Consider the following 46906-nt stretch of genomic DNA (forward strand, 5'->3'; position numbering starts at 1 on the left):
TTCTGATTTTGCCCGAACCTAGTGCGACTGCGGACAAAAGGAGAATCTCCGGCTGGATTCTTATCCGAACCTGAGGCAACTTATAAGCACAGACTTGTCAGAATCTAAGATTTTTACAAAAAGGTGCTTCTTAAACAAAAAAAACAGAGGAGGGACTCATCCGCCCACTTCCTCTGTTTCTTCATTTTCTTCTTCAGTTTTCAATGATTTCTCAAATTGCTGCAGCGGGGTTTCCAGCTCGACAATCAAATTTTCGCCTTCATTGATTGGCAACCCTGGCTTAAGGCTTTGTTTTGTGACATAACCGCTGCCGGCTTTGTTTAGCTTAATCCCTGTAATTTGCGCTAGCTTCATGACGTCCCTGAGTGACCAGTCTGTCATGTCTGGGTATGTCATGACTCCCGAAGCCTTGATAAAGACTTTTTCTCCCTCGAGAGCCATTATCTCTGCCTTTGGCAACTGCTCCTCAACCTGGTTTCCGTCTCCTATAATCACTGTTTCAAACCCTTTGGATTCAAGCAACTTCTTTGCTTCTGCTGAATTCATACCCGTTACATCGGGAACCGGTATGGAATCGGCTTTCTCCATTGAAGCAGGTTTGATATTCAAATACTGTAGACTGCTCTTCATGACAGATTTAAAGATCATAGACGTTGGAATAGAACCTTTAAAATAATGGTCGATTTCCGGCTGTTGAACGGCGACATAAACGATTAGTTTAGGATCATCTTTTGGAGCCATCCCAAGGAATGAAAACAGATAATCACTCGCTCCATCTAAATAACTGCCATTGGCTGTTAAGTTCGCAGTACCTGTTTTACCAGCTACCTCGTACCCATCGATGGCGTATGATTTCCCTGTACCATGCTCACCAGTTACAACTGTACCTAAAACATCTCGCACCTGCTTTGCTGTTTCAGCTGATATAGGCTGACCAACGGACTTTGGATCTTCCTGTGTGATCACTTCACCAGTGTTCGGATTGACTATCTTATCGATCACTCGCGGTTTCATCATCTTCCCATCATTTGCTACCGCTGTTGCTGCCTGGATCATCTGGATTGGTGTCACAGTTGTTCCCTGGCCGTATGATGTCGTAATTTTCTCAATCGGCCATCTATAGACAATAGTTCCAGCTGCTTCGTTTGGAAGGTCAATGCCTGTGGGCTGGTCAAAGCCAAAATCAGTTAAGTACTCCCTGAATTTTTCCGTACCGATTTTTTCATTTACCAGCTTTGCCACTGCTACGTTCGAGGAGCGCTGGATTCCTTCAAGATAGGTAATTGGGCCCCAGCCGCTGCCGTTATGATCGCGAATCGGCTTGGAGTTTTCGGTAACTTTATAGGAACCAGATTTATACCACTCATTCGGATTCCATTTGTTCTCCTCAATTGCCGCTGCAAGCGTGAAAATTTTCATCGTCGAACCTGGCTCGATCGGTGTCTCTACCACCTCGTTATGCCAGCTATTATCCAGCCCGTCTCTAGTCGTCGGGTGGAAGCTCGGACGCTGTGCCATCGCAAGGATATCCCCTGTCTTCGGATCAGCGACGACTGCAATGATTTTCTTTGGCTTGTATTCTTTGTCTACACGATCGACCGCATCCTCTACGAACGTTTGGATTTTTTTATCAATCGTTAAAAACACATTGCTGCCATCTTGTGCAGGAGTGATTTTTCTCTCCCCATTGGGTAAAAGGAAGCCCCATAAATCACTTTCGAATGAAAGGGAGCCATTTTTACCAGTCAATTCATTATTAAGTGTTTTTTCTATCCCCAGCTGTCCGGCAGTAACAGTTTTATTGTCCTCTGTTTCTTCCTTTTCCACAAAACCGACTAAGTGGGATGAAAATACACCGTTCGGATAGAACCTCTTTGAATCTCGTAAAAAAGTAACCCCTGGCAGATTCTCCTCTTCAATTTCACGTTTAGCCTGATGGGAAATGTCGCGGCCGGCTTTTCCGAATTCAACCTGCCATGCGCCTTTTTTCGTCAGTCTTTTATAGATATCCGACTCACTCATATCAATATACTTCGCAAGGACTGCTGCTGTCTTAGCAGGATCGTTCACATGCTTTGGTTTCTTTTTATTCGTTGTCACCGATTCATTAAGGATAGCGACAAGCGTGTAGGCAGTTGTATCCTCAGCAACAACTTCGCCTTTTCGGTCAAAAATCGTTCCTCTTGTCGCCTCGATTATTTTTTCATTCGAGTACTTTTGCTGCGCCCTTGCAGCAAGGGCTTGTCCATGCACTTCCCCGGTGACCTGGATTGTAATGAACCTGAAAATCAAGATAAAAAAGAGCAGGCTGAATATTACGAATAATACCGCTGCTCCTGCATTCATATTTGGCTGTTTCTTGATCATCAGTTTTCCACACCTTTAACATTGTCTTCGTTCAATGTTAAACCGAGCTTTTCTGTTACCTTCTTGATTCTTTCATAGGTACTTAATTCGCTAATCTGGATTTCAAGGTCACTGTTAACCTTTTGCTGCTCCTGAATGCTACCTTCAATGATTTGTATTTCTTTGTTGACTTCGTAAATAGCTGCCTGTTTCGAAACCATGAATGTTGCGCCGAAGCAAACAATTGCCCCGAAAACAAACAACAGGATTTTTTCGCCGGGCGTCAGTATCGAATTGCGTTTTGCCGGCGCTTTTGCCGGTGCCTGAACAGTGCGCTGCTGTTGTTCTTGCTGCAATTTTCTAGCCAGATTGCTCATCATTTTCCCTCCTGAAATTATATTTTATATTTTTATTTTTTAACTTTTTCAGCGATACGCAGTTTTGCAGATCTTGCCCTGTTATTGAACTCAAGCTCTTCCTCTGAAGGGAGAATTGGCTTTCGTGTGACCAGCTTCAACTTCGGCTGGTATTCTTCCGGAATGATTGGCAACCCTGGCGGCAGCGGTGGTGTTTCGCTCGCTTTTTTCAAGGTAACCTTACAAATCCTGTCCTCAAGTGAGTGGAAGGTGATGACACTGATTCTTCCGCCTACAGCAAGCAAGTCAATAGCCTGCTCAAGTGATTTTTCAAACACACCTAGTTCATCATTAACAGCAATTCTCACCGCCTGGAAAACCCTCTTTGCAGGATGACCGCCTTTTCTCCTTGCAGGTGCAGGAATCGCATCCTTGATCAACTCGACAAGTTCACCTGTGGTTTCAATCGGTTTACCTTCCCTTGCCGCCTCGATCTTTCTGGCAATCTGCTTTGAAAATTTCTCTTCCCCATACCGGAAAAAGATTTTGACCAATTTCTCGTATGGCCATTCATTAATTACATCGTAAGCGGACAATGGTGCCTCCTGGTCCATCCGCATATCAAGCGGAGCATCATGATGGTAGCTGAAGCCTCGTTCAGGCGTGTCCAGCTGTGGAGATGAAACTCCAAGGTCATATAGCACACCGTCAACCTCAGTTACACCATGTTTTTCAAGCTCTTCCTTCAGATGAAGAAAGTTGCTTTTAATGATTGTCAGCCTGTCGCCATAAGCAGCAAGCTTCTCTTTTGCATTCGCAATTGCGATATCATCCTGGTCAAACGCGTATAGCTTTCCTTTTTCCGAAAGCTTGGACAAAATCAATTCACTGTGGCCTGCGCCACCGAGAGTGCAATCCACATATGTACCGTCAGGCTTGATATCGAGCCCGTCTACTGTTTCTTCCAGTAAAACTGTTGTATGTTTGAACATTATGATCCACCTTTCCAATCGAGGAGCAGGTAATATTATATCAAAATAATGTTACCCTTAAATATCAAATCCAATCATATTTTCCGCAATTTCAGCAAAAGATTCCTCAGATTCTGCGAAATAATCTTCCCAGATGGCTTTGCTCCAAATTTCAATTCGATTGGAAACACCTAAAATCACACATTCTTTCTCAAGCTTGGCGTACTGCATCAACGGGGAAGGAATATTGACTCTCCCCTGTTTGTCAATTTCACTCTCGGTAGCACCCGAAAAGAAAAAACGGGTAAATGCTCGTGCATCTTTTTTAGTCAGCGGAAGTCCTTTTAGCTTTTCTTCGATCACTGACCATTCAGAAACGGGATAACCAAATAAACACTGGTCAAGTCCACGGGTAAGAATGAACATTTCTCCCAGGTTTTCACGGACCTTGGCAGGGATGATCAATCGGCCTTTGCTATCAACATTATGATGGTATTCACCCATGAACATGCCACTACCCCCACTTTCTAAATACAATGTACCACATTCCCCCACTTTTCACCACCTTATTTTAAATATTCTCCCCCCGCCCATGAAATCCTCCCAGAAATAATCATTTCCATCAATTTCTTTCATTTCAAAAAAGTTACTTTTACCTTATCTCGACCTTTCTCTTCCTTTCGGGTAATGGAAATCTGCTGCTTTTACCCTAAAACATCTTCTCCCTTCATTTCGGGCAAAGCAGAGGCGCTGCTTTTACCGTTATTCATCTTTTCCCTGCACTTCGGGCAAAGCAGAGCCGTTGCTTTTACCGTAAATCATCTTCCGCCTTCTTTTCGGGCAATACAGAGGTGTGACAATAATTTCCCAAAGAAAAAAGCTCCATCCTCGTAGGATGAAGCTGGATGTTACATTTTAATAATTTTGTGGGTTCCATCGAATTCATAATGAAGCTTCAGTAATCCTGGTATTAAATCCAGTCCATACTTATTTAAATAGTAGAATGGGTTCCAGACTCGTTCCTGCGGTGACCCGCCTGGTCTTAATGCGTTTTCTACTCTGGTGAATTTTCTCAGGATATGGTCATGCTTACGGCAGATTGCCTCTACGATTTTATCTTCCATAAAACCAACCTGCTTTATCAGGATGGATTCATTCTTCTGCAGCATGGGCATCAGTACCGGGTCGATTCCGTTAGATTTTTCTCGGATGACTTTATATTGATCTGCCAGCATTGTTTTTACATTCTCGAAAAGTTCTTCCACTTCACGATCCTTTAATGAGTCGATAAATTTAAGTTCATGCCCGCTTGTACCTGAAATTAAAACTTCTTTCAAATCCAGGTTCAGCTCTTCAAGGTCAGACTCAATCGACCTTTCAAGCAGTGTGATATTGAGTCTCGGAACGAGTGGAGGCATCTTGAGACCGAAATGTTCAAAAGCGAGTTTCAGCTCGGCCCAATAAGCAATTTCTCCCGGACCTCCAATGAAAGCAAGCGTTGGGAACAGCCACTCCTGCATTAGCGGACGTGTGACGACATTATTGCTAAGCTTCTCAGGATATTCGTTCGCAATCTCCACCAACTCATCATATGTGAAGCTGACTTCTCCACTCTTACCTGAAAATCCGCCACTTTGTGGGTCAAATTGAAGCAAAATCCGCTCATTTAATTTTTCATCGTAAAAGAAAAGGTTCGCAGCATTCACGTTAATATCAATCATATTCGCAAAGCCTGCGGAGATTGTCTGTTCTTGTTGGCCATGAACAGCAGTTGTAACTTCACGGTGGTTTTTAATTTGATTGATGAAATATTCTTTTTCCAGCCTGCGCAGTTCTTTATTTCCGGAATCCACAATCAGCAAGCCTGAGTCCTTGAAAAGCTCCATGATAATCATCGCAAAAAAATCAACGAAGGATTCCGCTTTCTCCAAAGATTCTAAAGCAAATGCCAATACTTCTTTCGTGTGCTTTGTTTCTCCGTATGTTTCCATGATTTCTTCAACCCAGGAATAGCATAAATCCCTGTTGATACACACCTCTGAAATCATTTTTTTCTCTAGATTCCTTTCAGGATAAACCCACTTTTCCTGCTTATTGTCCTTCATGACGTACACATGGTTAACTTCCTGGTAATCATGGTCTTCTCCGGCAATCCAAAATACGGGTACGACCGGGACGCCCAGCTCCGCCTCTTTTTGTTCAGCAAGCTTGATAATCGAAATCACTTTATGAATTGTATATAGCGGTCCAGTCAGAATCCCTGCCTGCTGTCCTCCGATGACTGCAACGCTATTTTCTTTTCTGAGCTTATCAATATTATCAGTGATTTTGTCCGACTTGGCATAACGAGACATGAAGAACTGGATATGGTCTGCAAGCTCATTCCTCATAAAGCTTCTATTTTTCAATTCATCAAGGCGATGAATATAAGAATTTTCGTCTGTAAAATTATAATGAAAGAAGCTCTGCAATTCAGGGCTTCCAGCCAGGTAATCTGTCGCAAACCGGTTCGCTGCCGGAAGAGAGAGATTCAACATCTCCATTAACTTGTACTTCCTTTCTCGTAAGCAATTTTCACTGTTATGAGTATAGCATTGTTTGAAATGAAAAGAAAAAAACTTTGCTTTACGAAATTTCTAAAATCAAGATTCTTTTATTATAAATGTATGTATTTTCCGGACTGTCGTCTATAAAGGATAGCAGGGATAAACTTAAATAAAAAATGCTGGACCTTCTAAAGGACGGTCCAACACTAGATTAAGCAAACAAAAAAGTCAGGCGCTTAACCAAACCATACAACACAAGGACGATGTAGGCAGAAAAGAAAAGCAGAAAATTGAAGCGCCAAAAACCCTTAAATACCTTCGGCAACATTATTTCCTCTTTAAATTTCCAGTGAATCCAGACAAATATAGCCGCAAGTCCAAACAAAATGATCAAAATCAGCCACAGTAAAGACTTTTCCCAGATGGTGATGATCAAGAAATGGACAGACAGTACCAGCAAAAAGGTGCTGAAATCAATTGCCAGATTGACCGAACGCCGATGGTTGCCTGTGATTTGCTTACTGATGATGAACACAGCGAGGTAGCCAATCATTGGAACTGTAATCAATGCGGCAACAAGTGCGGAGAAGAATCCCGGCATCATGTTCCCTCCCTTTCGTGCTCCTTCCCCTTGATGCAATGATAATAATTATGTATTAATGGAGCTTTTATATTTTTGCTTCTAGATAATTCGAGCAAATACCCGAGTATGGCGTCAATTTCAGTTTGTCGGCCATTTTCAATATCTTTATACATGGATGAATGGTTATTTGCCGTTTTTTCGCAAACTGTCATAAGATTTTCGAAGTACTTTTCCCGATTAGGCAAATCAAGTACTTGAGCACACTCATAAAACATTTGCTTAAAAATTTCAAAGTAAAATGGATTGTAGATCAGTTCACCGTTTTTAACTTTAAGAATTGCTGTCAATGGATTGATAACCGAATTGACCACCAACTTTTTGATTAGCATCTCCTTGAAATCCGGTTCAAGGATGAACGGAAAACCCGAAGGAGCTATAGTAGATAATTCTCTAAGAAGGTCATCTTCTCCTTTATATACCGCTGTTCTTGTTACGCCCAACCCATTATGCTGAACTGTAAAGCCGTTCTTTCTTACAGCTCCATGTTCAACGGAGCCGACATAAACTTTGGCTGTTTCCAATTCGGAAAGCAGTTTGATATGGCCATAGCCATTTTGAAGAAAAAGGATGCTCCCTTTGGCTTTATCTTTTATACCAGATATTAACCCGTCCAGCTGGTATTGCTTCACCGCAACAACTGTTAAATCATCGTTCCCCTTCCATTCCTGGATTGGGACAGCAGTTACCTTTGCTGGAGTATGCTCTATTCTATGTTTTACAAGATGAAGACCATGTTCGTTAATTGCGTCTGCTTGTTCCCGTGTCCTTGTGTATATAGAAACATTATTATCCATGCTCAGGTAATAAGAGAATAATAAACCTATTGACCCGCCGCCGATTATTCCTATTTTCATAAAAACCCCTCATTCTGCCCTTTAAAAAAATATTTAAGGACATTCGTGCTTTTATATTGAAAAGTCTATTATATTTGACACCGGCATTACAATGACTTTAGTCATATTTTAGCAGAAACAATGCTTTATTAGGAAGAAGGGATTATGGTTGTTTAAATTTATTTTGATAGAACATTATCTTTTTTTTCGCAAAAGTAAAAAACGGAGACCCAAAAGGATCTCCGATTTGTTCTTATACCGGATATACGGGATGTTTCCTTACACTGAATTCCATATCTTTTGTTTCGTATAGCTTGAAACGGTCTATCAGTGCATTCCTCAGGTCGTTGGCTGCAACGATGTCATCAACGATCAGTTCGGAAGCGAGCTTGTAGATGTCGATGCTTTCTTTATATTCCTGGTGCTTCTCCTGGACAAAAGCAATTTTCTCTTTAGGGTCTTCAATTTGATTGATTTTGTTGGAGTATACCGCATTGACAGCAGCTTCCGGACCCATTACTGCGATCTGGGCAGTTGGCAGGGCGATGCAGCAATCTGGTTCGAATGCCGGTCCTGCCATAGCGTATAAACCAGCTCCGTATGCCTTACGGACTATTACAGAGATTTTCGGCACAGTAGCTGAGCTCATCGCAGCTATCAGCTTCGCACCATGACGGATGATACCAGCTCTCTCCACCTTCGTACCAATCATGAATCCCGGTACGTCAGCAAGGAACAGCAATGGAATATGGAAGGCATCACAGAGCGTAATGAATTTAGCAGCCTTATCCGCAGAGTCCACGAACAATACTCCGCCTTTCACTTTAGGCTGATTGGCAATGATTCCAACTGCCCTTCCATCTATGCGCGCAAGCCCAGTAATGATTTCAGGAGCGAACAATTTTTTGATTTCAAAGAAACTTCCCTCGTCTATTAGCGCATCAATACCTTCATACATATCAAAAGGCGCGTTTTGGTTCAATGGAACAATCTCTTCAAGACTTCTTCCAGCCTTAGGTGCTACTCCTTCGACCACTTCTGTCTTCGCTTGGAAATTTGCAGGGAAATAGCTCAAATAGCGCTTCGCTGATTCAATGGCTTCTTCCTCGCTGTAAACGAGCATGTCGCCTACACCACTGACAGAACAATGCATACGCGCTCCGCCCATTTCCTCAAGAGATACTTTCTCACCGATTACCTTTTCCGCCATCCTTGGTGACCCCAGATACATCGATGCATTCTGGTCAACCATGATCACGATATCGCAGAAAGCAGGGATATATGCTCCTCCAGCTGCAGAAGGTCCGAAAAGAAGGCAGATTTGCGGGATTACTCCAGACAATTTCACCTGATTGTAAAAGATCTTGCCTGCTCCCCTTCTGTTAGGGAACATATCAAGCTGGTCTGTAATCCTGGCTCCAGCAGAATCCACGAGGTACAATAATGGCACTTTCAGCTTTTCGGCTGTTTCCTGGATCCTGATGATTTTCTCAACCGTCCTGGCTCCCCAGGAACCCGCTTTTACTGTTGAATCATTCGCCATGACACATACTGTCTGGCCGCCGATTTTACCAATCGCTGTTACGACACCGTCTGCCGGAAGGTCGCCAGCCTGGAAGTTGGCAAATTTGCCATCTTCCTCATAGACTCCATCGTCAAATAATAGATTTAAGCGCTCACGTACAAACAATTTATTTTGTTCAACCAGCTTGTCATGATATTTCTGTTGTCCGCCAGCTTCGATTTGTTGAACTTTTTCCTGTAATGTATCAGTTAAAGTCTTTGCGGTAGTCATTCTACTCCTCCTTAAAATCTATTATTCTAAAACAAGCAGGACATCGCCTTCGTTTACAAAGTCTCCAATATTAACCTTCACTTCAGCAACATTTCCAGCACCCTGGCTTTCAACAGGGATTTCCATCTTCATTGATTCAAGCATTAGGACTTCCTGCCCCTCTGATACCGTGTCTCCCGCTGCTACCATCACATTAAGTACTGTACCTGCCATATTTGCTGTAATTTCTTTCATGTTCTCTTCCTCCTCTATTTAGATGCCATTTTTCTTTCTGTTAAATAGGCTGTCGTGTAGCTGCCCGATTTGAAGCCCTCTTCACTTAAAATTTCCGCAAACAACGGGGCATTGGATTTAATGCCTTCGACTTTCAGGTTCGCGAAAAATTCCTGTGCAAGCTGAATTGCTTCTTCCCGGGTATTGCCCCCTACAATGCACTTGGCCACCATTGGGTCATAAAAAGGGGTTACAGTCGAACCGGATTCATAACCGAAATCCACCCGAACGCCTTCTGCATCCATCCATGAAAATTCACTGATCTTACCAGGTGAAGGCAGGAACCTTACTGGGTCTTCCGCATACAAACGGAATTCAATGGCCCAACCCTTCTTTTCAATTTCATCCTGGAGCAACGGCAGTTTTTCCCCACGGGCGACGAGAATCTGCCACTTAACAAGATCCAGGCCTGTAATGGTTTCTGTGACTGGATGTTCAACCTGCAGTCTTGTGTTCATTTCAAGGAAATAGAAGTTTTCGTTCTCATCAACAATGAATTCCACAGTTCCTGCGTTCACATAGTCCACTGCTTTAGCGGCTTTTACAGCCGTATCATACATATTCTGCCGTGCTTCTTCCTTCAGGAATGGCGAAGGGGCCTCTTCAATCACTTTTTGGTGGCGACGCTGGATGGAGCAATCACGTTCGAACATATGTACATGGTTGCCATGAGTATCGCCAAAAATCTGTACTTCGACATGCCGGGCATTTTTGATGTATTTTTCAATGAATACTTCATCAGAACCAAAGTAAGCCTTTGCCCTGCCCTTCGTAGAATCAAAATTCTTAGCGAGCGCTTGCTCATTTTCACAAAGCACCATGCCAATGCCTCCGCCGCCCCCGCTCGCCTTTAGCATGACAGGGTAGCCTATTTCATCTGCAAGCTTGACAGCATCCTCCAGCGTCTTTAATCCCTGGTCACTGCCCGGGACGACAGGAACACCTGCTTCTTCCATCGTTGTTCTTGCGACGATCTTATCACCCATTTTTTCAATCGTATCCGGAGCAGGACCAATGAAAGTCAAACCTGCTGCCTTCACTTTACGGGCAAACTCTGCGTTTTCTGATAAAAAGCCATAACCAGGATGGATGCCATCCACCTTTTCTTCCTTTGCGATTCTTAAAATTTCATCTGCATTAAGATATGATTTTTGAACAGGTGGCTCGCCAATTCGGTAAGCACTGTCAGCTTCTTTTACAAAAGGCAGCTCTTTATCCGCATCAGAATAGACAGCTACTGTTTTAACCCCAAGTTTGCGGCAAGTTCGGATAATACGAAGCGCAATTTCCCCTCTGTTCGCAATTAATATTTTTCGCACGTTATTTCCCCTTTCCCGTAAAAAAATACGCTCACTATATAAAATTCTACAATATTCTGTATCTTTCCTGCAAAAATTGGAACCGCTTTCTAAAATTCAAATGCAGAATTTTTCATGTTTTTATAATATAATAAAAATAGGCTATAAAAAACAAATATATTCAGCTGCCTTTAAATATTCCATATTTCGGGTAAATGTACAATGGATTATTGGCGGCTTGATCGGGGGATTGTTTTATGGTGAATAAAGTGGAGAAACTGAAAATCAATTATAAGACATTAGAAGAATTCAAGAAATTCAAAGAGTATGGCCACCAGGAACTTTCGATGCTTGAGGACTTGGAAGCGAACATTGTTGAAAATGATAGCGATTCACCGTTCTACGGACTCTATTTCGGCGACAAGCTTGTTGCCCGTATGAGCCTTTACCAGGTCAAGAAGCAATTTGACCGCTATTTCGAACCTCCCCAGGATTATCTTGAGCTTTGGAAGTTAGAAGTACTTCCAAATTACCAGGGCAAGGGCTATGGAAAAGCACTTGTTGAATTCGCGAAAAGTTATGGCCTGCCAATCAAAACAAATCCTAGAGTGAAATCCCAGGACTTCTGGGATAAAATGGGCTTCACGCCAGTTCATTATGATGTAGAGAGAGACCGTGGCGAGAATCCGCTTGTCTGGTATCCAGCAGGTGTAACTGAACAGGTTCAATAATAAAAGCGCAAGCGCCTTGGCTAGCCCCGACAAGCGTTGCCCGCCTATAACGCCACGTCCTCCCAAAAGCTACCACTTTCGGTCGTGCGATGAATCGCTTCGAAGCTTTCCTTATCCTGTGGCTGGCGGGTCTAGCACCTCGTGTGCCACGGAGGGCCGACCAGTGAAGTCGTTCTTTGACTTCACCTGAGCAGACCGAAACGTCTCGAGGGGCTAGGCGCTGGAGCTAGACAATAATCGAACTGAAATTTCACACTTTCCTATCATGTAAAACAATAGCGCCTGCCATGTCCGGCAGGCGCTTCTTATTACCTATTTTTCGACCTTCTCCAGACTTCCTTTTCCTTCAACCTGGAAGTTCATTTTTTGATGCTGGTCCTCGCCTTTAGGGCCTACTCTTTTTTTCGCACGCTCCATGATATCAATAAGGGCACGATAGTCTTCCTCCATGGAACGCAACTGTGTTTCTAATTTTTCATTTTCGGCAGACAAGTAATAGATTTGCTTTTCCAGCCCGCGGATTTTTTCTTTATTAACATCCTGACTGTCTGCAACGCCCGCTTTTTCATAGAGATCGTCAAGATATTGCTTTACTGCTTCTATGCTAAGGTTTGAACGCTTCTCCTCTTGTTCTGAAGGCTTACTTGGCGCTTCGCTCACTGGTGCCGCAGCCACTTCTTCCTTCTCTTGTGTCTTTGCCTGTTTTTTTGCTTCCTTCCGCTGCTTTTTCGCCAGCTCAATACCAGATTTATATTGTTTTCTTACATAGGAATTCCAGCGAAAACCACAAGCTGCTCCTGTCCTCGAAAGCTGCTTTCCTACTTCTTCAAAAGCTTTCAGTTGCGTACCGCCTTCTCTGATATTTCGTAGTACAACTTCAGCAAGCAATAAATCTTCATCCTGTGACCAGGCATCCTGACGGGTTAATGGCATCAATAAATCCCTCCTATTGTTTTTTATTCATTCATATGCATCTAATAGGAAAGATAGACTGATAACACCTAATACCCTGCTAATTATTTTTATTTTTTTTGTTCATGAATTCGTCCACTTTTTTGTGGTGAGCATCGTCCTCCCAAAGGACAGCACATCTTGCAGCCTCTTCTTCCATCCTTTCTCTCATTGATAAAAGCTTCCATTTTTTATTCAACATTGTTTTATATGCTTCTAATACAGTTGTCTCTTTATCCAAGCTCCCACTCATAAATGAGAGACAGGCATCTATCGGATCATCTTTATAAATTTGGTGGATGAACCCAAAATCCCTGAGTTCTTCAGCAGTGTGAATTTTTGCATCAAGGAGCATTTTCATCGCAATATTCTGTGGAAGTTTCTCTAATAGGATCGATCCTCCTCCCCAGCCGGTGGTAATGGCAAGGTTCCCCTGGACAAATCCCGCTTTCATTCCTTCTCTTCCTATCCGGAAGTCGCAGGCAGAAGCAATTTCACAACCTCCACCTACAGCAGAACCATTCAGAATGGCAATCGTCGGTTTCGGGAGGACTAGAAGCTTATATAAAATACCCGCCATCCTTGAGAGCATCCCATACGCCTGTGTCTCTGTTTTTAAACTGTGGAAGGCGGACAAATCCCCACCAGAACAAAATGCCTGATCACCTGCCCCTGTAATAGCAAAGACTTTAATATCATTTCCTGCAGCCATATCGATTGCTTTTTCAAGTCCGGACATTACTTCATAGTTTATGGCATTTCTTCTATCGGGCCTGTTGATCGTAAAAAGCAGCACTCCATTTTTTTCTTTTGAAATTATGTATGGATCCATTGTTTGCCTCCTATAATTCTCGTCCACTAAATTTTATCAATCTTCTGTACATTTAAAAAGCTCTGGAGCTTCTGAAGTGACTAAAATTAGCGTGTAAAAGAGTTTGCAGGGAAAAACATGAATTTCAGACAAAAGAAAAAAAGCACAGGGATGCGGATGCATCCTGTGCTTTTTTTTGAGAAAATTAGTTGTTTACAACTTCTTTTCCTTTGTATGTTCCGCAAGCTTTGCACACACGGTGAGCAAGTTTCATTTCACCGCAGTTAGGGCATGCTACCATACCCGGAACTTGTAATTTAAAATGAGTACGGCGTTTTCTTTTCGCAGTTTTAGACGTTCTTCTAAATGGTACAGCCATTCTTCCCACCTCCTTAAAAGGAATAAGAAAGTTTATGAAGGCCAGTCCTTTTCTGGACCTCCACGCTCTTTTTTAATCAATTAGTCAGAGGAATCCTTAGAGTCCTCAAAGAATTTTGCAAGTCCGGCAAGTCGGGGATCAAGTTTTTCGGATTTCTCCTGTTCCTCGATTACTTCCCAATCCTTACCTGACTGGGGTGCGCCTTCTTGACCAGCGCTATCATCACTGAATACTTGCATTGGAATTTCCACTAGCAAGATCTCTTTGATGATGGGTTCAAGATCAATGACATCGCCTGTTACTTGATGAACTTCCTCATCAGCCTCATAGTCGTGGCTGTTTAACATGAAAGTTTCAGTTGTTTCCACATCAATTGGATATTTTACATCAACCAGCGTCCGTGAACAAGGGAGAATTAGATGTCCATCAATCCGGATATGGAATGTCACTCGTGTGGCACTGATATCTGCCCTTCCAGTTAGATGGATGGGAGAAACCTCACGGATTGTTGGATCTGTTTCCTTTATCGAGTCCATTCGGACAAACTCGTCGATTAGAAAGTCCTTGTTTCGATGTTTTTGTATCTGACTTATTGTCCATTTCATAGAATCACCCCAAGGCAACAAAGGTAATTATAGCCCTTCGCGTAATCATTTGTCAATATTTTTTCTTTACACTATAATTTACATAAATACTGTAAATTAAACTTCAAGACAATGCAATACCCATCTTAACATGAAGGAGTACAAGAATGAAAGCTGTTGGTGTCGTTGTTGAATATAATCCTTTCCATAATGGCCATTTATTCCACCTGCAACAGGCAAAAAAACAATCTGGGGCAGATATTTCGATTGCGGCTATGAGCGGGAACTTCCTTCAGCGCGGAGAGCCTGCACTTGTCTCAAAATGGGCAAGAACAAAGATGGCTCTCGAAGCAGGAGTAGATATCGTGTTTGAGCTTCCCTACCGTTTTGCGACACAGCATGCGGAAACTTTTGCAGAAGGGGCAGTATCGATTCTTTCTGCTGCTGGTTGCGACACTCTTTGTTTTGGCAGTGAATCAGGTGATTTGAATGCTTTTAATAAAACAATCATCTTTCTTGAAGAAAACAATGAAAAATTCCAGGAGAGAATAAGATTTTACACTGGAGAAGGATATAGTTACCCTAAATCAATCTCCCTAGGCTTTCAATCTCTTGCACCAGACGAAAGCTTTATCGATATTTCAAGGCCGAATAACATCCTCGGACTTCATTACATACAGGCGATCATCAGGCAAAAAAGCTCAATGAGAGCTGAAACGATCACCAGGAAAAGTGCCGGTTACCATGATGAGCATTTTGCTTCCGCCACGATTGCCAGCGCTACGAGCATACGCAAAGCCCTATTCGGAGCGGTAGGAGAAATAGAAAATATTAAGCAGTACGTACCAGAAACGACCTACCAACAGCTTATAAACTACAGAGATCAATATGGCGGTTTTCATTCATGGGAAAATTACTGGCCATTATTGAAATACAAACTGCTCCAAAGCAATGCATCAGAATTAAGGGGCCTCTATGAAGTAGAAGAAGGACTGGAAAACAGATTACTTGCCGCTGCTGCTTCCTCAGAATCATTCCAGCAATTCATGGAATATATCAAAACCAAGCGTTATACATGGACAAGGCTGCAGAGAGTCTGCCTTCATATTTTAACCAATACAAGTAAAAACACGATGAAAACGAGCCAAAAAACGGTGAATTACTTGAGGCTATTGGGTGCAACTGAAAAGGGCCGATCTTACCTGAACTATAAGAAAAAGGATTTCAGTCTGCCCCTCGTTTCAAAGCTCTCCGCTTTTTCTGACCCTGATATCGAACTGGATATCAAAGCATCAAGGATTTATGCTCTCGGGCAAACTGGAAAGGGGCAAGAGCAGCTGCTTGCGGAAGAATTCGCCCGGCCTCCAATCATGTTGAAATCATGAAAAATCGCTGGAGCGTCTTAAAGATTTACCAAATCCGCATAAAAAAAATCAAGCTGGTCTCAGCTTGATTTTTCTTTTAAATTCTCCAGATAGGATACAGCTTCCTCAAAAGTATCTACAGGGACTATTTTCATTTCCGTCTCAATATCTTTAGCGGCGATCAGCGCCTCTTCATAGTTCGAGCCCTTGACACCTTTTTCAAACGGAGCAAGGAAGATTTCTGCACCTGCCTTATCTGCAGCTACTACTTTCTGCTGGATCCCGCCGATTCTTCCCACTGTTCCATCGGAACTCATTGTTCCTGTACCAGCTATTTCATAACCTTTGGTCAAATCTTCCACGATCAATTGATTGTAAATTTCCAGCGAAAACATTAGGCCAGCAGATGGACCACCGATTTCATCAGATTGTACTGTTACATCTGGCTCAACGTCAATTTCTTTGTCATCCACAAGCTGAATTCCTACTACCGGTCGGTCGCTTCCATCATCAAGTGCCATTAGAGGTATTTTAACTGAATTTGACTTCCCATTCCGTTTATAGGAAAGCTCGACTGTATCACCTGGTTTTTTTGAACTGACATATTCAATGAACTCTTCAGATGATTCAAAGTCATTATCATCCACCCGGAAAACTAGATCGCCAGGCATAAGTTTGCCTTCAGCCGGCATCCCTTCCATTATCCTTAACACATAAACTCCCTTATAGGTGTAGTTAACTGGTTTACCTGCTTTTTTATAGGCTACCTCTATTGCCGATGTCTTCGAATTATCCATCATGTGCAGCTGGCGGATATTGTATTCTTCATCAGACTCATTATCCGCCCTGATATCTTCTACAGGATAGATTTCCTGATATTTGCTCAGTTTGGCAATGATATAGGCATATATATTCGCTCTGCCCATCCTGACTGTCGTAAGCATGAAGCTTCCTTTCTCATCGTACCCGTCTTCAACTTCGACAATCGGTTCCAGCTCCTTAGCCATTCCCGGCTTGGTAACATAGTAAGGCAAGTAATAAAGAGCGCTGGCCATTAATAATATAGCTGCCAATATAGACAGAGCTATAGACTTTTTTCTGCTCATTCTGATTGAGGCTCCTTCCATTGTTCAATGCACTTTTTTATCTTATTGATGTGCTTTTTTGCTTCTTCTTCGCCAATCGTAATGATCTCTTCTATATTAGTGAATGCTTTGGAATTAAACATTTCGACCGGAGGCCTGAGCATTACATCGGAAGCGACCTCTCGATTTGAAACCAGCTCCATTTGCATGATATCGATACTCTGCATGATCACATCGAAAATTGAGGTAACATCCTCGTTCTTCTTCACGCTGGATACATCAACTGCGATAACGATATCTGCTCCCATCTCCTTAGCAACAGATACAGGAATCCGGTCAACAACTCCGCCATCGACGAACAACCTTCCATCCAGCTTTTCCGGGACAAAAATACCCGGAATCGCAATGCTAGCTCTTACAGCTTCCGCAACAGGTCCTTTTTTAAAGACGACCTTCTCCCCTGACATCAGGTCTGTGGCAACAATGCCAATCGGGATATCCAGTTCCTCGATCATTTTTCCATGGGTAAAAATTCTGATGAGCTCTTTAACCCTTTTCCCGGCGATAAATCCCATCTTTGGTACCGTAAAATCAAGATAATATTTCCTTTTGAACACACGCGATAGTTTATAGAGACGGTCGACGTCAAGGCCCGCACCGTAAAATGATGCTACCAGTGCACCCATGCTGCTTCCGGCAATCAAATCGATTGGGATGCCTTCATCTCTTAAAACTTTTATGACACCCAGATGGGCAAATCCCCGTGCTCCACCTGACCCTAGAGCTAAACCTATCTTTGGACTTGCCAAAGCTTTTTCCTCCCTTAAAACCATGATTTTTTCGGGTACAGACTAAACTTGGTCTAATTTAAAGTTCAGCGAGTATATTGATTTATATGAGGACAAGGCTGACAACTAATCATTATTTATGTATTTTTCTAAACCAAATAATCAGTTGAATTAAAGTGAAATCATAACAAGTCCTTCCACATATATGGCTGTAAGGAAGGTACATAGAATCGGAAGATAAATGGAAAATAACCCCTCTGGTGAGTTTCCTTCTATTTTACCATTGATTTAAAAAAGTTTCACAGCAAGACCGCAGGAAGGAGGATATTTAGGTGATTAAATCTAGAATAAAAACAATTTTCCTTGCAGCCTCCGTCACTTTTCTGGCTGCTTCACTCATTTCTTTTCCACAGCAATCCTTTGATGCTTCGATTAGAGGCTTGAATATGTGGTGGGAAATTGTCTTTCCCTCACTCCTTCCTTTTTTCATCGTTTCAGAAATGCTGATTGGATTCGGTGTGGTTCGTTTTATTGGTGTATTGTTAGAACCTTTGATGAGGCCATTGTTCAGGGTACCGGGTGTTGGAGGTTTTGTCTGGGCCATGGGCATGGCTTCTGGCTTTCCTGCAGGAGCAAAGCTGACGGCCCGAATGCGCCAGGAAGGGCAGCTGTCAAAAATCGAAGCCGAACGGCTTGTATCGTTTACTAACTCCTCTAACCCGCTATTCATTTTTGGTGCTGTGTCAGTTGGCTTCTTTTATAATGTTCAGCTCGGTGTTATTCTTGCTCTTGCCCATTACCTTGGAAACATCAGCGTTGGATTGATTATGAGGTTCTATGGCAGAAGTGAAGAAAAAGCCACAAAGGAAAAGGAACGAAAATTGACGATAAGGGATGCGTTTGCCGCTTTACACAGGACAAGGATAAAAGACAATCGTCCGATAGGAAAGCTGCTGGGCGACGCTGTTATGTCTTCCATCCAGACCTTGTTGATGATTGGCGGGTTCATTATCTTATTCTCAGTTATTAACAAACTATTATTCCATCTTCACATCACCGGATTCCTGGCTGAATTCCTAGAAATTATCCTAGTGATGCTCGGCATGACAGATATGCTTAGCTTACCATTCATTTCAGGCCTTTTCGAAATTACTCTCGGCAGCCAGATGACCAGCCAGATCCAGGAAGCTACCCTGATGCATCAGGCAGTAATAACCAGCTTTATACTCGCTTTCAGCGGTTTTAGTGTCCAGGCTCAGGTTGCCAGCATTCTTGCCCAGACAGACATCCGCTTTCAGCCTTTCTTTTTTGCAAGGATCATTCACGGCATCTTTTCAGCCTTCTATGCTTTCATTTTATGGAAGCCGGTTTATGTACGCTTTTTTGAGGATGGCCAGCCATCCAATGCGCTGCCTGTAATGGAATATCTTACTTCGGAAGGCAACCGCCTCGCAGATGCGCATAACATGCTCACCACAGCCGGGCCACTTATTACAATCGGCAGTTTGCTCATTTATATATGGCTACTTGGAAATCGCATATCGAAAGAAAAATAACGGGCAAATTTCTGCCCGTTATTTTTCTTTTTCGTTATTGAATTTTTCAAGTAAAGCCTTTTCAACCTCTCGCGGAACTAATTCAGAGATATTCCCATCATACTTTGCAACCTCTTTGACAATACTTGAACTCAAGAATGAATACTGGTTGTTTGTCATAATGAAGAAAGTCTCGATTTTATCACTCAACACTCTGTTCATTGATGTGATTTGCATTTCATACTCAAAATCCGAAACAGCCCGCAAGCCCCTGATAATGGCATCGGCGTTAACGCTCTCTGCATAATCAACCAGCAGTCCCTGGAATGAATCCACCTTTACATTCGGGATGCTCTTTGTCACTTGTTCAATAAGTTCAATTCTTTCTTCTACAGAAAACAATGGTTGCTTTGAAGAATTATTCAAAACCACTACATAAAGCTCATCGAATACCTTTGCTGCCCTCGTGATGATATCCAAATGCCCCAATGTAATCGGGTCGAAACTGCCCGGACACACAGCCACTCTTGCCACTTATACTTCCCCCTCATCTACTGCATCTACTTTATAAAGAGTGATTCCTATGATTCCATATTTTTCGTTTCTTGTCTGCACAAGACTTCCTACCTTTTTTGGCAGAGTGATATCAGAAGCATGTTCACAGACAATCAGGCCATCATGATGAACAAGTTTCTCTTTATCAATCGTTTCCAACAGCTTGACCAGCTGTTGTTTTTTATATGGCGGGTCCAGAAATATATAATCGAACGTTAAGTCTCTTTTTTGAATTGCTTTCAACGCCCTGACAGCATCATTTCGATATACTTCTGCCTTTTCTTCCAATCCGCACGATTTAAGGTTTTCATTAATGACATGTATCGCCTTGCCTTCACGGTCGACAAAAATAACTTTATCCAGGCCCCTGCTTAGAGCTTCGATACCAAGGCCTCCGCTTCCAGCAAATAAATCCAAGCCCAATCCTTCTGTAAAATAAGGCCCAATCATATTGAACAGCGATTCCTTCACTTTATCAGTGGTAGGTCTTGTGGACGTTCCCGGTACCGCTTTCAAAACGCGGCCCTTCAAATCACCTGATACAACTCTCATAATATGTACTCCTCAATCATTTAAGCATTTTCATTCTATGTAAATTACTCCCTTATCCTACCACACATATAAAAAATTAACCAAATAAGTGTATATCCCTTCCTAATGTGGAAATAATGATGATTAACAACATCAATTTGAGGATGTTGTTGCCAACCGCGGAGAAGACTTACGTTTCCCCATAAGTTCTTCCTCCGGTTTCTCCTCTCCCTTTGCCTTCTATCCTGTTGACAGGATATAGAAGGACCCTGCAGAAACTGCAGGGCTTTTTTTTTTAGGAAATTTTAAAAATTATTTAGTTGTGGATAAATACATGTAGTATTCTTAATCTAGCTCCAGCGCCTAGCCCCTCGAGTCGCTTGTCTTGTGGCGCCTCCTAGAAACTTCGAAACTTCAACTCCGCCGGCAGAAGCAAAAAGCGCTTCTTTGTCGGAGTCTCCAGTTTCTGCGTTTCTGGACAGTCGGCTATACATTTCGATTTCGGTCCGCCCAATGAAGTCAAAGAACGACTTCACTGGTCGGCCCTCCAGCGCTTGTCGGGGCTGAACAAGGCGCTTACGCTTTTTGTTCTTTGCCTCAATAATGGTCGTGAAAAACTTATAATCCAAGAGTAATCGATTCTTCACTTTCCGAAACCTGCACTTTAAAAATCGCATTTAACCAGTGCTTTTCTAAATACCATTCCCCATTCAGGTTCTGGAATGGGTTTTCAAGGAGGCCGAAGCTTTGGCCATCATGAATGAATGTTTTATTCTTTAAACTGAAGTAATAGGTGTTGTTCGCAGATGTAATTTCAAGTGTTGAAAAATCAGGTCCGAATGTTGTTTTATAGCCTAAAGCATTCATAGTCGGCACTAAAGGAAACAGATATTGATCTCCATTGATGACAACTGCCAGTTCTTTCTTTTCATTTCCATTCACTATGACGCTTCTTGCGTCTGTAAAAAGCAATGGGAAAATCCCTCGCCCTTTTTGGCTGTTCATTGAAAAGAAGTCCGTTTCCATTCCTTTGATTGATAACAAATACCCATCAAGTGAGTTGCCATCAATGTGTCCTTGTTTGGAAAAATAGGTGATAAAAAAAGCTATTTCTTCTGGAGTCAAAGTTTTAACCAACTCATCAACCATCGCCCTGCTCTTTTCATTTTCTGACTTCTGCTTTGTTACCAGTGAAGCCAATGCCTCAAGAATCCACTCTGCTGCTTCCTCGTCTGCCCCAAACTTCGAAGACAAAAATGCCAATGCCAATTCTTGCTCAAACTCCTTATCGGTCAACTCGTTTCCTGCCAGCAGGAGCCCGTTACCGCGGACAGTTCTTTGGCCATCAATGATCACTACAGATAAGTGGTTGTCTGAAAAGGACTCAAGACTGTCAAACTTGTAAATTACCTGTTCCTTTTGAGTGGTATAGTAATCGATTCCCTTTTGCCCTGTTAGTTTGACAAGGGGCTTTTCCTGCCAATATAGCGAAGGAGTTGAATTCGCTCCTTCAAATACATAATAGTGCAGCAACTCCGTTTGCTTATAACCTTTTAACGGGAGTCCGGCAGACCATGTGCCCCTGCTATAATATTGGTCTACTAACTCGATTCTCGTCTTTTTGATCGTCGCACCCTTCAGAGCAATCATCCAATCATTCAAGAGCATCGAAAGCCCGGGGCCAGATTTTATCGTGTATTCAAAATACATCTTATCCCCTTTTGGCTTATGTCCTTCCTTGCATGTATTCCCCTCTGCACCTGTGCACTTGACCTCTATAGCATGTGCTGGTATGACTGCATGATATTGTTGGTTCACATCAAGATGTTCAAAGGTCTGCTTCACTTGAAGCTCGTTCTGTTCAACCTTCACCGTTACAATAAGAGATATATCTCCTTTTGATACAGCAGCTAGCTGGACGTTGTTTTTTTGAAAAGCATTCCATTGCCAAATAAAGGCTCCGCATATAATTATGAATAATCCTGTGGTCAACAGGAAAGACACTTTCTTCATCGAATTACTCTCCAATCTCTACTACTATAAAATAACAAATACAAAGCTCGAGAGTAAGATAAAATTTTAAATTCGCAAGAAAAAATCGAGTCTGACAAACGCTTCAATTTCTCGACCACAAATGGTAAAGTATGATGGAAGATAAGTTGGAAGGGGTAATTTAGATTGATTCAACGTTTTATTGAGCTTGGACAAGGATATTCAGATCTTTACGAATTGATAGAAACCGCCAGGGCAAACCAGCATCGATTGATGCATTTGATGGCAATCCATACAAAAATAAATGAAAAAGATGTAAGCTCCCTTGTCGTTGTGCTAAAGCCAACAGACCCCGGGAAATTCCAGGCACTCTATGTCTGCAGAGAGGGCATCCCAAACCCTCATGTCCTGAAGAACAAACGCTTCGAGATGTTTGTTGAATTAGCTGCTGAACTTGATAAAACCATCATTGAGTTTGATGCTAAACCATCGACGATGTTTGCCGAAAAAGAACTGTACTATCAACATCTCATTGGAATTTTAAGGCTGAACCACTATATACCACCACTTCAGTAACACAAAATAAAAAAGGTGAGGATTCCCTCACCTTTTTTGCTGACATATGCTTCTATTCTATATTCCCATCTTATAATCATATTCTTTTGCCTTATCAGGGGAAGAATTTTCGAATTCCATCTTTAAGAATGGTTTATAGGAAGGTTCCACCTTTTTAACAAACGAATATGAACTGATTTTTTCCATCAGCGACTCTGCCTCATCGAGATTGCAGTATATGACTGCATATTTCAATTTTTTCGAGACAAAATGAACATTTCCAAATCTTCTGAGCATCTTGGCTTGCTTTAATGAATACAGCCAGACGATGATTCCCTGCCTCTGTCCTATCATATTCTTTTCCCCTTCGGTAAACGTTTGCTTTGTACTAGTCTAGCACACAAAAACCAGTTTTTTCAATAATCAATCCCATTTAACCTAGTCTAAAGACAACATTCTTCTCAAACAAAGCTAAAATCAAAAGAAAAAAGCATGGAATCCCCATGCTTTTAGTCGTTAATCTAAGCAGAGCACCCACAGCTTCCTCCGCTGCCACAGCCGCCTCCACAAGAGCTTTCGAAGAATGGATTTCCGGTAGGAACCTTCACGCTCTCTGAAACGGATCTGCCGATGATCACACTAACCTCATCAAGCATGCTCTGTAAGTCATTTTCCGCTTTCTTGAATTCAGCAATAACCTCATCCATGTCCAGCTCTCTTTTTACAATCCGGATCTTGCCCATGACTTCCTTGTAGTCAGGATGGTACTTTCCGAAACGCTGAACCTCTTCATAGCGTTCCTTCATGTCCACGAATTCACGAACCTTCCTTTGTGTCTCCGGATTATTTTTAACATTATATAAACATTCCCGATAATATTCGGCAATATCAGATTGTAAAATCATGCTGACTAACTGTTCAGCTTCTTCCAATAATAGTACTCTTTCTGATGTAACAGCAAGCAATGCTGGCTCACCTCCGAACCTCATTTTACCATGAAACTGCCAGAAAAGCTAAACTTTCCAGCCTGCATCATCTAAAAGGCCTGGCATGCCTGCTTAGTCCACTTCTAAAAGCTAGCAAAGCTTTCCTCATTCAGAAGAAAGCTTTGTCATGATTGGGAATTCATGCTTGAGAACATATGCATCATCATCGATGCCATTTGGACATTGTTGGAGAACTTCTGAACCTTATGCGGGATCGTTTTTTCAAAATGGTGCAACGCGGCGATCTGCGCAGAATAAATGTCCCTTGGGTCCCTGCTCAGCTTCCTGTACCAGTGAGGCTGGGCTCGGACGAACTCTATCAACTCTTTATTCGTTCGTAATTGCTCCATGACATCTTTACGCATTGTTAGCCTCCAATCTAATCCTGCCTGAATGAGAACGGATGTGCAGGTCCTGAACTATTAGATGCCTGCTGTCCGCCTTTGCTTCCCTGGAACTGGGAAAGCACTCCCTGGATCGCCCCGAGTGCCTGGCTTATGTTATGGATTTGTCCTTGAACCTGTTCGGGATCCATATTTTTAACAGCACCCATGATCGTCCCTATCCAATCGGTTTTCTTTTCTTCACTTTTTTCGTCCTTGTCATTATTGCTTTTGTTCGTCCATTTTGGATCATCCTCACCAAGCAAGTACCAATCTTCGTACATTTCCTGCCAGGTTGTATTCCCCTTCCTGACTTCCTGCACGAGCTCAGGGTGGGCTTTCACGAATTCTTTGAACTTTTCAACAGAGGGATGAAGTTTCTTTTTGGCCATAGCTTTCACCTCACAGTGTAACAAATGCCTATAATAGCATATGAAAATGATTATATTTGGTGAGGAATTTTAGAAGTCAACCTTGTGCTGTGAACTACCCACCACTTACCACCCTTACAGGTTGCGTGAAGTGGGGGCTTCTTGGGTAATCGCCACTTTTGGTAGCTGACGAAATGGACCAAGCTAACCCTCTTGTTCCAAGAGTTTATATTTCACTAGGCACTTGCTAATAGCCGAATGCCTTCCTTTTTTATATTGAGTGCTGAATTGTAGTCTCTATCCAGATTTACCCCACACGAACAAGTGTATGTCCTCATTGCCATAGGCATTGGCTGGGTATTTCCACAACTCGAACAAGTTTTGGTGGATGGGAACCATTTATCGATCTTGATCAGCTGTTTTCCCTGCTCTTTTAGTTTGTACTGCAAGAATGATGTGAACATACCCCAACCGTTGTCTGCAACGCTTTTCCCGAATTTTAGTGCTTGTGACATACCTTTCATGTCTAAATCTTCAATCACAACAGCATCATAGTTAGTAACTAATTCTTTTGATTTGTGATGAAGAAAATTTTTGCGTTGATTGGCGACTCTCTCTTGGATTTTAGCTACTCGAATACGCTGTTTATTCCAATTCGAAGAGCCTTTCTTTTTACGGGAAAGTTTACGTTGTTCACTTGCTAATTTTTCCAGCAATCGCCGATAAAACTTTGGGTAATTGGCTTTCTCACCCTCACTATCGACAAACAACCCATCCATCGCAAAATCTAATCCAACAATCTTTTCAATTTCTTTGCTTTTAATCTCCTTCTCGTACTCTGTAAGGATAGAAATATAGTATTTTCCTGATGACGTCGTCGATACGGTACATGATTTGATTTTGTATTTCGCAGGGATCTCTCTATGTTGTCTGATTTTGACCATTTTCAATTTAGGTAATTTGATATGACCATCCAACAATTGAATATTCCCGTTTACAACATTTGTTGTGTAACTTTGTTTGTGGCGTTTACTTTTATATTTTGGGAACTTGGCATTCCCCTTGAAGAATGCTTTATAAGTTTTATCCAAATTTAGTTGGGCGTTCGCCAGCGCTAACGAGTCTACTTCCTTTAGCCATTCATATTCTTTTTTGTACTTGGCAGGCGTTGGATGTTTCACCTGCTTCAATGCTTCTTTATCCTCTTTTAGTAATTCATACGTTTCTTTTCGTTCAGCTAACATTTTGTTGTAGACGAAGCGAACACAACCAAAGGTCCTGCGTATAAAGATCGCCTGTTCATCAGTTGGATACATTCTGAACTTGTATGCTTTATTTTGTTTAGCCATATCAAATCACCCACTAACACGAATGTATGTTCTTATTATACCAAAAAATAACCTTTGAGCTATCACCCAACCGAAATTCATCTCCCCCTTACCGCTGGGCTATGCCCTTCACACGCTTGAAGAGGGAGGCTTCTTTCGGAAGTACGTTAAAAGAGCCAATGTGTTAAAATAAAAAACAGATTATAAGATGGCTTTTTTACAATAATGATATTCATTCGAAATTATAGGAACAGAGCCATTCAGAAAGAGGTAATAGTATAGTGGAAAAAGAATTGCAACAGCTTTTAGACGAATGCATCTCGTTATCAGGCGAGCAGGAACTTGAAGCCCTTAAAACGGTACTATCCGGGGTTAAAAATAAACTAAGCGGGAAAAACAGTACGTACATCGATGGGCTTCTCCATATGGATAGGAGACTCGATCATGAAACTTGTGAAATTGATATTCCGATTACAAATGTACTCGATAATACCCTTGGCATAGTACATGGCGGTTTTACCGCCACGATACTCGACACGGCGATGGGAACACTTGCTAATAAGCTGCTGCCAGAAGGGTATGCAGCTGTCACGTCACAGATTAACATCCATTATCTTGCGCCAGGGATCGGCGACAATCTTCATTGTAAAGCTACGCTGATTCATAAAGGAAGAAGTACAGTTGTCCTTGAAGCTGATGTATTCAGGTCTGATGGCAGAAAGATCGCTCACTCTTCTGGAAGCTTCTTCGTTGTAAAAAAACAGCATAAATAAGGTGATCATGAATGGTTACAGCAATTGCGATTCCGATTGTCCTTGCCTATTTTTATTGGTTGACGAAAAAAGAAATGCAGGCGAATTTTCAGGAATGGATCAGACTGGAGAATATTCCTGAGGAAGCGATCGTGAGCGGAAAAATCATTGAGGCTAATGAATATAGAGAACGGTTTTATTATCATCGTTTTAATCATATAACAGTGTTAAGAATTAACACTGGCTTAAAGGAGATAACCGTAAAAAAAGTGACTCCATTGAGGAAAGGGGCAGTTCCACCTCGATTCAAAGAAGGGGAAATGGTACATCTATACGGCAACTGGAAGCAAGGTTACTTTTCAATCAATAGGACGATCAGAAAAGCTTAAACGCTATTGTCAGCCCGGACAAGCGCTGGAGCTGGACAATTTTCAAAGTAAAATTTATACCTTTCTATCACGAAGGCAGAACGAAGGAGCATGACCTCATGGGCATGCTCCTTCGCTGTACATAATGAATAATGTAAAATAGCAATTACTGTTGTTGCTCCCACATTTTCAAGAAGTTCTGGGTATAATGCATCTGATACACCCCTACTCCTAGATGCGAAAATTCCTCATTCAATAATGCCTCACGGTGGGATTCACTATTCAGCCATCCCTCGACAACTGCAGGTCCATCTGTATAATTAGCTGCGATGTTTTCCCCAGCCACTTGGTATAAGATCTCCGCTGCATTTAGCCTTTCCGATAAATCTCCAAATTTTTCCGACTCATGCGAAAAATAGTCTTCGGTTGCCATATCCTTGCTATGGGCATATGCGACTTCTGCCGTTTTTTCATCCCACTCCAGCGTTGGCAGTTCATGCCTTGATCTGATTGCATTTGTAATATCAAGGATTTGTTTTTCGAGACCAGCCTCAATCCTGACCCAATCCCCTTCAGATAATACAGGCGGTTCTATCAGAGCTCCCCTGTATACCATTTCATATGGACGCTGCTTGACGATCGTTTCCTTGTCCATATATCGGATGCTTGAGACGGAACTAGTGAATTTATCAATATAAAGCTGAACAAAGTATTCACCCATTTTTATAATGGGGCGTGTGTTCATATCCTGCTCGGAAAGCTCGAATTTGTAGGAACTTCCATTATATTCAAACGTAACATCAGGCTCAATCACGTTCATTGAAAAGATTTGTTCGATTGGCTGTCCTATTTTAAATGGTTGTACATTTACCGAAGGGCCAATCCCGTATGCGGTCACAACCTTGCCATTCAGGACACCAGCCTGGATATATTGGTCAAGGTCATTGTTAAAAATCCACCAATGGAAGCCATAGGCTGAAAGGTCAACCCTGGATGGTTCACCTAATGTCGCCTTAAGCGAATCGATATCCTTACCTAATAGGGAACCAACTCCCTGTGCAGGCTGGTCAATGCCCTCACTAATATTCTGTTCATCGATATCCTCGTTGAGAGATTCATCCTCTTTCGGGGCCGACTTCTGTTCAATTACCAATTCGTCAGTATCTTCCTTGTTAAATCCCATGTATAAACCAATAAGTAAAAAGATTGCAGCAAAAATTAAAATCCTAAAAATAGTTCGCAGGTAGATCCCCCCTTCTTTTTAGTATGTCAAGCCACACTGATGTGAGTCAAAAGACACTATTCTCTCTCTATCACTATATGAGTGATTTTTGAAATTATTATATCATTGATAGGGTTCTTTTTAATAGAAGTGTTCTTTCCGACTCAAAAAAATCACAAGTATTAACATGATTGCCATATTTCTTGCGATTTGTTGATTAACTTACTTTTAACATACGGCCTGTTTATTGTAAAATCAAACAACAACAACCCTTACAAAATGTTCGAACAATTGTAGTAAGAATGATAACAAAAAGGCACCCAATATGAGTGCCATAGACTATTGCATGTGGTTTCCAGGCTCTGAGATTTCTGATAGAGCATGTTGTGCTTGTTCGTCTGTCATTTCATTTACAGCAAAGTCACCAAGCGCAACGATTCCTACTAATTTATCACCTTCAACTACTGGCAGCCTTCTTATTTGATGTTCCGCCATAAGCTTGGTTGCATCCTTAGTGGACATTTCCGGTGTCGCTGTAACTAGGTGGTCACTCATTACCGTCTCAACCTTAGAAGACGGTGGATGTTTTTCTGCTATCCCTCTAATGACAATATCCCGGTCGGTGATCATACCTACAAGCTTATCATTGTCAACGATAGGGATTGATCCGACATTCCACTCTTTCATTTTGACCGCAACTTCAAATACATTATCCAACAAAGTACATGTTTCCACATCGCTAGTCATGATATCACGGATTTTACGCACTTTCATTTCCTCCTTATGAATCAAAGCTTGCCTACTCACAGTTAGGGTTGCCCGGATCATGCTAATTATGCCATTTAATTAATTAATTCTGATTTAGTCTTCAGTTTCCCCAAGCAAACAGAAAGAGTGAAAGCAGATAAATTCGTTTTTATATTCATTGCAACTTAAACATATTTTTACTATTATTAAATTTGAGATATAATCTATTTTAGGCGATATTACTGCAGTGTGTTTTAGGAGGGAATAGGATGAAATTCGAAAATACAGGTATTGAAAACCTGAAGGCGGACTTGAACCGTCTTGATGAGGTTATGTTAGAGCATGGCCTAGTCCGTGAGGGTCAATGGGACTATGAGCGAGTAACCTATGACAAAAAGCTTGTGGTTAAAGAAGGCACATTTTATTTGCGTGTCCAGGGCTATGTGCATGAAGGTGACGTCGGTGCACACAAAGCGATCATACAGTTGATGACTCCTTTGTTGGGCAAACACTATTATCCGCATGGCGTTGAATATGGTGAAGGTGAGCAATTCCCGAAAGCACTTGTCAGCCAGTGCGAAAAGCTTTTAAACGATGTGAAAGCAGAAGTAGAGAAATTCGCAATCTAATATCATAATGTAAAAAAGACGCATTCATTGCGTCTTTTTTACATTAATACCCGTTATGATGACATCAATCTCTTTCGGTAAAAATGAAGTTAGCAGCACAATATCCTCTTCTAAGTTTTTCTGAAGCTCCGTGGCATTTAGTAGGATAGAGTACTCTCCTACTATAGTGTCAACGTATACTTTTATTTTTACGTAACCCTGATCAAGTTCAACAATTACTCCATTGTCAGCGAATGCATTTCTTCGCAATCGTGAAATCCTGGTTTTAACCCCCGACTGTTGAAAAAAGACGTTTTCATTTATATTAGCATGAACAATTGCACAGACTGCACGGCATACCTCTCTATTTTGCTTAGGCATGATTTTTCCTGACTTCTTCATTGCCTCACCCCTAAAAGTTAAGGTTCGAAACCTGATGTTCATAAGCATACATAGAGATGGAAGAGCGATCTAACGTTAAAAATTGAATCCGTCCGCATAAAAATCAACAAAGTGTAAAAAAGACGTGGGTAATAGCTGATTTTTGTTGTTTCTTATATTAAATGCGTACTATAATTTAATTGTTAAGGAATTTTTTGCGCTTTTTGAAATATAAGGCTTAAGTGCCCTTAATAAATGTTTTTAGAGGTATATACTCTTCATGAGTATAGAAAGGAGTTTCACTTGTCCGGTATTTTTACTAAACGAACTATCATTATTGCATTAATCATCATCGCCGTCGCAGCAATTCTTTATATTATCCTTCCGGTATCCATCCCGTTGATTGCTGCTTTGATTACCGCCCTTTTTCTCGAGCCTGCAGTGGTTTACTTCCAGAAAAGATTCAAGAGTGGGAGGCGCCTGGCAGTATTAGCAATCTTCCTCCTGTTTGTATTGCTTATAATGGTTGCAGGGTATTTCCTGACTACAACAGCAATCACCGAGGCAATTGACTTGATTGATAATACTCCTGTCTATATAAATGAAATTACGAATGCCTGGTATAAGGCAGAAAATAGTTTTGTTGAAGCTGCCAATGACCTTCCAAGAGAAGTTGTAACCGAAATCAGCAACCGGGCAGAGGACTTTCTCAATAAACTTAAGAATGACATGATTGCATTTATCAATATAGATAATTTGAAGGCATTGCTGACCTACATCCCGAATTTTCTAATCAGCTTCCTTGTCTATTTGATTGCCCTGTTTCTCTTCTTGCTGGAGCTGCCATCTTTAAGGCAAGGTGTTTACAGCCATTTAACAGAAAGAACAGCAGACAAAGTACATTTCATGACATCCCGACTTTCTTATGTTGTATTCGGGTTTTTGAAAGCACAATTTTTGGTGAGTGTGATTATTTTCATCGTAGCCCTGATTGGGTTGCTTTTCATTACTCCGGAATATGCAATTGTCATGTCGGCTATCATCTGGCTGATTGATTTTATCCCGCTGATAGGCTCAATCGTCATATTGGCTCCTTGGTCAATCTTCCATCTGGCAACAGGTAATATAGCCCTTGGAACCCAACTGGCGGTCCTGGCAGTTATTTTGCTTATTATCAGGCGTACAGTCGAGCCTAAGGTAATGGGCAGCCATATAGGCCTATCTCCACTATCTACACTGATTGCCATGTATCTTGGACTGAAATTATTCGGCTTCATGGGCTTTGTCATCGGACCATTGCTCTTGATTGGATTCAATTCAGCCAAAGAAGCTGGAATTATAAAATTGAAATTTAAAATTTAAATCTAGAAAAGCGTATGCGCCTTGTTCAGCCCTGCCAAGCGCTGAGCTAGACAATTCTCGAAGTGTAAAAATTTATACTTTCTAATCTTATAAAGAGAAACCCGGGTGAACAAGCACCCGGGTTTCTCTTTACAAATTTAAAAGAAATCATAGAAGAATGGCTTAAATGCTGGGATTGCATGCTCCAGCTCCTTGACTTCATTGATGTCTCCCTTGAGAAGTTCTAACTCAAATAATTCAAGAGGGCGTTTATAGCCGAATAACATGGCTGTTAAAGTGTTGATGTTCAATTGCAGTCCGCGCTTTGGAGCAGTTACACATGTACTCCCCTCTTTCACAGGGTGAAATGTAACTTCTTCCTGCCCTATTATATATGTCCCTGTATTCCATGGAGCAGCTGCATCATCCAGATGAAGAAACACATTTTTCCCATCAGTGCTCGTGTTAAAAGGATAGCTAGATAATGCTTTCTCAGCATTGACAATTCTGCCCATGAAATATGGATAAATTTCAGTTTTGAGCTTAGGCTCCTTTAAAAAGTACGGGAATGGCTCATGGACTGATAACAGTACTTCCACTCGATCTACCATTGAATCATGCTGGCAAATGAAATTCCACAGTCCTTTTCTCGCTTCATGGGATAGAGAAACGTATTCCTCAACCTTCATAACATTTTCTTTAATCTCGTATAACAGGTAACCTGACGCTTCATTTTTTGAATCATAATAAACAGCTGCTGTTTGTTCACCATATATACTTGTGCTCCACCATTCCGAATCTCTTGCTAACATCGCGCTATGCATTGCTGCATATTGATCATAAACCCTCTCGATATCCAATGAGTGATTCTTCTCTGTATGTCGTTTAATTTTTCCTGATTGCCTATCTACAGGTTTTAGGTCTATTTTATCAATAGTTACCTTCCTATTGTCTGAAATGATCTCCCAGCCAAACCTTCTATAGAAATCAATCTGGAATGGATGAAGGAATGAAACAATATTTCCATTTTGATTCATATCCTCCAGTGCCCTTTTCATCAAGGCGTTTACATGCCCTTTCCGTCTGTGCTCAGGATAGGTAGCAACACCTGCAATACCACCCATTTTCCAATTCTGTTGACCCAGCTTTACATTCAAAGAAAGAATATGCAATTTTGAAGCAAGATCTTCTCCTTCAAAGATCCCAAGCAAGCGATGTTTCTTTAGGGTTTCCAACCGTTTAGGAATATCACTTTCCGGTACTTTATATTGAAAAGCATACATTGATAAATTCATTGACTCCAGATAATGTTCTTCGGATAAAACATTAATATCCAAGCAAATCCAACCCCCTTTATACAACCTAATAAATTCGTCTATAAAAGCGGAAATACCTTCAAGAAATAAAAAAAACATTGCTATAAGCAATGTTTTAAAGTCTGCTATGTGCCGAGTATCGCCTTGATGACCGAAGTTGTTTCTCCGCCTTTGTAGAACACATATAGAAGCAGGTAAACTGCAACCCCCGTGATACCAGTAAAGAACCAGGTAACACTAGTGACAGGTCCAAGTTTACGATGGCGCTCTAATTTGTTCTTATATCCTGTGTAAAGCGAGATAATTCCAAGGACAGCACCAATAGTAGCAAGTGTAATATGGAAAATTAAGAACATCGTATAGTAAATCTTGATATCATCAGGTCCTCCAAATGATGTATTTCCAATGAAAATCGTCCTTGATGCATAAATCACAAAGAATATGATGGCGAATATCCCAGCCAGTGTCATAGTCTTGCGATGCTTATCAATCTTTCTTTGTTTTATTTGGGCCCAGCCAATTGCCACGGTAATCGCACTTAAAACAATAAATGTGGTGCTGATTGTCGGCAGGATCGGTAAATTAGACATATATGTACCTCTCAATCATTATTTATCCATAAAGTTAATTGTAGGTGACCTGTCTCTTTTTTTCAATCTTTGATTGTTGTAAACTAATAATTTTTTTGACGGAGTGAAGACCCATATTAAACAACAATAAAAGCTTCCCAATAAGGAAGCTTTTGCAATTTGTTATTACTTAATTGGCTGTGGCGCGCTCGCAAGATTAATCGCATCCTGTTCAGCCTGATGATCCTCTTCATTACGGAACCATTGGAAGAACGCGTATCCAAGGAAAATGCCATAAACAATTTCCTGAATGACCTTCATGATTACTCCGCCAAGCTGCTGATCATGCAGAAGCGAGATAGAACTGAAGGTTTCCGGACCACTGAGATCCAGGCTCGATAGCATTGTAGGCGGTACACATAACTTCAAAGCCTCACCCCATGCATTAGGGTCGGAGAAAGTTGCGTACATTGGTGTATCGGCAAAGATGATCAATGCGCATGCTGGTGTAATTAGTACACCGTCAGCAAAGATATACCCCATTTTCTTAACTCCGGATAATGTCTGATATTCTTCTAATTTATTGACTAGCGGCCACCACATGAACATCGCTAGTATAAATAGAACCGTTGTGTAGCCTGCATGCAGCCACATGTCAGTTTTTACAAAATCAAAAATCAACGGGATATGGTAAATAGAAAATATACCATTGAACATGATCAAAGCAATAAGCGGCTTTGTGAAAAAGCGGAACAACGGGTCAACTACCGGCAGCGATAAGAACGATCTCCACAGCCAGTCAGGCAAGCCGAAAATCAATAATGGAGGTACGACAAGGTAAAGTACTGCCATTTGAATCATATGCATATAAAAGGTTATATGCGCCATCAGATCCACAGGCGAACCTTTAATGATATACAGCACGATGACAGCAGAAGTAAAATAAACAGCCTGCTTTCGTGTTGCTGGTACACCTTCTTTGAAACGATCATAGTACTTGAAGACAATTAGATAATATGCAACTAATAGAGCTGCCATAACGAGAAAATATACCGGACTCCATAGTGCTCTGAATCCAAATATATCTAGAGTAAGCATCGTATTTCACCCCGTCCTGTTTAAGAACTTTACTTTCATTATACTTCCAAAGGTATGTTACTTCAATAAAACGGTTCTGCCATTAATTGTTAGTATACTCGCTTACATAGAAAAAATCGGCCAAAAGCCGATTTTTTCTTTAGTCATATTACCACCAGATAATTGTTGTGAAAGCCAGGATTGTTACGGCTCCTACAACGACTCCAGAATAAAGGAACAATGCAGGTGCTTCATGTCCTTTGTGGCTCATGTGCATGAAATAGTATAGCTGGAAGATTACCTGAATCACAGCAAGCAGAAGGATGAACGGAACTGTGAACCAGTCTGAGAATCCATCATATCCAACTGCAACGAAAGCAACAAGTGTCAAGAAAATCATCAATGCAAAGGAAACGATTTGGTATCTCATCTCTTCGGCGCTTTTCTTGCGACGATATTCGACGTCCACTCTTGGGTTCCCTGAACTTGGTTGTTGATTAGCCATCAGTTTATCCCACCATTCCCATTAGATATACAACCGTGAAGATGAATACCCATACAACGTCGATGAAGTGCCAGTAAAGGCTGGCCACATAAAATTTAGGAGCGTTGTAAAGGTTCAATCCACGCTTGGAGTTACGGACCATCAGTGTGATGATCCAAGCAAGACCGAATGCAACGTGAGCACCATGGAAGCCTACTAAAGTATAGAAGGCTGATCCAAATGCACTGCTAGTGAATGTGTGCCCGAATGCATGTACATAGTGATTGAACTCGTAAATCTCAAGAGCAAGGAAAGCTCCGCCTAGAGCAACTGTCAATCCAAGCCATAGCTGCATTTTCTTAAAATTAAAGTTCTTCATATGATACATAGCATATACACTTGTCAAAGAACTTGTTAAAAGAAGCATTGTCGCCGCAAAAGCCAGCGGAATTTCAAAGATATCCTTAGCAAGCGCATGGTCAGCACTTGGTACCTTATCCTTCAATGCAAGATAAGTTGCAAACAAAGTCGCAAACAATACTGTCTCTCCGCCAAGGAAGAACCAGAAGCCCAAAAACTTGTTCTTTGCTTCGAGGGTTGCTTTTTCAGGCTCCGCAGGCCATGTTTCATAAGTGAATTTTTCTTCAGCTTGCATTATGCCTTTGCCCCCTTATCATTATCATCGTCCATTAAGTCTTCTTTATGAATATGGAATCCATGATCATCTTTAATAGAACGTACGAACATCGCTCCTAGAGTTACTGCCATACCGAGGATCAAGACTAGCAGTCCCCAGCTTGTATCAGCACGGTACATTGCACCAAATGCTGCGATGAAAAGACCAAGTGAGATAACGAAAGGAACGAAAGAGTTATTCGGCATATGGATATCGCCAAGCGGTTCTGCAGGCGTCATTTCCTTCTTGCCTTCCATTTTCTCCAGCCAGTAAGCATCCAGTCCGCGTACAAGCGGAAGTTGCTTGAAGTTGTAGAATGGCGGCGGAGATGAAATCGCCCACTCTAGTGTACGGCCGTCGCCCCATGGATCATTTCCAACTTTTTCGTTTTTAACTTGTGTCATGATTACGTTAATTAATAGAACGATTGTTGCAATCGCCATAAAGATAGCACCGATTGAGCTGATCAGGTTTCCTGTTGCAAGCCCCTGTCCAGGCAGGAATGTAAAGATACGACGAGGCATCCCCATCAATCCAAGGAAGTGCTGAATGAAGAACGTCAGGTGGAAACCAAACAGGAATAACCAGAACGTGACTTTACCTAGAGTTTCATTTAGCATTGTGCCAAACATTTTTGGCCAGTACAGGTGTGCACCTGCAAATAGTGCGAATACTACTCCACCAACGATAACATAGTGGAAGTGAGCGACTACGAAATAGCTGTCATGGTACTGATAGTCAGCAGCTGCTGATGCCAGCATGACACCTGTTACACCACCGGCAACGAATGACGGAATGAAGGCTACAGCCCAAAGCATCGGAGTCGTAAACTTGATGCTTCCGCCCCACATTGTGAACATCCAGTTAAAGATCTTGATACCTGTTGGTACGGCAATTGCCATTGTCGCTACCGCGAAAATCGCGTTTGCGATCGGTCCAAGACCAGTTGTGAACATATGGTGAGCCCATACCATGAATCCAAGGAAACCGATCAATACAGTCGCGAATACCATGGATGAGTAACCGAAAAGACGTTTTCTAGAAAAAATCGCAAAAATCTCTGAGAAAATACCGAAGGCCGGCAAGATCAAGATGTAAACTTCCGGGTGACCAAAGATCCAGAAAAGGTGCTCCCAGATGATTGTGTTACCGCCATTTGCTACATCAAAGAAATTAGAACCAAACATACGGTCAAAAATCATTAAGAAAAGACCAACAGTCAGTGGAGGGAACGCGAACAGGATAAGAGCTGATGTTACGAATGTTGCCCAAGTGAACATCGGCATTCTCATATAAGTCATTCCCGGGGCACGCATGTTAATGATCGTTACGAGGAAGTTAATCCCCCCGATTAGTGTACCCGCACCCGAAATTTGCAAACCAAGTGCATAAAAGTCGATACCATGTGTTTCAGACGCCATTGCAAGTGATGCGTAAGAAGTCCAACCAGCATCTGGAGCTCCACCCAGGAACCATGAAAGGTTAAGGAATACTCCACCAAAGAAGAATAACCAGAATCCTAATGAGTTCAAGAATGGGAACGCTACGTCACGCGCTCCAATCTGGAGTGGCATAACAGCATTCATGAATGCAAATACGAGCGGCATCGCTGCCAGGAATATCATTGTTGTTCCGTGCATCGTCAGGATTTCATTATAGAAACCTGCGCTTACAAAATCATTATTAGGTACAGCTAGCTGAATACGGATGAACAAAGCTTCAAGTCCGCCTAGGATGAAGAAGAATCCGCCAGCAATTAGATAAAGGATTGCGATTTTTTTATGGTCAACCGTTGTCAGGTAATCCCATAACGTTGCGCCGAATCCCTTTTTCTGAGCATAGGTACTCACAGTTTTACCTCCCTTTCAAACAAATCCCCTGTTATTTCTGGACTTTCAAGCCCATTAGATATTCTGTTAATGCATCAAGTTCTTCAGTAGAAAGCTCAGGATACTTGCCAGTCATCTTGTTTGCTGGCTTGTATGCTTCTGGGTCTTCCAGCCATTTCTTGATATTTTCTTCTGACATATCCAAGACACCAGCAACGCGTGAACGATCGCCGAAGTTTGTTAAGTTAGGACCAACACGAGCCGCTTCAGGAGCCGTGTTTGCCGGAGTTACGGCGTGGCATCCGATACAGCTGTTATTGAAGATTTCCTGGCCTTGCTGAGCAGTTGCAGTTTCTGCCTGAGCAGGTTCTTTAACTCCTTGCATATCTGCTACCCACTGATCGAATTCATCACGTGGCAAAGCTTTTACTTTGAAATCCATCAATGCGTGTGAAGGCCCACAGAGCTCAGCACATTTTCCGTAGAAAAGTCCGCCAGCTTCGTCAGCACCTTTACTGTCAAACTCAAGCCAGAATTTATTGATGTTATCGGTATTAGTATCCATCTTTCCTCCAGCAGAAGGAATCCAGAAAGAATGCTTTACATCAGAAGCCTTAAGATTAAAGTAAACCTTTTCATCAGTAGGGACTACTAAATCCTGGCTAGTGATGATCTCTTCATTTGGATACTCGAATTCCCACCAGTAAAGATTCGCGCGCACGTTAATTACAAGCGCATCAGTCTTTCCTTCAGCGTTTTTCTTTTCCATTGGGGAAACATCCGCCAACTTAAACGTTGCAGCAACTGTAGGAACAGCAAGAATTAGAAGCAATAAGATCGGAATAACAGTCCAAAGGATCTCAAGCTTGTGGCTTCCCTCGACCTGCTTCGGAATTTCGTTGTCATTCTTCCTGCGAAACTTCATTATGACATAAATAAAAATGATTGTGACGACAGCAATTACTCCCACCATAATCGCCGTGCTCAACAACATAAGTTCATACTGGGATTGAGCAACTTCACCTGCAGGTCTTAATGTAGACAGGTATGGCTCACCACAGCCGGACAAGACTAATGCCATCAATGTGAACAATGACAGCAGACGCCATTTAGCAAGCATCTTCATAGCTTAATTAAACCCCTCTTTCGTAAAAAATCTTATAAATTTGGTTGTAAAAAAATATATGGAAAAATCCTCTCTCAACAAAGAGTGGATCTCCTAACGAAGGTTAGATAAGTGTGACAATTACCATAGCGACAAACATGACAGTTAAGTATTGTAAAGAATATACAAACATCAGTTTTGCCCATTTCATATCATCTTTAAGCTTTTCAAGGTAGATTCCCAATACAAGCCATCCAATATTCAGGATCGTTGCAAGAATCATGAATGGTATTCCAAGTTCATGAAGGAAGAATGGCAACGGGAGTAAGGCTGTTATCCATAGGAAAACAGATCTCTTGGTCGCTTTGAATCCTTTCACGACAGGAAGCATTGGTATACCAGCTGCCCGGTATTCCTCTACCCTTCTCATTGCCAGAGCATAGAAGTGAGGTGGCTGCCACACAAAAACGATGGCAAAAAGCATCCATGCCATTACGTCCAGGTTAGCGTCCACTGCAGCCCAGCCGATTAGCGGTGGAACTGCTCCTGAGATACTGCCGACAATTGTATTGGAGACATATTGTCGTTTTGACCACAATGTATAGAGAACCACATAACTAAAAACGCCAAACAACCCGATTACAGCAGCTGTGATGGTAGTTGTTAGCAAAAACGCGGTTCCAATCCCGATCAGCAAGAAGCTCATCAAGGCCACTTTTCCCGGCTGAACTTTTCCAGTTACAGTCGGCCTGTCTTTTGTTCGCTCCATTAAATGATCGATATCCCGATCGATGTAGTTATTCAGGCTGCAAGACCCGGCAACAATCAATGAAGAACCGATCAATGTCGCAAGAATCAAATCAATATTATCCAGAAACCGCGCTCCGCTAAAATGGAGAGCTAGCCATAATCCAGTAAAAGTCGTCATAGCATTGGAATTTACAATCCCTACTTTAATGAGGGCAAGAAAATCTTTCATCATCGTCTTCTCCACGATTGCAGGCTGTCCGTCCTCTAATACAGCTTCTGATAAAGCTTTTGAATTAGACATCCATATCCTCCTTCATCCCTTTTCCTTCAAAATTTCAGAGACGAAATTTTTACAAAAAAAAGAAGAGTATTTGTACTTTATATTCCGGATAGTTTTCACTATTCTCAACGTGTAAAGGCTGTTAAATGTTTGTGTAGAAAAATAAAGCCTACGTTGTATATTAAATCACACTTCACAACTTTTTTGTGAATTTTTTTTGAACAAAATTTGACTAATTTGTGTCTTACCGCCATTATCCATAAAGATTATTTTTATTGCAAGGAATTTTGACTTGATATTAGTAGATTGTTGGATGTCTTCTTTCTTACGAATATACATATTCTTGGATAATATTTTCATGTCTGTAAAATTGCTGGTATGTAAACTCATCATTTTTCACGCCTTATTGCTGCCATGAGCATTTTACCTATAATTCTAGTTATTGTCCAACTATAATAGTAAGTATTGAAATATTAACTATTATTGTGTAGTATCTTAAGTATTGTTTTCTATCCTTTTTCGTCAAAATTCGTTATTATAGGGATAGAATTTTTTCTTTTCTACAAGCTTCTTCCATTATACATGTCAAGTTTATTATTTGACAACTTATCGAACTTTGAATAAGCAGGTGATGATCATGAATCGTTCCCTTAAGTGGATTGCTGTTTTAACCACGATTGGGATGCTTTTTGTTTTGCTCGGAGGAGCGTTGGTTACAAAAACCGATTCCGGAATGGGCTGCGGCAAGTCTTGGCCCCTTTGTAACGGAGAATTCGTTCCTACGGATATTACTCCCGAATTGGTAATAGAGCTTGCCCACAGGTTAGTGTCGGGCAGCGTAGGCATCATGGTACTAATCTTATCTATTTGGACATGGAAGGTTATTGGGCATATACGCGAAACGAAGTTCTTGTCTGTTCTGTCTTTCTTCTTCCTTGTTCTACAGGCATTGATAGGAGCTGCCGCTGTTGTTTGGGGACAATCTGATTTTGTCCTGGCACTTCACTTCGGCATTTCGCTCATCTCTTTTGCTGCTGTACTTTTATTGACCATGCTAATTTTTGAGGTGGATAAAAAATTCCAGGCCGATAAATTAGTGATTGATAAAAGAATGAAGTTCCATATTATCGGACTTTCCATATACAGCTACATTGTAGTTTATACCGGTGCTCTTGTCCGACATATGAATGCCAGCCTGGTCTGTAAAGACTGGCCATTATGTACAAATGGCGGCCCCTTCCTTCCTACCAACATTTATGAATGGGTACAAATGGGACACAGGGCTGCAGCAGGTTTCATTTTTATTTGGATCGCATATGTCACCTACATTGCCGTCAAACACTACAAGCATGAAAGAGTACTATACTGGGGATGGATCATCTCAATGGTTCTCGTGTCACTGCAAGTCATTGCCGGCGCATTTGTCATCTTCACTAGATTGAATTTGTACATTGCCCTAGGGCACGCTTTCTTCATCTCTGTTCTGTTTGGGGTTTTCAGCTACTTTATCCTTCTGGTTTCCAGGAGCAAAAAGAATGCCGCAAAAGTACAAAACACTAAACCCGTTGACCTTTCTCCGGCAACGGTAAAATAAAAAGCTGCAGCAGACGCTGCAGCTTTTTCTCTGTATATGATTACGACCTGAACTTGAACGAATTTTGGTTTACAACAGCTTTTGCAGGCTTAGGCTGGGCTGTCTTGTCCTTCTTATATTTCTCTTCATATTTTACAAACATCGAAACATTCACCAGTATCCCGGTGGCAATCGCGAGCTGCAGCAATGATGAGCCTCCATAACTCACAAAAGGCAATGGAACACCTGTTAGAGGAATAACCCCTGAAGCTCCACCAAGATTGACAAACGACTGAATGCCAATCATACTGGCAATCCCAATTGCAAGCAAACTGCCAAAAGGATCCTTGCACTTAAGCCCGATATGAATTCCTTTTAAGACGATAAATGCCAGACTCAACAACACAAACCCTACACCAAAAATCCCCAACTCCTCAGAGATGACTGCGATGATGAAGTCTGTGTGAGGCTCAGGCAAATACCCAAGCTTCTGGACACTTTCGCCAAGACCCAGACCTTTTAAGCCCCCCGATCCAATAGCATAATAGGAATTGGCTAGATGATAACCTGTATTTTGTTCATCTGTGAAAGGATTGCTGTATGCAGTAAATCTGCCTATCCTTGTTTCAGAAAAGATTTCATCCTGAAGGAACAGAACGAAAGGAGCGAGGAATCCAAGTCCAAATAATATCAGTTTTGCGATATTCTTCAGATTCATTCCTGAAGAAATAATTATTGTTGAAGCAATAGCAAAAATAATTGCTGCTGTACCGAAGTCAGGTTGAATTGCGACTAGCATACATACTAAAATCAAGTAAACAAGAGGTGGTACGACCCCTTTATTAAACTGGTTTATGTAGGTCTGCTTTTTAGCATATACGGCTGATAGATAGATGATTACACTTAACTTTGCAAACTCTGATGGCTGCAGGCTTCTTGCTCCAACCTCAAACCAGCTCAATGCATTGTTCGTCACTTTCCCAAATAAAAACAGCGCACCTAGCCCACCCAGGATAAACACTACCATCGGCAATAAAACCTTAGTGCTTTTCATCGCCTTGTATGGGAAGAATGCCGCTACCACAAACAGGAATGTTGCAAGTAATAAGTTGAACTTCTGTTTTTGAAAGAAGAAATCACTAGGATAATCATACCTCTGGATGGCAGTGACCATGCTGGCACTGTAAACCATGACAAGGCCAAACAAGCACAAGAGCGCAATAGCAATGATCAATGAATAGTCATAGGATTTCAGTATTTTTTTTAACATCGTCTCTTCCCCATCTTCTAAGTTGTTTAATCTATTCTACTATAAGTTGAAATATCCTGCCTTTGTTTAAGGAAAAGTTATGGAATTCTTAATATATTGTCATAGAAGTGTAATGCAGTCTTCGAGGGGACACTTGAATGGATATAAGAATTAAAAAGCTAATGGAAGTAACATTACTTACAAAAGATATACCACAAAAAAACTCAAACAATCGTTTAGGACTGTTTGAGTTTTCAGGATTTATTTTTTTAACGAAGCTTCATGCAATATGGAAAGCTCTTGCTCCAATTGGTCGAGAATTACTTTCCCATCTGATTCTTCGATTAAGCCGAGCCTTACTGCAAAATCTATCTCTCTTGATAATCCAAACATTTGCGTATCTAAAACCTCTTCATAAAGAGGGCATTGAGGCATTGTCAGGTTATCCATTTGCACTTTGATCAGCTTTAAAATTTTATCAGCGTCAGCCTTTAACAAGGCATGGGCTTTTTCCTGATGGTTAATTATCATATCAGACGCCAACTTGATCCCCCCGTTTCCGAGCGATTACCCAATCCTATCTTTAAATTTTACCCTTAAGTGGACAAAAAAGCAAGAATATTAAGGATGCAGATATTAATGATTAGCGTGCTGTAGATGGGTTGAAATGACAACTCATAAAATTATCGCTATACTGAATTAATAATATGTAAAGATTCAGGAGGGAATTATGGAAACAATCATCCCAATCAAAGGAAAAGTCAAATACAAGATCACTTTGGATCCGGGTGTATGGATATTCGACGATCGAAAAGTAGACTTGAATACATATTTCAGCGAAGATCAGGAGCGCGGTAATGCCCTTGAAGAGTATACGAAGTCAATCTCAAAACATTGGGATCGTGAAATTATGGAGGGCGCAGTCTATCCACCAACCCTCAAAACAGAAGTGAAGTTCGAAAAAGAAAAAGTCCTGACTGGCACATTCGGCATACCATTAAAGCCATTTCTTGTTAATGCAGAACCAGAGCAGACGGCGAAGAATGTAGTGATTGAATATGGGGAAAATGACCAGGTATCACTTTCACTCGAAACAGCTTCCGGCCTCATCCTCGGGTTTTCCAAGGACGGCAAACCTTTAAAAGAGGACGGGCCGCTGCATGTATATTACCAGGATGGTTCCAATAAGGAGAACCCAATCAAAAATGTTACCGGTTTTACCATAGAATAATATGTAAGGTACTGCCAACGGGCATCCCAGAAGGGTGCCCGTTATTTTATTGTCTCTCTGCCCGTTTGTCTTTTTTATCTGACATCTCAGATTCCAGTATGAGTAATTAGTTAATTTAAAAGGTCGGCTGCTAGCTGGGCAAGAGATGACCTTTCTCCTTTAACGAGCTGGACATGACCGGCAATATGCTGGTCTTTGAACTTTTCAACCACATAGGTCAACCCATTATTATAGGCATCCAGGTATGGGTGGTCAATCTGGTCAGGGTCACCCATCAAGACAATTTTACTGCGCTCCCCTACCCTGGTCAGAATCGTTTTGATCTCATGCTTTGTCAGGTTCTGTGCTTCATCAATGATTATGAATTGTTCCGGAATGCTCCTGCCCCTTATATACGTTAATGCTTCTACCTCGATTGACCCCATCCCTGCCAGTATGGCATCAAGTTCGCCCGGTTTTTTTGTATTGAAAAGGAATTCAAGATTATCATATATCGGCTGCATCCATGGTCTGAGTTTTTCCTGCTTTTCACCAGGCAAAAAGCCCAGATCTTTACCTACTGGTACAATTGGCCTTGCTACAAGCAGCTTTTTAAAAATTCCCATGTCCTCAGTCTGCAGCAGACCTGATGCCAGAGCGAGCAATGTCTTTCCAGTACCTGCACGCCCTATCAAGGTGATCAAAGGCATGTCTTGTCGTAAAAGCAGCTCCATCGCCATAATCTGCTGAACATTTCTTGGCTTGATTCCCCAAGTGTGCTTACCTTCATGTTCAAAAATAAGCTTTTTCACTTTTTTATTTTTTGTATCAACCATTCCTATCGCGGATGCAGAGCTGCCGAGAATGTCCTTCATGATTACGAACTGATTTGGGTAAAAAAAGTTTTGCCCCTTTAAATCAGAGATGTTAAGTTCTCCACTTTCATAAAAACGATTTAGTTCTTCTATCTGTATATACACTTCTGCATAGCCTGAATACAGATGGTTAATTTCCACAACCCTGTCGCTTAAAAAATCTTCAGCGATCAGACCGATTGCATCAGCTTTTACTCGGACAAGCGCGTCCTTACTGACCAGTATTACCGGACGCCCATCTTCCTTCGTTTCTTCTTCAAGGCTTAAGTTTTTAGCCACCGCCAGTATTCGGTTGTCATTTGTTTTTTCAACAAAGATTTCCTGAAGTTGATGGAAAGATCGATGGTTCAGCTCGATCCTGAGCGTCCCTCCACCTTCAAGGTTGATTTTCTCATGCAGCTTCCCTGTCTCCCTCATTCCGTCTATGAGCCTTGAAACCTGGCGTGCATTGCGCCCAATCTCATCCATATATCTTTTCTTTGAATCCACTTCCTCCAGAACTACAGCAGGTATGACAACTTCATTGTCTTGAAAGGAAAAAATCGCGTGCGGATCCTGTAGTAAGACGTTTGTATCCAGTACGTATATTTTACTCAAATTGATGCCTCCCGCCTTATTGATCTCGACTTTGGCCAACTTGGCAGCCTTGGCCGGGACTTTGGTAAAATATATGACTTTTTGAATAAAGATAGAAGATATTTTGCACAATAACCTTTGAGCATTTCTTTTTTTGTTGCTTTTGTCATCAGCTTTATGCCTGCTGCATTATCCTTCGGAGCTCTCATCCAAAGGGTCTGGATGACATGTGAGATGCAAAGGCAAAAGTTTACCGGAAAGAATACACAATGCGAAATCTGCCTTCTTCATTTACATTTCTAGTTGTTTTAAGAACTTTTTTAAAAGAATAAATAACCGGAGGGGTTCATTGATGATAAGATTGGTTGCTGCAATTTCGTTTGTGTTGTTATTGACTGCGTGCAATGGACAAAACAACGCAAATAAAGCTGACGAAGATCACAAGGTCAAGGTCCAGAATAGTGCGATCAAGGAAGTTGACCGCCAATCTGGCCAGGAGATTTCCCGCCATCTTGTGGACTTGACCACTCACATCCCGAATGTTGATGACGCTGCGGCTGTAGTGGTTGGTCGCTACGCTATTGTGGGTATCGACGTAAATGATAAAATGGAGAGGTCTGAGGTAGACACTGTTAAATATACGGTTGCGGAAGCCTTAAAAAAAGACCCTCACGGTGCACGTGCAGTAGTGGTTGCCGATCCTGATATCACAGCGAGGTTAAGGGAGATATCAGAGGATATACAAAACGGCCAGCCAATCCAGGGAATTATGAACGAACTTTCAGATATAACCGGAAGAGTCATACCCGAGGTTCCCGCAGACATGATTGAACCGCAGACTAATAGCCCGACTGAGGATCCAAAGAAGAAGCTTAACAAAGAAGAACAAAAACAATTAGAGAAGGACCAGGAGGAACAATCTAACTACCATAAGTAACAAGAAAAGCTTAGTCTGTCGACTAAGCTTTTCTCATTGCATCCATAACCTGGTTATCAAGACGCGCTGCTGCATCTTTATCGTAGGTTTTGTCATATTGAGGTTCAGCGACAATTTTTGATCCATAGAACATAACGTCCCTTACTTCACTGACTTTGATTTGTACTAGCGCAAGCTTCAAAGGTACACCTTCAAGTTTTTCTTGATTTACGCTGGCCGTCCCGCTGATTGAATATGTAGATTCATTAGCGATTAGGTTGATTACCGCTTTGTCATTGCTCTTGATATTCTCGACGATTCGAGAGCGGTTATCAACCGCAAAATAAACGGTACCCTCATCCTTTGCAAGCACCCAGGAAATCGCACTGACATTCGGGCCGCCGGTTTCGTGATCCACTGTCGCCAAGGTGACAAAACGTTCTTTTTGCAATTCATCAACCAACGGTTTGATTAGTTTAGGTTCTACTTGATTTGCCATATTCACCCTCCTTAAACTATCATAATAGTACTACGAACTCTTTAAGCAGGGCAAATCAAATGATTTTCCCTGCTAAGACTGTAAACAATGATATACTATAATATAATCAAAACTCAATCAGGCTATGTATGATAATTATTAATAAGAGGTGTAACAATGAGAGTCAAATGTGTACTGTGCGATAAAATCGAGAATATTAACAGCGATACCCTTCAGGCTAAGCGGCTTCGAAACCGGCCGATCCATACATATATGTGCGATCCTTGTAATGAACGAATTGCTGATAAGACGAACAACAGGATTGCCACCGGGAACTTCAAGCTGTACCGTTCCAAGGTTACAAAGGATGATTGGTGATTGTGATTAACCAACTAGGCAGTGCTAGAAACTAACACTCAGGTTGGCTATATTTTGCGAAAATCCGCATAAGGGTACCTTTCTTGGCTAATGATACCCTTATGCAAGCATCTCCTCCTCTATAAGGGTACCTTTCTCGGCTAATGATACCCTTAC

The 46906-nt window shown here is 41.6% G+C and carries 52 protein-coding genes; 12 read left to right on the forward strand and 40 right to left on the reverse strand.

The annotated features are described in order from the left end of the window. Positions 1-156: 156 nt before the first annotated feature. The 10 genes from TY49_RS08620 to TY49_RS08665 all read right to left on the reverse strand — a co-directional run bounded on the left by TY49_RS08620 (position 157) and on the right by TY49_RS08665 (position 11082). Positions 157-2367, reverse strand: coding sequence for a penicillin-binding protein (locus tag TY49_RS08620; RefSeq protein WP_041965507.1), 2211 nt, complete (start codon positions 2365-2367; stop codon positions 157-159). Then, positions 2367-2726: a cell division protein FtsL gene (gene ftsL, locus TY49_RS08625; RefSeq protein WP_369389616.1), complete on the reverse strand. Its 360-nt coding sequence runs from the start codon at positions 2724-2726 to the stop codon at positions 2367-2369. Before ftsL ends, TY49_RS08620 begins: the two co-directional genes overlap by 1 nt. Before the next feature lie 29 nt (positions 2727-2755). Continuing rightward, the gene (gene rsmH, locus TY49_RS08630) at positions 2756-3694 is read right to left on the reverse strand and encodes a 16S rRNA (cytosine(1402)-N(4))-methyltransferase RsmH (protein WP_041965509.1); all 939 of its coding nucleotides are present in this window, start codon (positions 3692-3694) and stop codon (positions 2756-2758) included. Between the two features lie 57 nt (positions 3695-3751). Continuing rightward, positions 3752-4183: a division/cell wall cluster transcriptional repressor MraZ gene (gene mraZ, locus TY49_RS08635; RefSeq protein WP_041965510.1), complete on the reverse strand. Its 432-nt coding sequence runs from the start codon at positions 4181-4183 to the stop codon at positions 3752-3754. 398 nt (positions 4184-4581) lie between these two features. Continuing rightward, positions 4582-6216 carry a bacillithiol biosynthesis cysteine-adding enzyme BshC gene (gene bshC, locus TY49_RS08640; protein ID WP_041965511.1) on the reverse strand — a complete coding sequence of 545 codons (1635 nt, stop codon included), beginning with the start codon at positions 6214-6216 and terminating at the stop codon, positions 4582-4584. A 214-nt stretch (positions 6217-6430) separates the two neighbouring features. Beyond that, a complete protein-coding gene (locus TY49_RS08645) occupies positions 6431-6823 on the reverse strand; it encodes a DUF3397 domain-containing protein (RefSeq protein ID WP_369389619.1) in 393 nt (130 codons plus the stop codon). Then, entirely contained in the window at positions 6820-7716 is an 897-nt protein-coding gene (locus tag TY49_RS08650; protein ID WP_041965513.1) for a 2-dehydropantoate 2-reductase, read from the reverse strand. The genes TY49_RS08645 and TY49_RS08650 overlap by 4 nt, the downstream gene beginning before the upstream one ends. Before the next feature lie 232 nt (positions 7717-7948). Next, on the reverse strand, positions 7949-9490 hold the full coding sequence (locus TY49_RS08655; RefSeq protein ID WP_041965514.1) for an acyl-CoA carboxylase subunit beta: 1542 nt from the start codon (positions 9488-9490) through the stop codon (positions 7949-7951). A gap of 21 nt (positions 9491-9511) precedes the next feature. Then, a complete protein-coding gene (locus TY49_RS08660) occupies positions 9512-9724 on the reverse strand; it encodes an acetyl-CoA carboxylase biotin carboxyl carrier protein subunit (protein WP_041965515.1) in 213 nt (70 codons plus the stop codon). A 14-nt stretch (positions 9725-9738) separates the two neighbouring features. After that, the gene (locus TY49_RS08665; RefSeq protein ID WP_041965516.1) at positions 9739-11082 is read right to left on the reverse strand and encodes an acetyl-CoA carboxylase biotin carboxylase subunit; all 1344 of its coding nucleotides are present in this window, start codon (positions 11080-11082) and stop codon (positions 9739-9741) included. Positions 11083-11318: 236 nt separating this feature from the next. Here TY49_RS08665 and TY49_RS08670 point away from each other — a divergent pair, with 236 nt between their 5' ends. Continuing rightward, on the forward strand, positions 11319-11792 hold the full coding sequence (locus tag TY49_RS08670) for an N-acetyltransferase (RefSeq protein ID WP_041965517.1): 474 nt from the start codon (positions 11319-11321) through the stop codon (positions 11790-11792). 312 nt (positions 11793-12104) lie between these two features. On the opposite strand, the gene TY49_RS08675 is transcribed toward TY49_RS08670, so the two are convergent. From TY49_RS08675 to TY49_RS08690, 4 genes are all read right to left on the reverse strand, one after another. Then, complete coding sequence (locus TY49_RS08675) at positions 12105-12725, reverse strand: RsfA family transcriptional regulator (protein ID WP_041965518.1); 621 nt, start codon at positions 12723-12725, stop codon at positions 12105-12107. Positions 12726-12804: 79 nt separating this feature from the next. Continuing rightward, positions 12805-13575, reverse strand: a complete 771-nt coding sequence (locus TY49_RS08680) for an enoyl-CoA hydratase/isomerase family protein (RefSeq protein ID WP_041965519.1) — start codon at positions 13573-13575, stop codon at positions 12805-12807. 184 nt (positions 13576-13759) lie between these two features. Then, positions 13760-13933 (reverse strand): 50S ribosomal protein L32, encoded by a 174-nt coding sequence (rpmF, locus tag TY49_RS08685; protein WP_041965520.1) that lies wholly within the window; start codon positions 13931-13933, stop codon positions 13760-13762. An 80-nt stretch (positions 13934-14013) separates the two neighbouring features. After that, a complete protein-coding gene (locus TY49_RS08690; RefSeq protein ID WP_041965521.1) occupies positions 14014-14538 on the reverse strand; it encodes a YceD family protein in 525 nt (174 codons plus the stop codon). A 146-nt stretch (positions 14539-14684) separates the two neighbouring features. On the opposite strand from TY49_RS08690, the gene TY49_RS08695 reads away from it, so the two are divergent. Then, the gene (locus TY49_RS08695) at positions 14685-15902 is read left to right on the forward strand and encodes a nucleotidyltransferase (protein WP_041965522.1); all 1218 of its coding nucleotides are present in this window, start codon (positions 14685-14687) and stop codon (positions 15900-15902) included. Positions 15903-15961: 59 nt separating this feature from the next. Here TY49_RS08695 and TY49_RS08700 read toward each other — a convergent pair whose 3' ends face one another. Beyond that, positions 15962-16987, reverse strand: coding sequence for a SepM family pheromone-processing serine protease (locus TY49_RS08700; RefSeq protein WP_041965523.1), 1026 nt, complete (start codon positions 16985-16987; stop codon positions 15962-15964). Then, the gene (locus tag TY49_RS08705; RefSeq protein ID WP_041965524.1) at positions 16984-17799 is read right to left on the reverse strand and encodes a patatin-like phospholipase family protein; all 816 of its coding nucleotides are present in this window, start codon (positions 17797-17799) and stop codon (positions 16984-16986) included. Before TY49_RS08705 ends, TY49_RS08700 begins: the two co-directional genes overlap by 4 nt. Positions 17800-18086: 287 nt before the next feature. On the opposite strand from TY49_RS08705, the gene spoVV reads away from it, so the two are divergent. Further along, positions 18087-19310 (forward strand): dipicolinic acid transporter SpoVV, encoded by a 1224-nt coding sequence (spoVV, locus tag TY49_RS08710; protein WP_041965525.1) that lies wholly within the window; start codon positions 18087-18089, stop codon positions 19308-19310. 18 nt (positions 19311-19328) lie between these two features. Here spoVV and coaD read toward each other — a convergent pair whose 3' ends face one another. From coaD to TY49_RS08730, 4 genes are all read right to left on the reverse strand, one after another. Continuing rightward, complete coding sequence (coaD, locus tag TY49_RS08715; protein ID WP_041965526.1) at positions 19329-19823, reverse strand: pantetheine-phosphate adenylyltransferase; 495 nt, start codon at positions 19821-19823, stop codon at positions 19329-19331. After that, positions 19824-20396 (reverse strand): 16S rRNA (guanine(966)-N(2))-methyltransferase RsmD, encoded by a 573-nt coding sequence (rsmD, locus tag TY49_RS08720; RefSeq protein ID WP_041965527.1) that lies wholly within the window; start codon positions 20394-20396, stop codon positions 19824-19826. Positions 20397-20725: 329 nt separating this feature from the next. Continuing rightward, on the reverse strand, positions 20726-20911 hold the full coding sequence (locus tag TY49_RS08725) for a hypothetical protein (RefSeq protein WP_156972640.1): 186 nt from the start codon (positions 20909-20911) through the stop codon (positions 20726-20728). Between the two features lie 82 nt (positions 20912-20993). Then, the gene (locus tag TY49_RS08730) at positions 20994-22388 is read right to left on the reverse strand and encodes a stalk domain-containing protein (protein ID WP_041965529.1); all 1395 of its coding nucleotides are present in this window, start codon (positions 22386-22388) and stop codon (positions 20994-20996) included. Between the two features lie 165 nt (positions 22389-22553). Between TY49_RS08730 and TY49_RS08735 the strand changes: the two genes are divergently transcribed. Then, complete coding sequence (locus tag TY49_RS08735; RefSeq protein WP_041965530.1) at positions 22554-22943, forward strand: DUF7147 family protein; 390 nt, start codon at positions 22554-22556, stop codon at positions 22941-22943. Between the two features lie 57 nt (positions 22944-23000). Here the strand turns inward: TY49_RS08735 and TY49_RS08740 are convergent, their stop codons facing one another. The 5 genes from TY49_RS08740 to TY49_RS08760 all read right to left on the reverse strand — a co-directional run bounded on the left by TY49_RS08740 (position 23001) and on the right by TY49_RS08760 (position 26011). Continuing rightward, on the reverse strand, positions 23001-23276 hold the full coding sequence (locus tag TY49_RS08740) for a YlbG family protein (protein ID WP_041965531.1): 276 nt from the start codon (positions 23274-23276) through the stop codon (positions 23001-23003). Positions 23277-23443: 167 nt separating this feature from the next. Further along, positions 23444-23911 carry a YlbF/YmcA family competence regulator gene (locus tag TY49_RS08745; RefSeq protein ID WP_041965532.1) on the reverse strand — a complete coding sequence of 156 codons (468 nt, stop codon included), beginning with the start codon at positions 23909-23911 and terminating at the stop codon, positions 23444-23446. 122 nt (positions 23912-24033) lie between these two features. Then, a complete protein-coding gene (locus tag TY49_RS08750; RefSeq protein WP_041965533.1) occupies positions 24034-24273 on the reverse strand; it encodes a YlbE-like family protein in 240 nt (79 codons plus the stop codon). Positions 24274-24287: 14 nt separating this feature from the next. Continuing rightward, entirely contained in the window at positions 24288-24683 is a 396-nt protein-coding gene (locus TY49_RS08755) for a YlbD family protein (protein WP_041965534.1), read from the reverse strand. A gap of 215 nt (positions 24684-24898) precedes the next feature. Further along, positions 24899-26011: an RNA-guided endonuclease TnpB family protein gene (locus TY49_RS08760; protein ID WP_041965535.1), complete on the reverse strand. Its 1113-nt coding sequence runs from the start codon at positions 26009-26011 to the stop codon at positions 24899-24901. A 260-nt stretch (positions 26012-26271) separates the two neighbouring features. Here TY49_RS08760 and TY49_RS08765 point away from each other — a divergent pair, with 260 nt between their 5' ends. Together TY49_RS08765 and TY49_RS08770 are read left to right on the forward strand one after the other, a co-directional pair. Further along, positions 26272-26763 carry a PaaI family thioesterase gene (locus TY49_RS08765; RefSeq protein ID WP_041965536.1) on the forward strand — a complete coding sequence of 164 codons (492 nt, stop codon included), beginning with the start codon at positions 26272-26274 and terminating at the stop codon, positions 26761-26763. An 11-nt stretch (positions 26764-26774) separates the two neighbouring features. Beyond that, positions 26775-27131 carry a hypothetical protein gene (locus TY49_RS08770; protein ID WP_041965537.1) on the forward strand — a complete coding sequence of 119 codons (357 nt, stop codon included), beginning with the start codon at positions 26775-26777 and terminating at the stop codon, positions 27129-27131. 145 nt (positions 27132-27276) lie between these two features. Here the strand turns inward: TY49_RS08770 and TY49_RS08775 are convergent, their stop codons facing one another. Both TY49_RS08775 and TY49_RS08780 read right to left on the reverse strand, forming a co-directional pair. Beyond that, on the reverse strand, positions 27277-28353 hold the full coding sequence (locus TY49_RS08775; RefSeq protein ID WP_041965538.1) for a CAP domain-containing protein: 1077 nt from the start codon (positions 28351-28353) through the stop codon (positions 27277-27279). Positions 28354-28671: 318 nt separating this feature from the next. Then, positions 28672-29100 (reverse strand): CBS domain-containing protein, encoded by a 429-nt coding sequence (locus tag TY49_RS08780; RefSeq protein WP_156972642.1) that lies wholly within the window; start codon positions 29098-29100, stop codon positions 28672-28674. Between the two features lie 248 nt (positions 29101-29348). On the opposite strand from TY49_RS08780, the gene TY49_RS08785 reads away from it, so the two are divergent. After that, on the forward strand, positions 29349-29708 hold the full coding sequence (locus TY49_RS08785) for a YugN family protein (protein ID WP_041965540.1): 360 nt from the start codon (positions 29349-29351) through the stop codon (positions 29706-29708). Between the two features lie 24 nt (positions 29709-29732). Here TY49_RS08785 and TY49_RS08790 read toward each other — a convergent pair whose 3' ends face one another. Next, entirely contained in the window at positions 29733-30089 is a 357-nt protein-coding gene (locus tag TY49_RS08790; protein ID WP_041965541.1) for a hypothetical protein, read from the reverse strand. Positions 30090-30371: 282 nt separating this feature from the next. On the opposite strand from TY49_RS08790, the gene ytvI reads away from it, so the two are divergent. After that, positions 30372-31430 (forward strand): sporulation integral membrane protein YtvI, encoded by a 1059-nt coding sequence (ytvI, locus tag TY49_RS08795; protein WP_041965542.1) that lies wholly within the window; start codon positions 30372-30374, stop codon positions 31428-31430. 137 nt (positions 31431-31567) lie between these two features. Here the strand turns inward: ytvI and TY49_RS08800 are convergent, their stop codons facing one another. From TY49_RS08800 to cyoE, 8 genes are all read right to left on the reverse strand, one after another. Beyond that, a complete protein-coding gene (locus TY49_RS08800; RefSeq protein ID WP_041965543.1) occupies positions 31568-32746 on the reverse strand; it encodes a GNAT family N-acetyltransferase in 1179 nt (392 codons plus the stop codon). 104 nt (positions 32747-32850) lie between these two features. After that, a complete protein-coding gene (locus TY49_RS08805; RefSeq protein WP_041965544.1) occupies positions 32851-33315 on the reverse strand; it encodes a DUF420 domain-containing protein in 465 nt (154 codons plus the stop codon). A 165-nt stretch (positions 33316-33480) separates the two neighbouring features. Then, positions 33481-34392, reverse strand: a complete 912-nt coding sequence (gene ctaG, locus TY49_RS08810) for a cytochrome c oxidase assembly factor CtaG (protein ID WP_041965545.1) — start codon at positions 34390-34392, stop codon at positions 33481-33483. 148 nt (positions 34393-34540) lie between these two features. Continuing rightward, complete coding sequence (gene ctaF / locus TY49_RS08815; protein ID WP_041965546.1) at positions 34541-34876, reverse strand: cytochrome c oxidase subunit IVB; 336 nt, start codon at positions 34874-34876, stop codon at positions 34541-34543. 4 nt (positions 34877-34880) lie between these two features. Then, a complete protein-coding gene (locus TY49_RS08820; RefSeq protein ID WP_041965547.1) occupies positions 34881-35510 on the reverse strand; it encodes a cytochrome (ubi)quinol oxidase subunit III in 630 nt (209 codons plus the stop codon). Beyond that, positions 35510-37381, reverse strand: a complete 1872-nt coding sequence (gene ctaD / locus TY49_RS08825) for a cytochrome c oxidase subunit I (RefSeq protein ID WP_041965548.1) — start codon at positions 37379-37381, stop codon at positions 35510-35512. Before ctaD ends, TY49_RS08820 begins: the two co-directional genes overlap by 1 nt. A gap of 31 nt (positions 37382-37412) precedes the next feature. After that, the gene (coxB, locus tag TY49_RS08830) at positions 37413-38486 is read right to left on the reverse strand and encodes a cytochrome c oxidase subunit II (protein ID WP_041965549.1); all 1074 of its coding nucleotides are present in this window, start codon (positions 38484-38486) and stop codon (positions 37413-37415) included. A 103-nt stretch (positions 38487-38589) separates the two neighbouring features. Then, on the reverse strand, positions 38590-39516 hold the full coding sequence (gene cyoE, locus TY49_RS08835) for a heme o synthase (protein WP_041965550.1): 927 nt from the start codon (positions 39514-39516) through the stop codon (positions 38590-38592). 616 nt (positions 39517-40132) lie between these two features. Here cyoE and TY49_RS08845 point away from each other — a divergent pair. Continuing rightward, positions 40133-41089: a COX15/CtaA family protein gene (locus TY49_RS08845; RefSeq protein ID WP_041965552.1), complete on the forward strand. Its 957-nt coding sequence runs from the start codon at positions 40133-40135 to the stop codon at positions 41087-41089. Positions 41090-41129: 40 nt separating this feature from the next. On the opposite strand, the gene TY49_RS08850 is transcribed toward TY49_RS08845, so the two are convergent. Together TY49_RS08850 and TY49_RS08855 are read right to left on the reverse strand one after the other, a co-directional pair. Continuing rightward, complete coding sequence (locus TY49_RS08850; protein WP_041965553.1) at positions 41130-42338, reverse strand: FtsW/RodA/SpoVE family cell cycle protein; 1209 nt, start codon at positions 42336-42338, stop codon at positions 41130-41132. A gap of 240 nt (positions 42339-42578) precedes the next feature. Then, positions 42579-42860 carry an Fpa/YlaN family protein gene (locus tag TY49_RS08855; RefSeq protein ID WP_041965554.1) on the reverse strand — a complete coding sequence of 94 codons (282 nt, stop codon included), beginning with the start codon at positions 42858-42860 and terminating at the stop codon, positions 42579-42581. 187 nt (positions 42861-43047) lie between these two features. On the opposite strand from TY49_RS08855, the gene TY49_RS08860 reads away from it, so the two are divergent. Next, entirely contained in the window at positions 43048-43548 is a 501-nt protein-coding gene (locus TY49_RS08860) for a hypothetical protein (protein WP_041965555.1), read from the forward strand. Between the two features lie 110 nt (positions 43549-43658). Here TY49_RS08860 and TY49_RS08865 read toward each other — a convergent pair whose 3' ends face one another. Next, positions 43659-44999 carry a PhoH family protein gene (locus tag TY49_RS08865; RefSeq protein WP_041965556.1) on the reverse strand — a complete coding sequence of 447 codons (1341 nt, stop codon included), beginning with the start codon at positions 44997-44999 and terminating at the stop codon, positions 43659-43661. Positions 45000-45330: 331 nt separating this feature from the next. Here TY49_RS08865 and TY49_RS08870 point away from each other — a divergent pair, with 331 nt between their 5' ends. Beyond that, complete coding sequence (locus TY49_RS08870) at positions 45331-45915, forward strand: YhcN/YlaJ family sporulation lipoprotein (RefSeq protein ID WP_041965557.1); 585 nt, start codon at positions 45331-45333, stop codon at positions 45913-45915. 22 nt (positions 45916-45937) lie between these two features. On the opposite strand, the gene TY49_RS08875 is transcribed toward TY49_RS08870, so the two are convergent. After that, positions 45938-46393, reverse strand: coding sequence for a pyridoxamine 5'-phosphate oxidase family protein (locus tag TY49_RS08875; protein ID WP_041965558.1), 456 nt, complete (start codon positions 46391-46393; stop codon positions 45938-45940). A gap of 156 nt (positions 46394-46549) precedes the next feature. Between TY49_RS08875 and TY49_RS08880 the strand changes: the two genes are divergently transcribed. Next, positions 46550-46750, forward strand: a complete 201-nt coding sequence (locus TY49_RS08880) for a YlaI family protein (RefSeq protein ID WP_041965559.1) — start codon at positions 46550-46552, stop codon at positions 46748-46750. Positions 46751-46906 lie beyond the last annotated feature (156 nt).

Source organism: Mesobacillus selenatarsenatis SF-1 (assembly GCF_000813125.1).
Lineage (GTDB): Bacteria > Bacillota > Bacilli > Bacillales > Cytobacillaceae > Mesobacillus > Mesobacillus selenatarsenatis.

Coding starts and splice junctions, on each gene's coding strand:
- TY49_RS08620 (WP_041965507.1), bottom strand. CDS start 2,367: ATGATCAAGAAACAGCCAAATATGAATGCAGGAGCAGCGGTATTATTC.
- ftsL (WP_369389616.1), bottom strand. CDS start 2,726: ATGATGAGCAATCTGGCTAGAAAATTGCAGCAAGAACAACAGCAGCGC.
- rsmH (WP_041965509.1), bottom strand. CDS start 3,694: ATGTTCAAACATACAACAGTTTTACTGGAAGAAACAGTAGACGGGCTC.
- mraZ (WP_041965510.1), bottom strand. CDS start 4,183: ATGTTCATGGGTGAATACCATCATAATGTTGATAGCAAAGGCCGATTG.
- bshC (WP_041965511.1), bottom strand. CDS start 6,216: ATGGAGATGTTGAATCTCTCTCTTCCGGCAGCGAACCGGTTTGCGACA.
- TY49_RS08645 (WP_369389619.1), bottom strand. CDS start 6,823: ATGATGCCGGGATTCTTCTCCGCACTTGTTGCCGCATTGATTACAGTT.
- TY49_RS08650 (WP_041965513.1), bottom strand. CDS start 7,716: ATGAAAATAGGAATAATCGGCGGCGGGTCAATAGGTTTATTATTCTCT.
- TY49_RS08655 (WP_041965514.1), bottom strand. CDS start 9,490: ATGACTACCGCAAAGACTTTAACTGATACATTACAGGAAAAAGTTCAA.
- TY49_RS08660 (WP_041965515.1), bottom strand. CDS start 9,724: ATGAAAGAAATTACAGCAAATATGGCAGGTACAGTACTTAATGTGATG.
- TY49_RS08670 (WP_041965517.1), top strand. CDS start 11,319: ATGGTGAATAAAGTGGAGAAACTGAAAATCAATTATAAGACATTAGAA.
- TY49_RS08675 (WP_041965518.1), bottom strand. CDS start 12,725: ATGCCATTAACCCGTCAGGATGCCTGGTCACAGGATGAAGATTTATTG.
- TY49_RS08680 (WP_041965519.1), bottom strand. CDS start 13,575: ATGGATCCATACATAATTTCAAAAGAAAAAAATGGAGTGCTGCTTTTT.
- rpmF (WP_041965520.1), bottom strand. CDS start 13,933: ATGGCTGTACCATTTAGAAGAACGTCTAAAACTGCGAAAAGAAAACGC.
- TY49_RS08690 (WP_041965521.1), bottom strand. CDS start 14,538: ATGAAATGGACAATAAGTCAGATACAAAAACATCGAAACAAGGACTTT.
- TY49_RS08695 (WP_041965522.1), top strand. CDS start 14,685: ATGAAAGCTGTTGGTGTCGTTGTTGAATATAATCCTTTCCATAATGGC.
- TY49_RS08700 (WP_041965523.1), bottom strand. CDS start 16,987: ATGAGCAGAAAAAAGTCTATAGCTCTGTCTATATTGGCAGCTATATTA.
- TY49_RS08705 (WP_041965524.1), bottom strand. CDS start 17,799: ATGGTTTTAAGGGAGGAAAAAGCTTTGGCAAGTCCAAAGATAGGTTTA.
- rsmD (WP_041965527.1), bottom strand. CDS start 20,396: ATGAGAGTTGTATCAGGTGATTTGAAGGGCCGCGTTTTGAAAGCGGTA.
- TY49_RS08730 (WP_041965529.1), bottom strand. CDS start 22,388: ATGAAGAAAGTGTCTTTCCTGTTGACCACAGGATTATTCATAATTATA.
- TY49_RS08740 (WP_041965531.1), bottom strand. CDS start 23,276: ATGATAGGACAGAGGCAGGGAATCATCGTCTGGCTGTATTCATTAAAG.
- TY49_RS08745 (WP_041965532.1), bottom strand. CDS start 23,911: ATGAGGTTCGGAGGTGAGCCAGCATTGCTTGCTGTTACATCAGAAAGA.
- TY49_RS08750 (WP_041965533.1), bottom strand. CDS start 24,273: ATGCGTAAAGATGTCATGGAGCAATTACGAACGAATAAAGAGTTGATA.
- TY49_RS08755 (WP_041965534.1), bottom strand. CDS start 24,683: ATGGCCAAAAAGAAACTTCATCCCTCTGTTGAAAAGTTCAAAGAATTC.
- TY49_RS08760 (WP_041965535.1), bottom strand. CDS start 26,011: ATGGCTAAACAAAATAAAGCATACAAGTTCAGAATGTATCCAACTGAT.
- TY49_RS08770 (WP_041965537.1), top strand. CDS start 26,775: ATGGTTACAGCAATTGCGATTCCGATTGTCCTTGCCTATTTTTATTGG.
- TY49_RS08785 (WP_041965540.1), top strand. CDS start 29,349: ATGAAATTCGAAAATACAGGTATTGAAAACCTGAAGGCGGACTTGAAC.
- TY49_RS08790 (WP_041965541.1), bottom strand. CDS start 30,089: ATGAAGAAGTCAGGAAAAATCATGCCTAAGCAAAATAGAGAGGTATGC.
- TY49_RS08805 (WP_041965544.1), bottom strand. CDS start 33,315: ATGTCTAATTTACCGATCCTGCCGACAATCAGCACCACATTTATTGTT.
- ctaG (WP_041965545.1), bottom strand. CDS start 34,392: ATGCTTACTCTAGATATATTTGGATTCAGAGCACTATGGAGTCCGGTA.
- ctaF (WP_041965546.1), bottom strand. CDS start 34,876: ATGGCTAATCAACAACCAAGTTCAGGGAACCCAAGAGTGGACGTCGAA.
- TY49_RS08820 (WP_041965547.1), bottom strand. CDS start 35,510: ATGCAAGCTGAAGAAAAATTCACTTATGAAACATGGCCTGCGGAGCCT.
- coxB (WP_041965549.1), bottom strand. CDS start 38,486: ATGAAGATGCTTGCTAAATGGCGTCTGCTGTCATTGTTCACATTGATG.
- cyoE (WP_041965550.1), bottom strand. CDS start 39,516: ATGTCTAATTCAAAAGCTTTATCAGAAGCTGTATTAGAGGACGGACAG.
- TY49_RS08845 (WP_041965552.1), top strand. CDS start 40,133: ATGAATCGTTCCCTTAAGTGGATTGCTGTTTTAACCACGATTGGGATG.
- TY49_RS08850 (WP_041965553.1), bottom strand. CDS start 42,338: ATGTTAAAAAAAATACTGAAATCCTATGACTATTCATTGATCATTGCT.
- TY49_RS08860 (WP_041965555.1), top strand. CDS start 43,048: ATGGAAACAATCATCCCAATCAAAGGAAAAGTCAAATACAAGATCACT.
- TY49_RS08870 (WP_041965557.1), top strand. CDS start 45,331: ATGATAAGATTGGTTGCTGCAATTTCGTTTGTGTTGTTATTGACTGCG.
- TY49_RS08875 (WP_041965558.1), bottom strand. CDS start 46,393: ATGGCAAATCAAGTAGAACCTAAACTAATCAAACCGTTGGTTGATGAA.
- TY49_RS08880 (WP_041965559.1), top strand. CDS start 46,550: ATGAGAGTCAAATGTGTACTGTGCGATAAAATCGAGAATATTAACAGC.